Source organism: Asaia prunellae JCM 25354 (genome assembly GCF_000613885.1).
GTDB lineage: Bacteria > Pseudomonadota > Alphaproteobacteria > Acetobacterales > Acetobacteraceae > Asaia > Asaia prunellae.
In genome coordinates this window covers 1-56,484 of record NZ_BAJV01000003.1, presented here as the reverse complement: position 1 = coordinate 56,484, position 56,484 = coordinate 1, and the positions used below count along the sequence as shown (strand labels likewise).

Sequence of the window (56,484 nt, the reverse complement as noted above, 5' to 3'; positions counted from 1 at the left end):
CAGGAAGATTGCACTTTTTGACTTTATGTCGGACATATGCTGCCTCGGTCGGGCAGAAGACGACTTGTTTTCGATACAAGTCACACCAGTTTTCCGACTACGGATCCAAACAGATATCTGTCCCGATGTACCGGAACAGATTTGAGGACGCAGCATGACACAGTTTCCTAGCAGAAAGCCCGAGACCACCAGAAACGCGCGTATGAAACGTGTTGTTCTGGGACTCATGGCCCTGTCTTCGGCCCCTGTCGCCCTTTCCTCTGCCTCCTTTACGCCCCCGGCTTATGCCCAGTCTTCTGTTGTCACACCGATCAAGGATCTCTACGCAGCCCTGGACCGTATCCAGTCATCCGCAAGCGGCACATCCGAAGAGCGGGCCCAAATCATTGCTCCCGTCATTGATCGCAGCTTCGATCTTTCGACAGTTCTGCACAATTCCATCGGCATGCGGTACACGACGCTTTCGGCCGATGAACAGACAAAGCTTCTTGCAGCGTTCCGCCGGTTTACCATTGCCCGCTACGTGTCGAGCTTCAAGAAAGGGGGTGATGCGAAATTTACCGTCAGCCCCACCACACGCCCGGCCCCGACCGGCGGCAGCACCATCGTCAGCACAACGATTGGCGATGGATCTGATACCTCGACCGCTATCAACTATGTAATGATTCCCTCAGGTGGCGGATACCGCATCGTCGATATTCTCCTCAACGGTCAGATCAGCCAGGTTGCCGCGCAACGTGCCGATTTCAGTTCCACCCTGGCGCGTGGCGGCACTGATGCGCTGGTAACCCTGCTCAACAACAAGACCGCAAAGTTTATGAACAATTAAGATGCCTGGCCGCGTCTCCCAGATAACATGCCCTGACAAGGGAAAAGGGGTCGCGTGGCTCTCATTCTGAACTGGCTGGGCTATGCGTCAGCCTGCTTTTCTGTCGCCGGCTGTGTACAGTCGACGGTTGGAGCCGGGCTGATTGCGCTGTTTCGTAGAAACGAAAAGCGGAGCGCTCCGGTATTCGGACGCACCGCCCCGGAACTACCAGCAGCAACCGTGCTCAAACCCCTGCACGGGGAAGAACCTCTTCTTGAAGAAGCCTTGCGTAGCTTCTGCGAACAGGATTATCCGGAATTCCAGATCGTTTTCGGCGTCCAGCGGCAAGACGACTCCGCCATTGCAATCGTCAGGCAGCTTGCCGCTGAATATCCGGAGCGCGATATCGGTCTTGTGGTCGATGATACCCCTCACGGTACGAACCGCAAAATCGCCAATCTGATCAATATGTACAGCTCGGCAAAACATGATGTCCTCGTCATTTCGGACTCCGACATTCATGTGCAACGGGATTATCTGCGCGATGTGGTCGGCTCACTTTCACAGCCTGGTATCGGTCTCGTCACCACGCTTTATGCCGGCCTGCCTGCCTCGACCTCTCTAGTGAGAGAATTCGCTGCATCGCAGATCAATCATAATTTCATGCCTGGTGTGATGATGTCACGCCTGCTTGGTCGTCAGGATTGTCTTGGGGCCACAATGGCCCTGACAAGAACAACGCTCGAACAGGTCGGCGGACTGGAAGCCCTTGCCGATCATGTTGCCGATGACGCCATTCTGGGTCAACTCGTGCGCGCCCATGGCAAGACCATTGCTCTTGCCCCCTGCATGACTTGGACGACAGTTGCCGAATCCACCGTGAAACACATGATCGGACATGAGCTCCGCTGGGGCCGCACGGTCAAGAATGTCGAGCCCGTCGGGTACGGCCTTTCCGCGCTTCAGCTCCCCCTTTTCTGGTCCAGCGTCGTGCTTGTCTGTTGCTGGCCTGCAAGATGGGCCTTGTGGTTTTTTATCGCTGTCTGGGCCATCCGGAGTCTTATGGCCCTGACGATCGATCGCAGCCTCGGACGCCTCAGCCCAGCAGTCTATGCCCTTTTCCCACTCAGGGAATGGTTGTCTGCAGGTATCATGGTCGGCAGCGCGCGGGGACAGCGTGTAGAGTGGCGCGGACAGACCTTGCACATACGCCGAACCACGCCAATTACGCCACCTGTACAAACAATTGAACCTGGCGATTAGACTTTTGCTCGTTTCAGCCCCATATGGTGGGCATTCGTCAGAGATTTCTGCTCTCTTCACCTTTGCGGATCTTGCGATCCGCCGGATTTTCCGAGGATTTCCACCATCATGATGCGCACGCTGTTCCTTCAGCCCCCTTCCTTCGACGGTTTCGATGGCGGTGCCGGTTCGCGTTACCAGGCCAAGCGCGAGATCCGTTCCTTCTGGTTCCCGACCTGGCTGGCCCAGCCTGCCGCGATGGTCGAGGGATCGCGCCTGATTGATGCGCCGCCGGCCGGCATGGGCATGGAACCGATCCTGAAGGATGTGATGAACCGCGACCTCGTGGTCATGCACACCTCCACGCCGTCTTTTGCTTCTGACGTGCGCGTGGCGCAGATGCTGAAAGACGCCAACCCGAATCTGATGATTGGCATGGTTGGTGCCAAGGTTGCGGTGCAGCCTGACGAATCAATGGCCAAGGGTGGCCCGATCGATTTCGTGGCACGTAACGAATTCGATTTCACGATCAAGGAAATTGCCGAAGGCCGCGACCTGAAAGACGTGGACGGCATCACCTGGCGCAACAAGGATGGCGAGATCATCGCCAATCGTGACCGCGCCATGATCGAGGACATGGACTCCCTGCCCTTCGTGACTGAAGTCTACAAGCGTGACCTGAAGATCGAGGATTACTTCATCGGGTATCTGATGCACCCGTATATCTCGATCTATACGGGTCGTGGCTGCAAGTCGCGCTGCACCTTCTGCCTGTGGCCGCAGACCGTGGGGGGCCATCGCTACCGCACGCGCAGCCCCGAGCACGTGGCAGCTGAAATTCGTCTTGCCAAACAGTATTTCCCGCAGGTCCGGGAATTCATGTTTGACGATGACACCTTTACAGACGATCTGCCCCGCGCCGAGGCCATTGCCCGTGAAATGGGCAAGCTGGGTGTGACCTGGTCATGCAACGCAAAGGCGAACGTACCTTACGAAACGCTCAAGATCATGAAGGAAAACGGGCTGCGCCTGCTTCTGGTCGGGTATGAGAGCGGCAACCAGCAGATCCTGCACAACATCAAGAAGGGCATGCGTGTCGAAGTGGCGCGCGAGTTCACCAAGAACTGCCACAAGCTGGGCATCAAGATCCATGGTACCTTCATCGTCGGCCTGCCCGGCGAGACGAAGGAGACCATTCAGGAAACCATCAAGTTTGCCCGCGAGATCAACCCGCACACGCTGCAGGTTTCGCTGGCAGCTCCCTATCCCGGCACGGCGCTGCACAAGCAGGCCACCGAGAATGGCTGGTTCAACGAAGCTGAGGCCGAGCTGATCGACGAGAACGGCGTGCAGATTGCCCCGCTGCATTACCCGCATCTGTCACACACGGAGATCTTCAACTCTGTTGAGGAATTCTATCGCAAGTTCTACTTCCGTGCGCCCAAGATCGCCTCGATCGTCAATGAAATGGTCCGCAGCCCGCAGATGATGAAGCGCCGCCTGCGCGAGGGTGTGGAGTTCTTCCAGTTCCTCAAAGACCGCAACGCCGCCTGATCTTTCATGCGTCGTCTTATAGTCTCGGCCGATGATTTCGGCCTGAGCGAAGAGGTAAACGAGGCTATCGAGATCGCCCATCGAGACGGGCTGCTCTCGACGGCCAGCCTCATGGTTGCTGGCCCTGCAAGCATGGATGCCGTGCGGCGGGCACGCCGGTTACCCAATCTGCGCGTCGGGCTTCATCTGGTAGTCATCGAAGGCGATACCGCCCTGCCCGGTGCCACCATCAACGCCATTGCGACTCCTGATGACCGGTTCGGTACCAGTCAGCTTGGTCTGGGAATATCCTATTTTTTCCGTCCAGCCGCGAGACGTGCTCTGTCACGCGAGATCGAAGCCCAGTTTCGGGCCTTTATCGCCTCGGGCCTGCATCTCGACCATGCCAATGCACACAAACATATGCATCTTCACCCCACAATCGGGCGGATGATGATTGAAACCGGACAGCATTACGGGTTGCGCCATGTGCGTACCCCCTGCGAACCACCAGAACCACTCTCTGCTGCCGAAACCCATTTCGACTCACTGGGTGCCGCGGCATTGCGACGCTGGTGCGGAATTCTGCGCCATCAGATCGCCCGCGCAGGTATGATGACCAATGATTATTGCTTCGGACTGGCATGGAGCGGCCAGATGAGACCAGGACGCGTTGCCGGGCTTATCCCGCATCTTCCGGACGGTCTGTCAGAGCTCTATTTTCACCCGGCTCTGTCACAGAATCCCCTGTTACAGCAGCTTATGCCGGATTATGACCAGCGCAGCGAGTTCGATGCTCTGGTCAGTCCCGAGCTGCGTCAGGCCGTGCGCTCGGCGGATATCACACTGAGCGACTGGGCAGGCAATATCCTGCCCCGTGCCTGAAAAGTCTTCTTCCGGCCTCAGAGGGCCGAGTCGACCCATGCCTTGAGCGCGCTCTTGGGCAGCGCGCCGGTTTTCTGAGCCACAACTTCACCGTTCTTGAAGACCATAAGTGTCGGAATGCTGCGCACACCGAAACGCGTCGGCGCTTCGGGATTCTCGTCGATGTTGATCTTGGCAACTGTAAGGCGACCCTTGTATTCACCGCCGATCTCGTCGAGCGCTGGTGCGATCATCTTGCAGGGGCCGCACCATTCCGCCCAGAAATCGACCAGCACGGGGCCTTCGGCCTGCAGCACGTCTTTTTCGAAACCGCTGTCGCTGACAGCTACGGTGTTGTCGCTCATCCTGTTCTCCATTCGCAATGCAGACCGTCCGGGTCCGTCTCAGCCTGACATATCAGCAGTTGAGGCGACGCGTTCAAGTGCTAGTGAAGCAGGAATCTCCCCGGACCAAGAAACAGAGTTTTCGCTTAAACGTTTTATACTGAAAGGTCAGGTTGTTATCGGAGGGTCTCTCTTGTCGATGCGTATTGTCTCAATCCCCACCAGACTTGCTGCATTCTGCAGTGTGAGCCTTATGACTATTGCGTCACCGGCTTTTGCCCAACCCACCCTGACACCGATGCCGCCTGCATCCGAACAATATGCCCTGCAACAGATCCCGCCTTCCGAGGTCCTTCCACCAGCCAGACCGGACGCTTTTGTTCCTCTCACAGCCCCTGCAACGCATCATCTTATGCCGGGTAAGATCGTGTTCTCGATGCTTGTCACCCCTGATCTCGCCAGGGCCCAGCAGTTCTACGGCACCCTGTTTGGCTGGGGATTCCGCCCGGTCCACGACGGCAGAACCCCCCGCGTCGAAATTACACTTGCCAGTCAGCCGATCGGCATGATGGTGGCGCACAGACTTGATCATCCCCGACAGGACGTACCGTTCTGGATGCCTTTCCTCTCGACATCAGACACCGCCACAGTTGCTCGCGTCACACGCCAGCAAGGAGGGATGGTCATGTTTGGCCCGAAAGAGATTGCGGGGCTCGGTCAGACCGTGATCGTCTCCGACCCGCAACACGGTGTCTACGCCGCTCTGAGTTCCTGGTCAGGAGATCCGGCTGACAAGGATACCGACCCGAGACTGAATGGATGGTCGTGGGCTACGCTGCTCTCTCCATCTCCCAAGCAGCGGCGGGCTATTATCAGCTGTTGTTCAACTACAAGATCGTCGCAGCCCCCGAGGCCGATAGCGCACAGCATTACCTTCTCATGTCCCAGGACAAGGAACGTGCAAGTGTCAACACCTTGCCGACCGGCGTTGAACAGCGTGACCACGCGCGCTGGGTCCAGTTCGTCGAGGTCAGTAACAGCGCGATCATTGCTGAAAAGGCTCAGGCTCTTGGGGGGCAGATCATTGTACCGACCCATGTCGATCGCGATGGCGCACAAATCGCCATTCTCGCCGATCCGAATGGTGCCGTATTCGGCGTGATCGAAAGCCAGAAGGACATGCTTGAAGGAACCCTTTCCCAGTGAAGAAAGCGTCTGTTCTGATTGCCCTTGCGGCAATTTCGTCCCTCAGCCTGTCGGGCTGTAGCGGCTATGGTGGCTATGACGGAGGCTATTACGGCTATCCTGGAGGCTGGGGCCATCAGGGATGGCATAGCGGCTATGCCGTCGGCCCGCATTATACCGGACGTGGCTGGGGCGGGCCGGGCTATCGTCAGCGCTATTATGATCGACGTGGCTATGGTGGTTATCGCGATAACCACCATGACAGAAATCGTGATCGCAACAGGCGGCGCTAGTGAGCGGTGCAATCCGGGGTTTCAGAGTGTCTCACGAACACCCTGACAGAGAACATTTCTCCTCGTTCCATTCCTGAATTGCTGACAAAATCATCCATGGATATCCACAAAGCTGATGGAGGGCCCCTCGGTCCAGACCAGTGCCAGCGTGATTGCGTGATCCGGATAAAGCTGTCTGAGCACAACGCCATAGGCCGTCAGCTGACGTCTATAGGCGGCCGGCACGGCCTGACCTGGCCGGGGCGGACGCTGGTTCGTCTTGAAATCGCACAGCATGACCCTGTCTTTCGTCACACACAGACGATCAACCTGGCCCAGAACGACCTGACCAGAAGCAAGGCCGGTAATCGGCTGTTCGGCAAGACTGCCCGGCGCGAAAAGTGGGGCAAGTGTCTCATGGGTCAGAATAGCCAGTATCTGCCCTGCCAGCCGAACAATTTCCTCCGGAGTCAGACCATAATCTGACCGGGACAGGAAATCCTCGGCCAGAAAGCGCCATTCCGCCTCGGGACGATCTGGCAGCCATTGCAACAACCGATGAACCAGCGTGCCGCGATCAAGAGCGCGTCTGCGTCCACTTTCTCGCCCTGCCATGATCTGAAGCGGAGACAAGGCAGGGGGCGCAGCACCATAAGACACATTATCCGGCCGACTGGGGGCCAGAGGTCGGGTGAGAGGTGCCTCATGCGGTGCAGGGCGTGCATGCCAGTCCGGCGCCTGACCGAACAACAGAGGCATGGCCACACGAGAAGAAGCTGAGGCTGCTTCCAGGACATGAGTCTCATTTTCAGGTTGAGCCTCAATGACGAGATGATCGCCTTCCCATCCGCCTTCGAACGGATGACATGCAGCGCCCAGCTGGGCGAACCCGGCCTCGCAGAGGGCATACCACGACGTTTCACTCTGCCTGCGTCTGGGCTCCCAACCACAGACAACCAGCCAGTCACTGGCACGGGTAAGAGCGACATAAAGTAGCCGGTTACGCTCGGCCTGGGCAGCCGCTTTCTCTTGTTCCTTGAGCCTCTCTCCCAGTGCGGAAGGCAATTCCTTGCCTGGCATCCAGACTGGCAGATCAAGCCCGTTCTGCCGTGTCCAGAGCAGCTTTGTCTCGCCCTGTGCCTCACCGGTCATATCCGGCAAAACGACCAGACGGGCCTGTAATCCCTTCGAGCCATGCACGGTCATGATCCGCACGGCATCGATACCGGATTCTGCCTCACGTTTCACAGTCAGGCTGCTCGACGAAAGCCAGTGCAGAAAACCCTCCATCGATGGGGCATTGAGTGCCTCGAAGCGCAGCGCGGCAGAAAGCAGATCGTCAAGCGGCTCTGCCGCCTCCGGGCCGAGACGCGCCAGGGCACGTGCACGCCCTTCATGACGGCCCAGTGCATCAGCAAGAATCTGATAAGGCGTTGCAAAGTCGATACGGGTCTGAAGGGCAGAAAGACGCTCCCAGACACTCCGCCATTCCGGTCGCTCAGCATGACGTTCGCGTAAAACAGTCCAGAGCGGACGCTCGCCACGTTCCATGGCCAGATCCATAAGCGAGGCATCACTGACTCCACCGAAAGGTGAGGTCAGTACGGAGGCGAGTGTCAGATTGTCCTGGGGCAGGAGTAACGCATGGCATAGCGCCATCAGATCCTGCACTGCCAGTGAGTCGGTCAGCCCGACGCCCACAAGAGTTGCCACTTCCACACCGTGCCCTTTCAATGCACGGACAAGCGCCCGCAGAAAGGCTGAGCGACGCGGTACCAGAACCAGAACCTCACCGGCACGAAGAGGCGCCTGACCGGGTTGCGGCGGGTTACCGATCTGCCGGGCTATCCACTGCGCCAGCGTATCAGCGAGTTTCTGGGGCGCATGGCTCTGACCGGCGTTACCGGTCGGTGCAGCCCAGGGGTCATCGATCGTATCTTTCTCGTCTTTCGGAACGAGCGGCCAGAGCTCGACACGCCCGCCCTGACCGGGACGGGCCGAACGATGCGGCGACAGGGAATCACGTCCTGGCTCGCGCAACCCGTCAGCCGCGAGCGGACTGGAAAAGACCGCATCAACCAGATCAAGCACAGGTGTGACAGAACGGAAAGACACGCCGATTTCAGGCGTGCGCCAGTCCTGTTCCGCACCCTCAACCATCTCGCGGAATTTCTCACGCGCACTGAACAGCCCCTGGGGGTCCGCACCCTGAAACGCGTAGATGGACTGCTTGAAATCGCCTACGGCAAAGACCGTACGCGGGCGCCCTTCCATTTCCCGGGCGCTCTCGCCTACGAAAAACTCCTCGATCAGCGCCGTTGCGATCTCCCATTGTGCGGCAGACGTATCCTGTACCTCGTCGAGCAGAAGATGATCGAGACCGCCATCAAGCTTGTACAATACCCAGGCAGCTCCCGGATCACGCAGCAGATCACGCGTACTGGCAACCAGATCATCATAATCGACCAGACCACGCAGCGTCTTGTCCTGCGCATACCGTCTGAGCGTTGGCGCTGCGAGCGCAAACAGTGCCAGATTCAGCGTAATCAGACGCTGAACCGCAATGGCACGATCGAGTGCGATCAAACGCTCGGCTTCAGCGGTAAAGGCTTCCATCAGATGGGGGCGATCGCGGGCAATAGCGGCAGGTACAAAAGCACGTGCGGCACGAGGCGTACCGGTGCCTGTGACAAAAAGATCCGTCCACCTGGCCGGATCGCGCTCGGATACAGGCCGGGAAAGCGTATCAAGCATCCTACCAAGTGCAGCCTGCATGGTAGCGGTACCAAGCGGCAGCGCTTCCTGCGCGCAGTGTCGCAAAACCTCTTCCTGCGGCGACGCCCGGCGCTGAGCCTCGAGATCAGCCAGATCGCATTCCTCAGCTCCGAAAGCCTTGCGGTAAGCACGCTCTATAGCCTCGGGCTCGACCTGCCAGCGCACAAAACTCTGAGCCAAACGCGACACACGCCCTTGCAGAGCCCTGATGCGGTCAAGATAGTCTTCAAGACCGACCTGACCGGCCAGCAGCGACAAGCGTGCCTCCATCGCAGGGTCGCCCATGGCACGGGACAGGGTCTGCTCAATGGCATTGGCCAGAGCAAGGCTCGAATCCGTCTCTTCCATCAGGGTGAAATGCGGATTGATGGCAGCTTCCAGCGGAAACCGCCTGAGCAGTGACTGACAGAAGGCGTGGATCGTGCCGATCTTCATGCCACCCGGCAGGTCAAGCACACGCACAAAAAGCGCGCGCGCTGCCAGACGTGTTTCCGGTGAAACCGGCACACTGAGCCCGTACAGTTCGCGATCAAGCGCTGCATCGGACAGAGAGACCCATCGCCCCAGACGTGATTGCAGACGATTGGCCATTTCCGCCGCGGCTGCACGGGTAAAGGTCAGACACTGTATGCGTGCAGGATCACTGCCAGGCAGAAGCACGGGCTGTCCGGTTTCCGGATCAGACACAAGAACCGGCAACATCAGGCGCAACAGCCGGTCGATCAGGAGTTTTGTCTTGCCGCTTCCTGCAGAGGCCGAGACGAATACCGATGCCAGCGGGTCGGAAGCCTGTCTCTGGATATCATTGGCCGAAGCAATGACCTGCGAATTCAGCTTTGCCAGATCGCTCATTCTCCGCCTTCCTCGCGTGCAGTACTCCATTCCGAAACACGGGCCAGAAGCGCGTAGTCGCTATAGCGTGGCACATAATCGGGATGGGGATGGGAGCGATAGGCAGTATGCGGATCATCAAAGATCTCGACCCGTCGGCGTAGCCTGTCGAGCGCGGAGTCAATGAGCGCTTCCAGATCTTCCGGCTTGCGTGGCACGCTGAGCTCCTCTCCGCGATGACGATCGCCTGTCAGGCGCCAATAGAGCAACGAGGCTGTCTCCGCCGCTGGCAGATCGGCAAAGCCGCCAAGACGCAGCATGGCAGCCTCAAGCACGAGCTGCGAGCTCCATCCGGCTTCGACATCGCTCACCCTGGGCAGGGAGCCTGTCTTGTAATCGATGATCGTGGCGCGCCCATCCTGCCCGATCTCGATACGATCGGCTCGCGCGGTCAGACGGAAGGGTGCATAGGGCGGAGTAAGGGTAAGAGTGCCTTTCTGCTCTGTTTTCAACAGAGCAGGTTTCTCACGCAGGGCCTCACGTTCGCAGACCCAATCGGCAATACGCAATACACGCGGACGCCACCAGGCAGACAGGGCGGGACGCAGTTCGCGGGCCTCAAGCATGGTCAGCAGACAGTCATGCAGGGCTCTGCCACCTTTCTGTCCCTGCTTCAGCCAGAGATCGAGCCCGTCATGCACCACAACACCGATATCGGATCGATCGGCAGCCTCTTCCAGTGCAGGCAGTGCCTTCAGTTTCAGCACATGACGGGCATAAATGGCATAGGGGTCACGCAGCCAGGCATCGATTTCCGTGACGGAAAGACGACGCGGGCGCAGGGCAACGGGAGGACGAGGCTCGGGTGGCGGGACGGGATGCGCTGCCCCGTCCGGTTGATCAAGAGCCGCCTGCCAGGTCAGCGCAGGATGAAGCGGCACGGTCTGGCCGCGCCCTTCAAGCAGGGCATCAAGCCGCACCAGCCAGCGCGCAGGTACCGCAGGCGCTCCATCGCGTCTGGACGCACTCGAGAGAACAATCTCCTTTCCCGAGAGAAACGCCGTCGTGAAATCATGGGCTGCCGTACCAATCAGCCGCTCAGGCGAGGGCAGACCGGCGCGCGTTCGCATGGGGCGGCTCAACCAGGGGCCGGGATCGGTTGCAGGGGGCCAGATCCTTCATTCAGCCCGCCGAGAATAACGAGATCGGCAAATTGCAGACGCGCTTCCAGTACACCGAGAATCGACACACGTGGATGAAGCGCCTCGCCATCACGTCCCTGCAACACACGCTGGCCGAACACCATTTTCCCGGCCATCGACGCCAGCAGAAAAGCGGGCAGTCCATCCAGGGTCTGAGGGGGCAGCACTGCGCCATGGGTCATCAACCCGACCAGATGACGCGACAGGGCATGGCCCTCCGCGCCCATCCAGAGCCGTTCTTCTCCGGGTTGCTCTTCCGTACAGGCCAGTGCTTCCGCTGCCTGGACAAGGCGTGTCAGCAGATCCGTCAAAGACAGGGCACCGCAATTGAGCAAGGGTGAAACCGCGGCGTCCAGACGGTCGAGAAACAGGCCAAGCGGCTCGACCTGATCGGGACGATCTGCGCTTTCTGCTTCGCTCTGATCCTGACGATCAAGGGCCTGACGCAATCCTCTCATGCCGGGCGGTGGTGCAGGCCCACGCAGAACCAGCCGTTCAAGACGACGTGCCGTAGCGCGGCAATTACCGGGCGTACTGCCCAGCGCTACAAGCGGATGTTTCAGCAAGGCCAGAAGTGCCACCGGAGCAAGATTCTTCGCGGCAGCTTCGGCCAGAAGACGGAGCAGAATGGCAGCAGGGCTGAGCGCAAGGCTCTCACCCGCACTGTCATCCGCCACAATACCGTAGCGCAGCAACTCGGTCGCGACACGTCGGGCCAGAGTACGGTCCGGTGTGACAAGTGATGCGGTTCTGCCGGGGCGCTCGACAGCCTCGCGCAGGATCATGGCAATACTGGCCGCCTCCTGCTGCTGATCGGCAGCATCCAGACGCGTGATTCCGGCCAGAGGCAGAGGTGCTGTGCTCTCTCCCCAGGCTGAGAGTCCTTCCATGGGACGCATCATGAGGCCTGCCAGAGCAATGCGACCCTGCAACGCCTCACGAACCGCCCCATCCTGCGGACAGGCGCCGTCATCCCAGAGGGTGATGGTTTCACGGGAAACACCCAGATCCCTGACAAGGCGCCGGAAACCCGATTGCGGATGGCTCTCCGGCAGCGACTCCCACAGCACCTCGGCAGATCGAGATCGACACCAGGCAAAATCACGCAGCCCTGAGGGGCATCCAGAACCGCGCGCAAAATGGCACAGACGGCGAACATGCCATCGGTAAACCCGACAGCCCAGAGCCTGCCCTGCGGCGGAACCTGCGTCCAGCGTTCGGCCTGCGCCCGCAGCACCGCTACCTGGCGCGCTACAGGATTCATCAGCCTGTCTCGTCAAGCCAAGCTGGCCAGGCCTCTGTCACGATATGCAGAAACTGCAGCGTCTTGTGCCAGTGATCGGCAAAGCGTGGCTCCGCGGCGTCGGGAAGACGCTCACGCAGATCCACATCCACGCGTTCGGCATCATCCATCAGCTCTGCCAGAGCCGAGGCGAGCGGCCAGGCCTGTTCGAGCGTGAGCTCTGCAGTAAACACCCCCTTCGCCCGCAGGACGAGCGCCGCCAGAACTGACAGACGGCGCAGCGGATCGACCGCAGGGGGAAAAGAGAATGCCTCGGCACCTGACAGGGCCAGATCATCTTCACTGACATCGCCCACAGGCAGAATCCGCGGCAGCAGGGCTGCCTTGCCGTCAAGACACCGCAGAAACGCCTCGGTCAGATTGCGCGCGGCACGACGGCTGGGTACGAGGATCAGCGCATTGGCATCGTCCTGTGTGTTGTCCCCTTCGAGCCAGCGCCGGGCCACATCATCGAGAAAAGAGCGATCGGCGGGGATGGTCGCGAGCATCACAGCCGGTCGCTCCACCCTTCGACGGTCATGTTCCGAGATTCTTCTGTTTCGCCAGACGTCAGGGTGAGATGCAGCGCGTGGTCAGGGAGTTCTTCTCCGGCGCGTTCCGGCCATTCGACCAGCATGATACCATCCTGAAGTTCGTCCCAGCCAAGTTCGAACAGGGCATCCGGTCCATCGAGACGCCAGAGGTCGAAATGCGCCACGACAGCCCTGTCCGTTTCATAGGTCTGAACCAGCGAGAATGTCGGGCTTGGCACCTCCAGCATCGGATCCTGCGCCAGCGCCCGCAGAAAGGCCCGGGCAAATACACTTTTTCCCATGCCCATTTCGCCATGAAGCGCAATCACATCACCCGGCTGAGAAAGTCCCGCCAGACGGGTGGCAAAAGCTTCGGTAGCGGTCTGATCGGACAGGTCGAGTTGCTTCATCAGCTCAGTTTAAAGCCCGACCGGTATGATGGGTAGAGAAAAGCACCAGCGGCTTTACCTCACCCTTTATGGAATACCATCACATGAAATGACTAATGCCTATCCAGGCATTCGCCAGCGTGCTGATGGCACAATCATCGCCGATAAGCGGGCAGATCGATCTTGTGACGAATGGCATAGCCCCGCAGACCAAATCCCGTAACTACCGCGATACCACCCGCAAGAATCGGTGATACGCCAATTGCATCGAGACCGACATAAAGGCCGGCTGCGAGTGCGGCAGCTGTTACATAAAGCTCAGGACGGACCACAATAGAAGGCAGACCGGCAAGCACATCCCGAATGATCCCGCCCATACAGGCCGTAACAACGCCCATGATCGCAGCAGGGAGCCAGGGAATCCCGTAGGCGGTAGCTTGGCGGCGCCATATACGGCATAGGAGGCCAGACCCAGCCCGTCGAACCAGTCTATGGCGCGCTCATGCCAGACGCGATGAGGGGTAAACCATACCAGGAGCGCAATACCCAGACAGACAGCGATCGGTGCCGTGGCATGCATCCAGAAAACGGGCGCCCCGATCAGCAGATCACGCAGTGTGCCACCACCCACACCCGTCATGGCGGCAAAAAAAGCGAAGGTCACCATGTTCTGCCTTGCCTTGGCTGCCACCAGCGCGCCCGAAATGGCGAACACCGCCGTACCGGCCATGTCGAGATCGGACAGCGTTGAAGCGATAAGGCATGGATATTGGCAAGTGTGGCAGGGCTCACGCAGCAAGAGCCTCGATATCGGCAGCGAGCTGCGCCACCCGTTCGTGATCTGCATCCCAGGCAAACATGAAGCGCGCGCCACCACCAATAAAGGTATAGAAACGCCACCCCCGTTTCCGAAGTCCGTCAAGCACATGCTCGGGTGCCTTGAGAAATACGGCATTGGCCTGGGTTGGGAACATCAGCGCCAGACCAGGCAGCGCCTTGACCCGCTCGGCGAGCCTGCTCGCGCACGTATTGCCATGCCGTCCGTTGCGCAGCCACGCGCCCGTTTCCAGCAATCCGATCCATGGTGCGGAAATGAAACGCATTTTGGAAGCAAGCTGACCTGCCTGCTTGCAGCGATAGTCGAAGCCTTCAGCCAGAGCCGGATCAAAGAACAGAATGGCCTCACCAACAGCCATACCGTTCTTGGTGCCCCCAAAGCACAGCACATCAACCCCGGCCTGCCAGGTCATTTCCGCTGGTGAGCATCCCAATGCCGCGCAGGCATTGGCAAAACGGGCGCCATCCATATGGAACCGCAACCCCAGCTCGCGGCATGTATCGGCAATCGCTCGAATTTCCTCCAGCGAATAGACCTCACCCGTCTCTGTAGGCTGGGTGATCGTTACAACCTTGGGTTTCGGATAGTGGATATCACTGCGACAGGTCGCCAGAGCCCTTATGTCCTCAGGATACAGCTTGGCGCGATCGGTACGCGCCACAAGCAGCTTGGATCCATTGGAAAAGAACTCGGGCGCGCCGCATTCATCGGTCTCGACATGGGCAAAAGACGAACAGATAACGCTGTTATAGGACTGGCAGAGTGCAGCGAGTGCCAGTGAATTGGCCGCTGTTCCATTAAAGGCAAAAAATACCTCGCATCGGGTCCCGAACAGGGTGCGGAAGCTGTCAGAAGCGCGATTGGTCCATTCATCGTCACCATACGCCGGAACCGACCCCTCATTGGCCTGCTGCATCACGTCCCAGACTTCGGGACAGATACCGGCATAATTATCACTGGCAAATTGCTGGGCCACGACAGTGAGTCCTTTCTGGACGAACAGGCGCTCCGGGCGAAAAAAGGGGTGTGGCATGTCCCGAGATTGCCGGAGCGGCCACATCTCTCCGGTAAAACCGGAGATACCACCTTGCCCGGGAGCAGGTTGGCGCCGACATGACATGCCGACTCTTGATGCTGGCAGCTTTCGTATCAAAGCCAAAGAGGACACGCAACGGAGTTGTGTCTGAAGTCACTCTCCCTCAGAGGGCTTCAGGCTCTGGGCGCCAGAGACGGTTTCTGTTAGCTGCTAGACGACACAGGTTTGAACGGACAGGATTGAACGTGCTTATGGGCCAGACTCCTCTCGACATCGACGTTGCCATTATCGGTGCAGGGCCGACCGCTCTTTTTGCGGCGTTCGAATGCGGGATGCTCAAACTTTCCTGTGTGCTGATCGACGCACTGGGAGAGATTGGCGGTCAGTGTGCGGCGCTTTATCCCGAAAAACCGATCTATGATATCCCGGGTCATCCCTCTATCGAAGGTGGCGCACTGATCGCTGCACTCGATGCGCAGATTGCCCCCTTTGATGTGCCACGTCTGCTTGGCCAGCGTGTCGAGAAACTCTCTGGTACACGCGGTGATTTCACCCTCGAGACCGACAAGGGAAATGTGGTGACCGCGCGCGCTGTCATTATCGCTGCCGGTGCCGGCGCCTTCGGCCCGAACCGCCCGCCGCTCGACGGGCTCGATTCCTATGAAGCAAGCGGTGCCGTTCAGTATTATGTGCGCAAGCGTGCCGATTTTGCCGGCAAGCGCATCGTAGTGGCCGGCGGTGGCGACTCCGCCCTCGACTGGGCACTTTCACTCTCTGACATCGCTGAAAAGATCTACCTGCTCCATCGTCGCGATCGCTTCCGTGGTGCGCCGGAAACCCTTTCGCAGATTGAAACCCGTGTCGCAGATGGTCGTATCGAGAAGGTCGTGCCCTATCAGCTTCATGCGCTGCAAGGTGAGAATGGTGCCCTCTCGGCCGTCGATGTGATCGATCTTGAAGGGCAGGTACGCCGTATCGAGGCTGATACACTTCTCCCCTTTTACGGCCTTTCGACCGATCTTGGTCCAATTGCCACCTGGAATATCGACACCATTCGCAGCACCCTGCCCGTGACCCCGTCAACCATGGAGACCAGCCTGCCCGGCGTATTCGCCATTGGCGATGTCGTTACCTATCCAGGCAAGCTCAAGCTGATTTTACAGGGCTTCAGTGAGGCGGCGATGGCAGCTCATGCGATACATCCAATCGTCCACCCCGATCAGGCGCTGCATTTTGAATATTCGACCAGCAAGGGCGTACCCGTCAGCTCTTGAGCGATGGCAAGGTGCAGTTTAGAATGGTATCGTAACGATCGAAAGACCCAGACCCGAATGACCGTGCTGCAAAACGAGGGGGAAGCAGGCGCAAGGCAATCCGCCGGAGGATGGCTGCGTATCGACCTCGATGCTCTCAAACAGAATTATACCCTGCTGAGACACCAGGTCGGTCACGATGTCGCCGTAGGCGCCGCCGTCAAGGCCGATGCCTACGGGCTTGGCGTGAGACATGTTGCTCCCGCCCTTTACCGGGCCGGGTGTCGCCGTTTTTTCGTCGCCACAATCGATGAGGGGCTCGGTTTGCGTCCTCTCCTGCCGGATGATGCGGCAATTTGCATTCTCAATGGCCCTCCAGCCGGAACCGAGACGCTTCTGGCTGCCTCCGGCCTGACTCCTGTTCTGAACAGTCTTGATCAGACCCGTCGCTGGGCTGTGCTGTGCCGGAAAACCGGCAGCAGACCTGCCTGTATCCTGCAACTCGATAGTGGCATGTCCCGCTTTGGCCTTTCCAGCGAGGATCTTGATTCGTTTTGCGCCGATGGCCTTCATGACGTGCTCGATATCACTTTCGTCATGAGCCATCTTGCCTGCGCCGACGATGCTGCATCCCCACGCAATGACGGCCAGCGCCAGCGTTTCAACGCCCTCAGACAAAAACTCCCGACTTTGCCTGCCAGCCTTGCAGCATCGAGCGGCATTTTTCTGGGTACGTCGTTCCATCACGACCTGGTTCGCCCCGGCTATGCACTTTACGGCGGTAATCCCACCCCTCACCGCGCCAACCCGATGCACCAGGTCGTCACCCTGCTGGGGGGACTGGTTCAGGATCGCTGGATTGAACCGGATACGGCTGTCGGTTACAGCGCGCGCTTCATAGCAACGCAAAAGACCCGTATTGCCACACTTTCAGTCGGCTATGCGGACGGCTTTCACAGACGTGCCGGTGGTCTCACCAGCGCGGTTCTGCCGGCAAGACCGGAAATCTCCCTGCCCGTCGTGGGGCGTATTTCCATGGATTGCATGGCGCTGGATATTACCGCGCTGGGCGACATGGATCTGCCCTCCGGCACGGGTTTCGAGCTGATTGGCCCCCATCGTCCGCTGGACGACCTAGCCTCAGCACTGGATACGATCGGATATGAGTTGCTGACCAGTCTCGGCAAGCGCTTCCATCGTGAATACATTGAGAGTTCACCATGAAGATCATCGTCATGGGCGCCGGTGTGATTGGCGTCACTACTGCCTGGTATCTCGCTGAACAGGGCCATGAGGTTGAGGTTATCGATCGCCAGCCCGGTGTCGGACTCGAAACCTCCTTTGCCAATGCCGGACAGGTTTCACCGGGCTATTCCACGCCCTGGGCCATGCCTGGCCTGCCCCTCAAGGCTGCACGGTGGATGTTCCAGAAACACGCTCCGCTGGTCGTTCGTGCCGCTGCCGTCAATGCCCCGATGCTGCGCTTCATGACGCAGCTTCTGACCAACTGCACGCATCATGCCTATGATATCAACAAGAGCCGTATGCTGCGTATTGCGGAGTACAGTCGCGACTGTCAGGCTGAACTGAGACGTTCCACCGGCATCACCTATGATGATGGTCAGAAAGGCCTGATCCAGCTTTTCCGTACCGACAAGCAGGTTGAGCACGCATATGAAGACATGCGTCTTCTGGAAGAAAGTGGCGTAAAACACGACCTTCTGGGAACAGATGATGTTCTGAAATACGAACCGGGCCTGACCGGTGCGCGTCATCTTCTCAAGGGGGGCCTTCGGCTGCCCGGCGATGAATCGGGTGATGCCTATCTGTTCACGCAGCGTCTGGCTGCCATGGCGGCAGAAAAAGGTGTCAGCTTCCGCTTCCGTACCGAGATCGAGGCTATCGAAGCCGCGAGCGACGCCATTTACGGCATTCGCACCAGCGCTGGCCGTCTGACAGCCGACGCCTATGTTCTGGCACTGGGCAGCTACTCGCCCCGTCTGCTCAAGCCGATCGAACTCGATCTGCCGGTCTATCCGGTCAAGGGCTACTCTCTCACCGCCCCGATCACCGATGAGAGACGCGTGCCGACCTCGACGGTCAATGACGAGACCTACAAGGTCGCCATGACGCGCTTGGCGATCGCATCCGCATTGGTGGGACGGCAGAACTGACAGGCTGGCGCCTCAAGCTGAGCCAGGATCGTCGCGAAACGCTGGAACTCTCGTTCAACGAGATGTATGGCGGTGCCGATCTCAGCCGCGCCCGCTACTGGACCGGCCTGCGTCCCTGCACCCCCGACGGCACCCCCGTCATCGGGCCGTCGGGCCGTTACAGCAATCTCTGGCTCAATACAGGTCATGGCACACTGGGCTGGACCATGGCCTGCGGCTCAGGCCGTATTCTGGCCGACCGCATCAGCGGCAAGCGCACGGATATTCCGTCGCTCGATCTTTCTCTGGATCGCTACACATCCTGAGGATTGCGGGGCCCAGCCTCGCATAAAGGCGCAAAGGGGTGTCACGCAGACACCCCTGACACGCGCATAATGCCGCTACCCTCTTGCATCTTGCTGAGCGCGACGGATCCTGATGCATTGCAATAACGCACGATACACTGAGGCAATTGCGAGGCATATTGATCAGGATGATTGCACAAAACGAAATATGCCATTAACTCAGAACGTTCCCGCAGAGAAATAGTTTCCGAGAAATCATGCCGCACCTTGCCTCGCCCAAGACAAATGCGGTCCGTGACCGTATGTCAGATATCCGTTCCGTCAAAACCTATCAGTCTCCGCATCATCCCACGAGTCTCTTTCAGGCAGTAACCACCATAGGCGGGTTGCTTGCCTGCTATGCCGTTCTTTTCACGGGCATGTCTCACCATATCCATGCAGTGCTGCTGCTGCTTCCCCTGGCCAGTGGCCTGGCAATACGCACCTTCACGCTGCAACATGATTGCGGGCATGGATCACTTTTCCGCTCAGCCGCAGTCAATCGTCTTGTAGGGCGTCTCTGTTCCCTGCTCACATTGACACCATATGATCACTGGCGTCGTCACCATGCAATACACCACGGCGACTGGAACAATATAGAAAGTCGGGGAAGACTCTCCGATATTTACTCAGACTGCACAACAGTCTCCGAATATTACAACATGTCAAGATCGGAACGTCTTGTTTACAGGATATCGAAAAATCCTTTTATCTCGATCCTGATCATGCCCCCCTCATCTTCTTTATTGTCTACCGCATTCCATTTGACACCCCTCGCAGCTGGCAGGCGGAACGCTGGGGCGTTCACACGACGAATCTCTGCCTGTTGCTGCTCTATGGTGGGCTTGCCTATATCTTCGGATTCGGGACAACTGCTTTGCTGGCATTCGGCGTGGTTTATCCTGCTGCGGTCATAGGGGTCGCCCTGTTTCTGGTGCAACACAAGTTTGAAGGGGTGCACTGGGAGCGCTCGGAGCACTGGAATGCATTCGAGGCTGCGCTCACCGGATGTTCCTTCCTGCGCCTGCCGCGCTTGCTCAACTGGTTTTCAGGCAATATCGGCCTGCATCACATCCATCACGCCGCACCGGGCATTCCGAACTACCGCCTGGCCGCCTGCCATGAGGCACACAGCATTTTCAGCGAGGTCAAAACCTTTGGATTGGGCGAGGCGATACGTGAACTGTTCCGTCACACGCTCTGGGATGAGGCAGAGAGCCGAATGGTACCTTTTGCAACGGCCCATCGCGCCCGACCGCGTCGGGCAGCCATTATACCAGAACCAGGCTGAGGCTATCCACTGGCGCATCTGCGCTGACACACATCAACCGATCACGGGCCCGGTCTGCATTGGCCAACGCCATCCCCCTTCAGGAAAGTGGCCGTATCTGTACGGGATATTGACGGGTTTTGCTTTCGATACATGAACAACAAAAAACGGGGCCGTAAACGGCCCCGTTTTCCATGGTCGATCAGAAGATCGATCAGTTGCCGGAAGCGTCCTTCTCGGCGGCAGCTTCTGCACCCTTCTTGTGGTGCTTGTGCTTGTGCTTGCCCTTATGCTTGTGCTTGGCAGCCTTGTCGTCGGTCGATGCTGCCGGAGCAGCTTCAGACGTCGGAGCCGGAGCTGTGGCTTCCGGAGCGGCCGGCGCTGCAGCGGCGGGAGCCTGGGCAGCCGGAGCTGCGTCCTGAGCGAAAGCAGGAACGCTCAGCGTCATGGCAAGAGCGGCAACACCGGTGAGAAGGCGACGATTGAAAACGAGCATGAAACGAGCTCCAGAAAGCAAATTCACATAATCACAGGTGTCAGTAAGACCGAAGAACCCGGCTCATCTGAACTCATGACAACGTGGACGCTATCAGTATTTTTTCAAATCGTCTCGGGATAAATTTAATAAAATGACTGTAATCGCACGGTAAAGGCGTATATTCGCCTTAATCGCGACATGTTCGTCAGAAAAGGGCCATCGTATCCGATGACCCTTTCCGAAAGATCAGATGTCAGACTTGACCTTCGACATGCGCTTGCGCTCGTTCGGATCAAGGTAACGCTTGCGGATACGCACGGCAGAAGGCGTCACTTCGACCAGCTCGTCGTCTTCAATATAGGCAATGGCCTGCTCGAGGCTCATCTTGCGTGGCGGGGTCAGAAGCAGCGCATCGTCCTTACCGGCGGCACGGATGTTGGTCAGTTTCTTTTCACGCACGGCGTTAATGTCGAGATCATTCTCACGAGAATGCTCACCCAGGATCATACCTGTGTAGATTTTCTCGCCCGCGTCGACGAACATCGTCCCGCGATCCTGCAGCGCGAACAGCGCATATTGCGTGGTCGCACCGTCTTCCGAAGAAATCAGCGAGCCGTTGCGACGGCCGTCGATCGTACCGGCATAGGGCCTGTAACCCGCGAACAGACGGTTCATGATACCTGTGCCGCGCGTGTCGGTCAGGAACTCGCCGTGATAGCCAATCAGGCCGCGCGACGGGATGATAAAGGTCAGACGAACCTTGTCGCCACCCGAAGGACGCATGTCCTGCATCACGCCCTTGCGGATCGACATCTTCTCGACGACCACGCCCGAATAGGGCTCGTCAACATCGACCAGAACCTCTTCATAAGGCTCTTCACGCTCGCCGGTCTCTTCGTTGGTGCGGAAGAGTACGCGCGGACGACCGATTGTCAGCTCGAAGCCTTCGCGTCGCATCATTTCGATGAGCACGCCAAGTTGAAGTTCGCCACGACCGGCAACCTCAAAAGCTTCGCTCTCGGCGCTCTCGGTCACCTTGATGGCCACATTGCCTTCGGTTTCCTTGAACAGACGATCACGGATCTGGCGCGACGTCACTTTCTTGCCTTCACGACCACCCAGAGGGCCGTCATTGATGCGGAAGGTCATCGACAGGGTCGGCGGATCGACCGGGGTCGAGGGCAGCGGGCCGTCTAGAGCCGGATCGGCAATGGTGTCAGGGATGGTCGCGTCGGATAGACCAGCCACAGCGACGATGTCACCAGCTTCGGCTTCTTCCACCGGCACGCGGTCGAGACCGCGGAACGACAGCAGCTTCGTCAGACGGCCGGTTTCGACAACCGAACCATCGGGACGCAGCACGCGCACCGGCATGTTGAGGCGGGCACGGCCCTGCTCGATGCGACCGGTCAGGATGCGGCCCAGGAAGTTGTCGCTCTCGAGAATGGTCGCAACCATGCCGAACGGCGCTTCCTTGTCCAGACCCGGCGTGGGCACATGACGCAGCACCAGATCGAACAGCGGGGACAGATCCTTGCGGGGGCCGTTCATTTCCAGATCGGCCCAGCCCTGACGGCCCGAAGCGTAGAGCATCGGGAAGTCGAGCTGATGCTCGTCAGCGCCCAGCGCCGCAAACAGATCGAAGATTTCTTCATGAACTTCGTCGGGACGGGCGTCGCCACGGTCGATCTTGTTCACGACCACGATCGGACGCAGGCCACGGGCCAGCGCCTTGCCGAGCACGAACTTGGTCTGCGGCAGAGCGCCTTCAGCCGAGTCGACCAGGATGATCGCGCCGTCCACCATGCTCAGGATACGCTCGACCTCACCACCGAAATCGGCGTGGCCTGGCGTGTCGATGATGTTGATGCGCGTCTCGTTCCAGACGACCGAGGTGCACTTGGCAAGAATGGTAATGCCGCGCTCACGCTCTAGGTCGTTGCTGTCCATGGCGCGTTCTGCAACGTGCTGGTTCTCACGGAATGAACCGGACTGCTTGAGAAGCTGATCGACGAGGGTAGTCTTGCCATGATCGACGTGCGCGATAATGGCGATGTTACGGATTTCCATGAAGCGGTCCTGATCGGGCTTGCAGGGTCATGCCCTGCCGGATCGCTCCCTGGGAACGACACAAAGCCGGGACTGACGGATTTGGCCGTGTTCTGCACAATTTCCCGTCAGAGTGCAATGAAAGGTTCCGAAAAGACGGGTTTTTTCAGGTTTCACAAGGTGAAATTGTGCCTGCTCGGCGGGGCTGGACTACTGGCGGGCAAGTCATGCGGGCGCTACCCCGCCTCCCGGAAAGGGGCAAGCCCCTTTCATCCCGCCTTATCCGAACTGGTTTCCAGAGGGCGGCTGCCCTTTGGCGGAGGATGGGACAAGGCCCCGTGACGACCTTACGCCCTGAGCCCAAAATCCTCTGCGGGGCGAGCCCCATATGGGTGATAATGGCTGCAGCGGCCTGGTTGCCCAGCGTGGCACAGGCCTCGAGGCTGCGCCCCTTGGCGAGACCAGCCAAAAAGCCTGCCGCAAAGGCGTCGCCTGCACCTGTCGTATCCACAACCCGGACCGGCTCGGTTGGCACGACAATCTTCTGCCTTCGGAGAGAATGACGGCCCCCTTCTCACTGCGTGTCAGCACGACAAGAGCGGCATCTGCTCCTGCCTGTGCTGCAGCAGAATCGAAATTCTCGGTACCATAAAGGGCGCAGATCTCGGCTTCATTGGCGAAGAGAATGTCGATATGCCCGGCCACAAGCGCACGAAAAGCGTCATGATGACGGGCAACGCAGAACGTATCGGAAAGTGTAAGGGCAACGCGGCGCCCGGCTTTGTGAGCTGTTTCCGCGGCCAGGATGAATGCGGCCTGGGCACGATCCTTGTCGAAAAGATAACCTTCCATATAAGTCACCGCGGCATCCGAAACAGCAGCCTGATCGACATCTTCCGGCCCGAACTCCGTACAGATACCGAGATAGGTATGCATGGTACGCTGGCCATCAGGTGTGACGAGAATGATGCAACGTGCGGTAGGACGATCGGCGGTCTCAACCGGAACAGAGGGGTAGAGCAGATTCTGTGCTGTCAGGTCTCTGGCATAGCCAAGGCCGGCTTCATCTGCCGCAACTTTGCCGAGATAACCAACGCGAGCGCCAAGACGGGAGGCAACGACCGCCGTATTGGCGGCAGAACCACCACCCATAATCTGTTCGGGGCTGATTTCCGCTTCGATTTCTGCGGCCTGGGCAGCATCGATCAGTGTCATGCTGCCTAGCGGCGAGCCAAGTGCCTCGAGCGTCTCATGAGAAACCGGGGCCAGAATATCGACAATAGCATTACCAATGCAGAGCAGATCGAGAGCAGGCGCAGTCATGAAGTCTCCGGAACGATGAATTAAATTGACAGAACCTTTACCCACGCCATGAAATCAACACGATCACTCGCGATCGTAACGCTGCGTGAACGACAGGTTCGGCATTCTTCGCCAAAGGCCATGACACAAGACTGGGTTAGGGTCAAAAACCGCGAAAACCTGCCCTTTATCCGCTTGTCGCTTGCGCATCTTACCGTGTAAGCCGGGTGAGGACACGGGTCGCCATCTCGATGGCACCTTATCTGTCCCAAAGCCGACAGCGGCACCCGAACCGCCACCTCTCAGAACGCGCAGCGGGGTTCTCTTGTTCAAACGACGCAAACCAGAAGATACAGCTCCTCCATCTTCAGGTGCTTCGGCCAGTACTGGTCAAAAGGCGACTGCCCCCGGCTCGGGCAGCGCCTCGCTCTTCCCTGAGCGTCCGACCTCAGCGTCTGACGCTTCATCAGCCTCTCAACTCAAGGATTCTGTAGCGATGGGTCGTTCGCCGTTCCCCACCCCTCCCTCTTCCGCTACGCCGGCGGCACCTGCCGCAGCAGCACGTCCGGCAGCCGCAGCAGCGGCTGCACCCGGTGGACGCCGCGATTCTTCCGATCGCCGTACTCTGGTAGTCGGCCGCGGCATTTCGGTTCAGGGCTCGATACAGGACGCAGAGCGCCTTGTTGTCGAAGGCACGGTTGAAGCCTCACTGCTTCAGGCAGCCGAGCTGGCTGTTGCCCAGGGCGGTGTGTTTCGGGGCGAGATCGAAGTCGAGGATGCCGACCTGGCTGGCACGATCGACGGTACACTGACCGTTCGTGGCAATCTGACCGTTCGCGCCACAGGCAAGCTCATTGGCAAGACCCGTTGCCGTCGCCTTCAGGTAGAAGACGGTGGCCAGATCACCGGTCATCTTGAAATGATTACCGGCGATATGCCGCCGCGCCCTGCCGCACCTGATGCCGCTCCCCCGGCTGTCGAAAAGACGGAAGAGACGACACCTTCTGTCTGAGTGCTTCCAGACCTCAACAAAAAGGCCCGGTCATAACGACCGGGCTTTTTTTATACATACGATTCAGCGCCGGTTACGCTCACCCAACACTCTCACGACGATCACGCAGCTTTACATACGCAATGGCACAATGTTCGGCACAATAAGGTTTGCCTGGGACCGGCTTGGCACCACAGAAATGAAAGCCCGGCGTACCCGGATCACCGTTCGGCCAGCAGCAGGACGGGCCACGACGCGTGGAGCTTTCTGTCGTCAGCGGACGCAGAAGCGGACGAAGCATCAGATCTGGCGACATGGTTTTGGGCTCGGCAGGTTTACGGGTCGGGCTTGGCTTGACGGCTGCGGAAGCCTCTTCCGCGGATACCGGGCTGATATTTTCAACAGGTTTTTCGACACGTTCTGCTTTGGGTGCTGAAGAGACAGTCGTCTCGGCAATAACAGGTCTGGTCGGGGTTGGAGCAGCAACCTCACTGGCTGCGGGTGACTTGACCTCGGATACCGGAGGAATCGCCATGGGCGCTTCTGCCGTTGTTTCCATCACCGGCTGGGACACGGAAGTCTCTGCCGCACTCTCCTTGCGGGGCTTGGCCGTCGCACGGATAGGCGATGGACGGGGGGGCAGGCCCAGCCGATGCGCCTTGCCCACGACGGCATTCTTCGTGATCGACAGTTGCCGGCCAATCTCGGCTGTCGATAGTCCTTCCTGCCAAAGCGTCTGAAGACGGGAGATTATTTCGTCAGTCCATTCCATCGCCCGTACTCCTCATTCAGTCCTGTGACGTAAAACTAGTGTGTCAATACGACTTGCTCAATCCGTAAGTCGGATTTTTCTATGATGAGACTGGCGCATAAACACAGAGCTCTTGCACAAGTCAATCTGAAGCCGTCAGAATTACCAAAGAATGAAAGATAATTCGTGCTTTAGGCCTCGGTCAGAATTGCATCCTGTCTTTCCTGGCAGTCTCTTCCGATCCGATCAGCGTGACGGATCCATACGGATCAACCTTACGGAGCGTCCGTTAACAGCCAGCTGGATTTCTCCCCTGAGCAAAGCCAGGGCATCGTCACCAAAAACAGCCCGACGCCAACCCTGCAGAACAGGGCTATCCGTCTCGCCAAGAGCAAGACTGTCCAGATCTTCACTTGTAGCGACCAGCTTGGGCGCTACGCGATTGGCCTCGCAGCTCGCCGCCAGAACAACCTTGAGCAACGCCACAAGCGCCGATGAAGGTTTGGCGCCTTCCGGTTTGCGCGGCGGACGGGGCAGATCCTTTTCAGGAAGATCGTTACCAGTCTGGATCGCCGCAAGCAGGCCCGGCGCCGCCTTGCCCTCAGCAAAACCACGAGAAACCCCACGCACGCGTGACAGGGCCTCAGCATCCTGCGGGCGAACAGCCGCAATCTCAAGCAGACTTTCGTCACGGATCAGACGCTGGCGCGGAATATCGAGCGCCTGTGCCTCAATCTCACGCCAGGCAGCCACTTCACGCAGCACACCCAGCATGCGGCGATTATTGGTACGCGCCTTGAGACGCTCCCACTGGCGGCGCGGATCAGGCCGGAACGTTGCCGGGTCGTTCAGAACGGCCAGCTCGGCATCGGCCCAGTGCAGGCGGTTCTGCTTCACCAGCTCGTCATGCAAGGTCAGATAGACATTACGCAAATGGGTAACATCTGCCGCAGCATAAGCAATCTGTGCTTTTGAAAGCGGACGCGCCGCCCAGTCGCTGAAACGGTGCGTCTTGTCGATCCCTGCACCGGTAATGGCGCTGACAAGCGTATCATAGCCCACCTGATCACCATATCCGCCTACCATCGCAGCAACCTGCGTATCAAAGATCGAACGTGGCAGGACATCGAAAAGATGCAGGAAGATTTCAAGATCCTGCCGCGCCGCATGAAACACCTTCACACAGCTTTCTGTCGCCAGAAGATCAGCCAGTGGCGCAAGGTCAAGCCTGATGCAAGCGTATCAATGACCGCCACATCTGCCATACCGCCAAGCTGCACAACGCAGAGTTGCGGCCAGTATGTATGCTCTCGCACAAACTCCGTATCGATCGTGACGAACGGCTCCTGCTTGAGTCGCGCGCAAAGTTGCGCCAAATCGTCTGTAGAAGACACGATGACTGGGGCTGGGAAACCGGCTTGAGACACTTGCATTTCCCTTCCATACATCAGGGCAGACCATCATGACCACATCAGAGAACGATCTGGCCGCATTGAGCCAGCTTGGCCGCCAGACTGTCCAGCCGGACAGCCCCGAGACCGCAACGCTCGAACGCGTGCCGAGCCCTCATAAAGGTCGCGACTACGTCGTGCGCTTTACCGCACCCGAATTTACCTCTCTTTGCCCTGTCACGGGCCAGCCGGATTTCGCCCATATCGTGATCGACTACATTCCCGATGAATGGATCGTCGAGAGCAAGTCACTGAAGCTGTATCTGACCAGCTTTCGCAACCATGGGGCCTTTCATGAAGATTGCTCTGTCAGCATTGCCACAAAGCTGGTCGAGGTGCTGAATCCGAAATGGCTACGTATCGGAGCCTACTGGTATCCGCGTGGTGGCATACCGATCGATGTGTTCTGGCAGACAGGCGAGCCGCCAAAGGGTGTCTGGATTCCGTCTCAGGATGTTCCCGGCTATCGCGGTCGCGGCTGAACCAGCGCACATCAAAAAAAGCCGGAGATCCTGATGGACCTCCGGCTTTTCCTTAACCTGTGCAGAGCTGAGAGCCTCAGTGCAGAGGATGCGCTGCCTCTGCCGCTTCGATCGCTGCGCGGGCGGCCTGAATCTTGCGAGACAGACGGTCCTGATCGGCAATATCGTCAGCGGCGATATTGGTCAGCTGGACCTCAAGCATCTCGAGACGGGATGCTGCCTCGCTGACGACAATTTCTTCAACCGCCAGAGCCTCATCCGCAAGGATGGTGCAGCGTGTTGCGGTGATATCGGCGAAACCACCGGAGACGAAAAAACGCTCGGTCACGACACCGTTCTCATAGAGAGAAACGATGCCGCCCCGCAGCAGGAGCATGATCGGCGCATGATCCGGCATGGCCGCGATATCGCCTTCTTCGCCCGGAATGACAGCCATTTCTACTTCCTTCTGGAAGAGCAGCTTCTCCGGGCTGATGATTTCGACCTGAACCGGCATGGGCTTACGCCGACTCCTTCATCTTCTCGGCCTTGGCGATCGCTTCTTCGATCGGACCGACCATGTAGAAAGCGCCTTCCGGCAGATGATCATATTCGCCGGCCACAATCGCCTTGAAGCTGCGGACCGTATCGTCGAGCGCAACGAGCTTGCCCGGCGACCCCGTGAAGACTTCAGCCACATGGAAAGGCTGCGACAGGAAACGCTGGATGCGACGGGCGCGCGCAACGACCTGCTTGTCCTCTTCCGAAAGTTCATCCATGCCCAAGATCGCAATGATGTCCTGCAGGCCCTTGTAGGTCTGAAGGATGCGCTGCACGTCACGGGCCACCTGATAGTGCTCTTCACCGACAATCTTCGGGTCGAGCGAGCGCGAGGTGGAGTCGAGCGGATCGACAGCCGGGTAGATACCCATTTCAGCAATAGAACGGTTCAGAACCGTTGTGGCATCAAGATGGGCGAAGGTTGCAGCAGGCGCCGGATCGGTCAGATCGTCGGCAGGCACGTAAACAGCCTGAACCGAGGTGATCGAGCCCTTCTTGGTCGATGTGATGCGCTCCTGAAGAGCACCCATCTCGGTCGCCAGCGTCGGCTGATAGCCCACAGCCGAAGGAATACGACCCAGCAGAGCCGAGACTTCCGAACCAGCCTGGGTAAAGCGGAAGATGTTGTCCACGAAGAACAGCACGTCCTGGCCTTCCTCGTCGCGGAAATATTCTGCGAGAGACAGGGCAGAAAGAGCAACGCGGGCGCGGGCACCCGGCGGCTCGTTCATCTGGCCATAGACAAGCGCCACCTTGGACCCGGCTGTAGAGCCGTCTTCACCGATCTTGATGACGCCAGCATCCTGCATTTCGAAATACAGGTCGTTGCCTTCACGCGTACGCTCACCGACGCCGGCGAAAACAGACACACCGCCATGAGCCTTGGCGATATTATTGATCAGTTCCTGAATGATGACGGTCTTGCCGACGCCTGCACCACCGAAGAGACCGATCTTGCCACCCTTGAGATAGGGGCAAAGCAGATCGACAACCTTGATGCCGGTCACAAGGATTTCAGATGCAGCCGCCTGGTCTTCAAAGGAAGGAGCCTTGCGGTGAATTGTGTAATGCTTGTCGGACACGACCGGGCCACGCTCGTCAACGGGCTCACCGATGACGTTGAGGATACGGCCAAGCGTCGCCGGGCCAACAGGTACGGTGATCTGGGCACCGGTATCCTTGACCGCGCTTCCACGAACGAGACCGTCCGTGCTGTCCATGGCGATGCAGCGCACTTCGCGCTCACCGATTTCCTGTGCCACTTCGAGCACAAGGGTCTGGTCGCCGTTCTGGACGTGCAGCGCATTGAGGATATGCGGCAGCGTGCCTTCGAACTGGACATCGACCACGGGACCGCGGACCTGCGTCACGCGACCCACGACGTTGCTGCTGGCAGACGACAGAGTTTCGGACATCGTATTTCGGCTCCTGCGTAAAAGTCTCAGACGGCTTCAGCGCCGGAGATGATCTCGATAAGTTCTTTGGTGATGTTGCTCTGGCGGGTGCGGTTGTAGCGCTGCGACAATTCGTCGATCGCCTTGCCTGCGTTCCGTGTCGCGTTATCCATCGCGGTCATGCGTGCGCCCTGCTCGCCAGCTGCACTTTCGAGAAGCGCTGCGAAGAACTGAACCTGGATGTTACGCGGCAGAAGCTGAGCGAGCAGCTCGGCTTCACTGGGCTCAAATTCATATTGAGCGCTATATTCGGTCTTGTTGTCGTTCTCGGCCAGCTTCAGGGGCACAAGGGCCTCTTCCGTCGGGATCTGGGTCATGGCGTTCACAAAACGGTTATACACAACCGTCACGCGATCGACCTTACCGGACATCAGCAGATCCGTCACGCGTTCGCCGAGATCGGCAGCAGCCTGAAACTGGACCTCACGGCCACCGGTGCCGGTGATGCGGTCAACCAGTTTTGCCGGATAGATGCGGGCCATGGCCTCGCCGCCCTTGCGTCCGACTGGCAGAACACGCACGGTTTCGCCCTGCGCTTCCAGACGCGACACCAACTGACGTGTGGCGCGCACCAGATTGGCGTTGAAACCACCGGCAAGTCCGAAATCGCTGGTCAGAAGAACAACGAGATGGGTCGACCCCTTGCCGCCTTCAAGCAGAACGGGCAGATCGCCCTGACCTGCCGTTGCGGTAGCCAGTTCGGCAAGCATACGGCGCATGGCCGCAGCATAGGGACGCGAAGCCTCGGCGTGTTTCTGAAAACGGCGCAGCTTGGACGCTGCAACCATTTTCATGGCACTCGTGATCTTGCGCTGCGATTTCACGCCCGCGATCCGGGCGCGCAGTTCCTTCAGCGAGGGCATGATACGTCCTTAGGCTGCAAAGCGCTTGTTGAACGCCGTAAGCAGCTCGGTCAGCTTGGCTTCGGTTTCCGGCTTGATCTGGCGATCATTGCGGATGGCGTCGAGAATATCCTTGCCCGGGCCGCGCATTTCGGCAAGCAGCGCCGTTTCATAGCGCACGACCTGATCAACCTTAACGACGTCGACAAAGCCACGTGTACCGGCAAACAGCACAACAACCTGCTCTTCAACCGGCAGCGGCGAGGTCTGAGGCTGCTTGAGCAGCTCGGTCAGACGAGCCCCGCGCTCGAGCTGCTTGCGGGTTGCAGGGTCGAGATCGGAAGCGAACTGGGCGAACGCAGCCATTTCACGATACTGGGCGAGGTCCAGCTTGATCTTGCCGGCAACCTGCTTCATCGCCTTGATCTGGGCTGCGGAGCCAACGCGCGACACCGAACCACCGACGTTCACGGCGGGGCGGATGCCCTTGTAGAACAGATCGGTCTCAAGGAAGATCTGGCCATCGGTGATCGAGATCACGTTGGTTGGGATATAGGCAGCAACGTCACCAGCCTGCGTCTCGATGACCGGCAGAGCCGTCAGCGAACCACCGCCGAACTCGTCGGACATCTTGGCCGCACGCTCAAGCAGACGCGAATGCAGATAGAACACGTCACCCGGGAAAGCCTCACGGCCCGGCGGACGACGGAGCAGCAGCGACATCTGGCGATAGGCCACAGCCTGCTTGGACAGATCGTCATAGCAGATCAGGCATGCATGCCGTTATCGCGAAAAAACTCACCCATCGAGCAGGCCGAGTACGGCGCGAGGTACTGCATCGGAGCCGGGTCGGAAGCCGTTGCGGCAACAACGATGGAGTATTCCATCGAGCCTTCTTCCGTCAGCGTGCGAACAAGGTTGGCAACGGTCGAACGCTTCTGGCCGATGGCGACATAGATGCAGTAAAGCTTCTGCTTCTCGTCACCTGTGGCGTTGACGGGCTTCTGGGCAACGATGGTGTCGATCAGGATAGCGGTCTTGCCGGTCTGACGGTCACCGATCACGAGCTCACGCTGGCCACGACCGATCGGCACCAGGGCGTCAATGGCCTTGATACCGGTCTGCATTGGCTCGCAGACGGACTGGCGCGGCATGATGCCGGGCGCTTGACCTCGGCGCGCTTCATGACGACGTCGGTCAGCGGGCCCTTGCCGTCGATCGGGTTGCCGAGCGCGTCAACAACGCGACCCAGAAGACCTTTGCCGACCGGCACTTCGACCACAGCGCCCGTACGGGTGACAGTGTCACCTTCGCGGATGCCGTCACCGTCGCCGAACACAACAATGCCAACACTGTCTTCTTCGAGGTTGAGCACCATGCCGCGGTCGCCCGTGGTCTGGAAATCAACCATTTCGCCGGACATGGCATTGGACAGGCCATAGACGCGCGCAATGCCGTCACCGATTGACAGGACTGTGCCTGTCTCGGAGACCTGCGCTTCGTCATTGAAGGACGCGATCTGCTGCTTGAGGATGTCCGAAATCTCTGCGGGACGGATATCCATCACGCGGCTCCCTTCATGGCATTCTGGATGCGGGTCAGACGCCCGCGAATGGAGGTATCAAATAGCTTGGCGCCGATCTGCACGACAAGGCCACCGATCAGTTCGGGCTCGACGCGTTCGATCATGGAAACGCGGGCGTAACCCGCTTCTGCCAGGCGGGTCTGCAAGGCGCTGCGCTGTGCTGCACTGAGCGGCTGCGCGCTGCGCACTTCGGCAACCGTCTCACCGCGACGCTTGGCGTCAAGAGCAAGAACAGCACCAAGAATATCGTCGAGGCGTGCCACACGTCTGTTGCGCGCGATCACACCGGCAAAACGCAGGATCGTGTCGCTGAAGCCCTGTGCCTTCAGTACGGCTTCCAGACCCTGGCCTGCCTGGCGGGAATCGAGGCTCTGGTCAGCAAGAAAATCGCGCAGAGTCGTGCTTTCCGCAACAAGCTTGCGCAGCGCACGTACCTGATCAAGCACCTCAGGCAGTACCGATTTCTCTTCGGCATACTCGTACAGCGCCAGAGCATAGCGATGTGCCACGCCTCCTGACGAATCCAAGCTGACCTGCGGTGCTTCGGCTGTTTCGACCACTGTCACGTCCGGCGTTCCCACCCCAATATAACAAACATCCTGATGACCAGTTTGCCGCAGTACCGGGATCACCCCGGAGATCCTGCCAGTGCAAGCCTTTGGTCATAACTCAGGTTAACGAGACTGTTCGTCCCGATTCCGCAATAACGGGTCGGGCCTCGCGGGGCGTCTAGCACGCGTGGAGCGCCCTGTGCAACTGACACTCTGGTGCATAAGGAACCTGCATGGTGAAGCACTCGGTTTCACCAGAGCCGGAGATGACCCGGTTCGGGTGCTCCCATCTTGGAACCACTCCTGACGCAACCTTGTCCGCCCTGGCAACTCACCCGCCGGAATAACGTCCGGCCTGCCTCCATGAAATGAACCGGCAGAAAGAAGATGCGCAGACGGGCTCTCAGGATTTCTGCAGATAACTCCTGACCAGAAACCTGACGTCAGGATTTTACAGCTGTTTTTTTCAGGAAGAAGCAGCTGGAGCGGGCGAAGGGAATCGAACCCTCCTCAGAAGCTTGGAAGGCTACTGCATTACCACTATGCTACGCCCGCGCTTCAGCTGATGCCCCTCCCTAACCTTCTTCCCGACGGGAAGCAAGTGACAGTTTCAGCGGAAAAACTTTAAATGATCTCTTGACTTAAACGCGTCCGCACCGCATTACGCCGCAAGTGGTCTCGTCATGACCCGCCGGAACGGGTGTCTTACCCTGAAAGGCTGATCAGGCGGACGACGATAGGGGTGTAGCTCAATTGGCTAGAGCGCCGGTCTCCAAAACCGGAGGTTGAGAGTTCGAGACCCTCCGCCCCTGCCACCACGCCGCAGCCGCTGGCTGATCAAGTCAGCGAGCGGAGTCGGGCGCGGTATTCCGCCACGCGCGGCTTTCAGATAAATTATGAGGATGACGGTGTCGGTCACTACCCCCAGAAACGGGTCGCAGCAGTCTTCGCCCTCTAAGGGCGGGCCTTCAAAAGACGCCCCGAAACCCTCTTCCAAGCCAGCTGTCCGTTTTAATCTGGTGCAATACCTTAAAGACGTACGCGCGGAGGCGACCCGGGTAACCTGGCCGACTCGCCGTAACACGCTGGTCACAACCGGCGCCGTGCTGGCCATGGCTGCCCTCACCTCTGTTTTCTTTTTCGTCGTGGACCAGGTCATCGGACTTGGTGTGCGCGAGCTCTTTGGCGTTGGAGGCTAAGACGAACAACAATGGCTAAGCGTTGGTACGTCGTGCATGTCTATTCCGGGTTCGAGAAGAAGATTGCCACCCATATCAAGGAACAGGCAGCTCAGAAGGGTCTGAGCGACCAGTTCGAGGAAGTACTCGTTCCGTCCGAAGACGTGACCGAAGTGCGCCGTGGTCGCAAGATCAATGCCGAGCGCAAATTCTTCCCAGGCTATGTTCTGGTAAAAATGGAACTGACCGACGATGCCTGGCATCTGGTCAAGGACACACCAAAGGTTACCGGCTTTCTTGGCACACGGAACCGTCCCTCCCCCATCACGGAAGCCGAAGCCGAGCGTATGCTCAAACAGGCTGAAGAAGGGGTAGAAAGCCCGCGTTCTGCTCTGACCTTCGAAATTGGCGAGCAGATCCGTGTTGCCGATGGTCCGTTCACATCCTTCAACGGTGTCATTGAGGAAGTGGACGAAGAGCGCTCCCGCCTCAAGGTGAGTGTCTCGATTTTTGGTCGCTCTACCCCGGTGGAGCTCGACTATACACAGGTCGAAAAACTCTGATTATCCGGCGACAAGCCTGAAAAAACCGCCTCCGGAAGAAGGCGGGTTTTTTTATACCTTGTGACCAACATCAGGAAAGCCGGTCCCTCCGGAACCCTCATGGCGCGATCGGCAAAACCGGCAGGGTACGGATCTTCTGCGCTGCGAGATCGGCCAACTGCCCGGTAAGAGTGCTCAGCCCGGCAACCAGTGTGTTGGGCTGCTTGTTATCCAGACGCGTCTGGAACTGAACCGGCACAGTCATATTGGGGCCGATACCCTGCTTGTCACCATGTACAGAGAGTGTACCGACCAGTGACGCATTTCCCTGCTGATCGGCGTTGAATGCCGTAACCGTTAGCTCGACGAACGCAAGCGGCCGGGTCGAAACAGCGTCATTCTGTGCAAAAACAGTTGTGCCTGGCAGGCGTTGCGCCAGATCCTGGGTCAGAACACGACCAATCATGCCTCCGATCGCCTCGCTCCAGGCATTACCCTTGGCGATACCCAGTTTGTAATCCTTGTCCTGTCGTACAATCTCATCACGATCCAGACTGGCTGCGACGACCGGTGTGCGCACCTCTACCACGGCCGGCCCACCGGACTGGGAGACACCGGGAACGGGCGCAATGGAGTAGAGTGTCGGATCACTCCCACAAGCCGAGAGACCCGTTGCCATCAGAAGAGACATGGCGGCAATGGCTACAGGACGGCGCAGGGCGGGGTATGAGCAGAGAGCAATATGTATCTTCACGTCAGTGGCGTCCCGTGATCAGTGCCGAAGGATGATGATTGAGGTAATCCGTCAGGAAGCGGATCGAACGAGCCGCCTGACCAAGCTGCGTGATCATGGCCTGCAAATCGCGATGGAAATCCGTGTCGCCCCCGTAGCTGGCCAGCACCACCTGAGCATTTTTAAGCGTCCCCTGCAGTGCATCGCTCATGGCAGGCAGCTTTTTGAGCAACGGTTTCATGCCCTGATCGGCATTCTGGGTCAGCTCCGAGACATGACGAAGCGAATCGCGCAGAGCAATGATCGACTGTTTTACTTCCGGGCTCGCCAGACGCTGATCGGCATGAGCCAGCAGATCATTCAGATGTTCGCCAATCTGGGTCAACGGCATTGCCGCAACCTTGTCCATCGTCGTCGCCGCTGAAGCCATGATCCCGTCAAAGCCACCGGGCTGACTTGGGAGAATGGCCACGTCGCCTTCATAGGTAAGGCTGGCAGGTTTGGCATTCTTGACGAACTGCAGACCAATCATCGATTCACCCGTCAGGAAGCTGGCGCTCTCCACAGAGGCGCGCATGCCTCTTGCAATGAACGCCTCCAGCAACTTGCGCTGGGATTCACGCGTGGTTTCCTCCGCGCTCAGCACACGCTCGGTTCAAGCTCCATTTCCACCCGGACGCGAGCGGTCGCATCTTTCTCATTCACCTTGAGCGATACATCGGTCACACTGCCCACCTGAATGCCGAACATGCTGACACTGGCGCCGGAGGTAAGTCCTTTGACCGAACTGTCAATATATGTGGCTGCCTTGACGCGCTGATGATAGCGGGCGTTATCCGCCTCAGCCTGACTAGCATAGAGTCTGAAAACCGAATTGGCCGGAGCTGGGGGGCATCAACCTTGAGACGTCGTGTTGGCAGACCAAAGGCAACGCCTCCTGACAGCAGTGCCTGAAGCGAGGTCAGCTGAACCTTGAGGCCACCAGCCCCGAGCCCGACCTGCACACCAGAGACATTCCAGAATCGCGTATCAGTACGCAGATAGTGATCATAAGGCGATTTGACGAAGACCTGGACCATGATTGGTCCTTCTCCCCCCGGCGGCATGGTATACCCCAGCACCTCACCTACCGACATGTCACGGAAGAAGACCGGTGCGCCTTCACCGATCGATCCCAGCGTCGGCGTTACCAGCATGAAGGTTGAGCCGGGCTGGTCTGATCTTACGCCAGGTGCCGCTTCAAGCCCGGTGAAATTGCTCTCGTAGCGCCCCCCTTTTTCGCCAGGATCGATGGCGATATAGGCACCGGAGAGCAGGGTTTCGAGCCCGGTGATACTGGCGCCGTTGATACGCGGCCTCACGACCCAGAACCGTGTATGTTCGGTCAGAATATCTTCTGTATCGCCGTTCATCCGTACATGGACAATGACGCGACGCATATCGGGCGTCAGGCTGATATCCTGCACCGTACCAAGCGTCACCGCCTTGTTCTTGACCTGGGTCTGCCCCGCAGTCAGGCCCGAAGCCGTGTCAAACGTGATTGTGATATCCGGTCCGCGATTGGCCAGGCTTCGCCATGCGAGCCAGCCGGATATCAGGATCGCCAGAATCGGAATCAGCCAGATAACCGAAAAACGCGTTTTTCTGATACCGGCCTTTTTAGGGGCGGGTGAGTTCTGCCGGGATTGATCGTTTTGGTCGCTCACGCGCGCTCAGGCTCCATATCGTGAGGAGGAAATGAAGTATCGTCCCTGGAGATCCCTCCAAGGTCGGAATTTTGTCTTGCCTCATCGGGGGCCGGAACAGGACCGTTCTCCCCGGCAGCGTCCCACATGCTACGTGGATCGAAGCTATGCACCGCGAATATCGTCACAATTACGACGATAGTAAAGAAAACCACACCGGGATCGGCAAGAACATTCGCAAGAAAATTGAAGTGCACGATCGCAACAAGAATAGAGATCATGAACACGTCGATCATCGACCAGCGCCCGATCAGATCGATCAGCCTGTAAAGCTTCGTCAGCAGACGCAGAGCCTTTTTCTGCTTGCGCCAGGTGCCAATCACCATGACAGCCAGAGAAACAATCTTGAGTACAGGCACTGTAATGGATGCGAACAGCACCAGAAGCGCCAACGGAATCAGATCCGCCTGCCATAATTCGATCACACCGTGGATGATCGTGCTCGTATCGGCCTGACCCATCTTTGTATAGGTCATGACCGGCAGGAGATTAGCCGGAATGTAACAGATAATTCCAGCCAGAAGCAAAGCTGCGGCATTCGTCAGACTGTTGGATTTGCGCCTATGCAATATCTGGTGACAGCGTGGGCAGTCGCCCATATCACCTTCACGCGAGACGGCATGACCGAAATCCATGACCAGCCCACAGGAATGACAGGACAGCATCTGATCCAGGGGAGGAATTGAGTCTTCACTGGCGTGCACATGCTCGACTGGCAGAAGGCGTCCCTCGGTATCCTCCATTTCCTCACGGATATCGCGATTATGCCAGATACGCTCGACATCGAGCGTCGAATCTGTTGCAGCCATGGTGATCATGAGTGCCGCAATCAGAAACACGCCCGCTTTCAGGTCAACAATCGCCAGATCGATCAGCTTGGTATACGCAACAAAGACACCGAGGATATAGACCTCGATCATCGACCATTCGCGCAGCTTATCGTACCATGAGAGCAATCGTGGCGCCCAGTCCGGCATGTGTCGCCGACTGGCACCGACAAGAATGGCGCCCATCAGGGCAATTGCTATGCCTGGCATGATCAGGGTGGTCAGCCCTACAATGAAACCGATTTCGCCAAAACCTTCCCGGCCGAGCTCCAGCGGTCCTGTCAGAATCGTGACAGTGTTGACCCGGCCATGCACGTTGATCGTCATCAGCTGAGTCATCAGCAAGGCGATATAAAGCGCGGCAGAGGCAAGGCAGAAAGCCGTTGGAGCGGCTATGGGCGCAGTGCGTCTGCGCCTGGCAAGCTGGGCATCACACCGCGTGCAGAAAGCAACCTTTCCGCGTTCCAGCCGCGGCATGGTCTGAAACAATCCACAATAGGGGCATTCGCGCACGCCTTCCACGACCCTCAGCGTTGGAGACGGGGCCACAGGAGACGTCATCGTGACGGCGTTACGCCACAGGCGCTTATGAAAGCGATCAGACATGGATCATAGTGTAGCGAACGATTCCACTGAGAGATAGGTGTTTGCCCTGTTGCAGTCCTACGCAGTCTCGGCTATAGCACCGCGCCAAGGACGCCGACATAGCTCAGGGGTAGAGCAACTGATTCGTAATCAGTAGGTCCTCGGTTCAATTCCGAGTGTCGGCACCATATCTCCTCTTTATTCTATCTCGCCTTCTGGAGAACAGTCGTGTTCTTGCGTCCGAGCATCCACCCGGCCAGGCAATAGAACGCCAGAAACCCGAGCGGGATCCATTCACCTCTGAGGCATTGCGCAACGAGGTCGCTCAATACCGTGGTCAGATTGACCAGACAGGTCACGATCGCCAGTACGGGCACGATACCGATCCAGTATGCTCCTATCCGGAAGCCGGGAAAAGGCACCCGAAACCGGGCAGGAAGGCGGGTTTCATCGCCCCGCAACTTCATGACGGCCAGCGCAATCACAACAAAACCGATCATGGTGCCTATACTGACAAGGTCGGCCAGCAGAGTGATCGGTAAAAGAGCTGCCGTCAGTGCCGTTAGTGCCGTCGTCATTCCAATGGCGAGAACCGGCGCCCCTGTCCTGGGATCAACCGCACTCAGCTGCTCGCTGATCAAACGATCATGGGCCAGAATATGGCACAGACGGGACTGTCCGTAGAGGCTGACAAACAAAACTGAGCCCAGACCAACCACTGAACCGAACTGCAATACAAAACCGAGAAAAGGCATGGCCAGAGCCTGTACGGCAAGAGCAACAGGACTCGCCACATCAAGCGCACGGAATGGTACCAGCCCCGTCATGACTAGAGAAACCATCACATAGAGTACAGCACTGATCGCTAGGGCACCGATCAGCCCGAACGGCACATCGCGCCCGGGATTACGCGCCTCGGATGCTGCGATCGAGATGGAGTCAAACCCCAGATAGGCAAAAGAGACTACGGCGACCGCGCGCAACAGGCCAGCAAACCCGAAATGAAAGCCCCCCTCCGACACAGGAAGGAAGGGATGCCAGAGCGCAGGCCTGACATGACTCCATCCCACCAGGACAAAAACGATCAGTACCGCAAGCTTAAGCAGGACAAAGGCGCCATTCGCCTGACTCGCCTGACGGATACCGCGAGACAGGACAAGCCCGAGTATCAGAACCAGACCCAGAGATACCAGATTGATTTGACCAGCAAGGTGAAATCCTCCGTCGCGCCAGAGCACGGTCGAGCTGGTGAGGGTCTTGGGAAGCATTATTCCGCAGGAAGCGAGAAGGTCTGCAAGATACCCTGTCAGCCCGACAGAAACGGCAGATCCGGCCAGCGCATATTCAAGCACCAGCATCCACGCCACCCACCAGGCAGGACCAATACCCAGTATGGCTCTGGCATAGCCATAGGCGCCCCCCATTGCCTCAGGCAGAGCTGAAGCAAGCTCGGCATAGCAGAGCCCGATAAAACCGCAGCTGATTGCCGCCAGAACAAACGAGAGAGACACAGCCGGTCCGGCATACTGGGCCGCAGCAATACCGGGGAGAACATAAATCCCTGCACCGACCACACTGCCGATACCCATCATCAGAAGACTGAATGGCCCGAGCTGACGATGCAGGATACGAGACTGGCCTTCAGCCGCCATAATGCCATTTTCCTCACAACCTGAATGAAAAGAAGCGTGGCGCGCTCCCTTTCACAAGGCAAGCCCGGAAGGCAGGCAAATGGGCAGACGACGGGCTAGAACATCATATTAACGGCTATCTGTGGCGAAACGGTCAGGTTCGTATTATGGCCAGCGAAAAAGGTCGAAGCACCAGCGACCACACCAAAGCGCGGCGACCAGCTATATTCAATGGCCGGTGCCACCATCCAGTCACCAGAAGACGACGTGACCCGATCGATCCGGCGACCACCACCATATGACCCCCAGACCCGCGACCCGTTCGACCAGTCACGGACCATATCAACCGCCAGCACCAGGCGCTGGTTGAAGCCGAATTCAAGCGAAAACCCGGTCTGCCCGTTCATGCCGGGACGGCCACGTCCGACAAAGCCCTTGGTTGTGCCATAACTCGTCAGGTCCTGAAGACGGGCGGAACTGACCGCGCGACGAAAAGTACCCCACATGCGCAGACGCAGCGTATAGTCATGTGGCAATTCATAGGTCGATTGTTCGACCAGAGCTGTACGAAAGACATAGGCACCATTACCTGCGCCATCCTGACTGCGCCCAAGCTCGGAATAATCTCCGGTTGGCATCAGCATGCCCACAAAAAGGCTCATGACAGGAATATAACGCTTGGGATCAGGATCGATAAAACGCCACAGAAAATCCACCGGCATATCACCGAATTTCAGGCTGCTCGCATTACCGTCATGCTTCTTCCAGCGGTAACTGATAGCCGGAAAAATCTGGATACTGATGTGATCGGTCAAACCATACTTGACCATAGTCGAATTGCTTATCGTTCTCTGGCTACCATCCATGGGCATGCTTGTCCCATTGGCTCCGAGATAATCGACTGCCTGATTATAGGAAAGATAAGGCTCGAGACCGAGGACACCAGCCTTGAATTGCGGTCCGGACGGGGAAATGAGCGACCCGGTATACCATTGCTCATGTCTGGATTGCGGTTCGGCATCCGAAGCATGTGCCGGAACAGTCGTGCATAAAGCACAAGCAATCACGAACAAGAGAGAAAGTCCCGATAACTCTGGAAAGATACTCTCGGAAATTTTGTAATAATATTTCAAAATCTAGCCATGCTGTTCTTGATGTTATCAAAGCACGGTTAAATTTCTTATTTCCTGAAAGCAACCTGATGATAACAAGTATTTCCTGTACTTCAGGACAGGATCGTTATCGGATAAAGGTTTTATGTGAGAAAGCTCACAGGAAAATGAGCAATCAGCTTTCGAAACTGGTTATTCATTTTTCTATTTTGATTTCCGGATGCGACGCTCCAGACAATAACTAATTTGTCTGGAGCGGGCGATGGGATTCGAACCCACGACCCCAACCTTGGCAAGGTTGTGCTCTACCCCTGAGCTACGCCCGCGTTCCGTTGGACGGGTTAATATTGCCTGGAGCGACAGGGCGCAAGAGGGTTTTTGAAAAAAAATGGTTTTTTTTCACTTTCGTTGAGTTGTTCCCCGTCGGGCTTGCTTCCTACAGGCTTCAGAACAATCTTGTAGCCAAATGTATTGGGTGGCGGGACACTTTTGCCAGCCTTAGAGCAGAGAGATTCCATGGATTACATCATCGGGCAGAATCCGCCTCAGGGCACAGCCGGAGCGCCTCAGGGAAATGGCGCCATGATTGTCGATGCCGATCAGCGCAGCTTTGTGCCGGAAGTACTGGATGCCAGCCGCGAGCTTCCGGTTCTGGTTGATTTCTGGGCCCCCTGGTGCGGCCCCTGCAAGCAGCTTACGCCAATTCTTGAACGTGCGGTAATGGCTGCGGGTGGTCGGGTAAAACTGGTCAAGGTCGATGTCGAAGCCAATGCCGCCCTCGCTGCACAGCTTGGTCAGATTGGACTCCCCATCCAGTCCATCCCTCTGGTCGCTGCTTTCTATAAGGGCCAGATCCTGAATATCATGCAGGGCGCCCAGCCCGAGAGCGAAGTTCGCCGTTTCATTGAGCAGATCCTGAAAGCGACTGGCGCCACCATGCCAAGTGCCGATCTGCTTGCTGCTGCCAATACGGCATTGCAGGATGGACAGCCTGCTGAAGCAGCTAGCCTTTTCGCTTCCCTACTCGAAATCGAGCCTGAAAACCCGGAAAGCTGGGGAGGCATGATTCGTGCGCTCGTCGCACTGGATGACACAGAAGGCGCCGATGAGGCTCTTGGTCAGGTACCTGCCAAACTCGTGGACCACCCGGCGATCTCCGGCGCCCGTTCTGCCCTTGCCCTGCACAAGGAAAGTCGTCAGGCAGCTTCGGCTCTCGACGGGCTGCGCGCCGAATGCGCCGCAGCCCCTGATGACCTCGCGCTCCGTTTCAGTCTGGCAGGCGCCCTCAACGGTGCAGGCAACAAAACCGAAGCGGCCGATACGCTTCTCTCGATCATTCGACAGGATCGCGACTGGAATGAAGGGGCAGCCCGTACAGAGCTGCTTCGTTTTCTCGAAGCTTGGGGCAACAGCGACCCGGCAACGCTTTCTGCACGCCGCAAGCTCTCCGCTCTTCTCTTCTCCTGAATTCCGTTCAGGCATATTCCCTGTACAGGGTGCTGCATCGCAGCACCCTGACTTTCTGAACCATCAAATCTCAGGATTTTCTTTCATGGCCCAGGATCTCGACCCTCGCCTGCTTTCTATGCTTGTCTGCCCGGTTACAAAGGAAGCACTGATCTATGACCGTGCTGCCCAGGAACTTATCAGCAAGGGAGCTGGTCTGGCCTATCCTGTGCGCGATGGCATTCCTGTCATGTTGCCGGAAGAGGCGCGCCGGATCGCCGACTGACAGAGACTATGCTCGAAACCGGCTCAACGCAGAATGAACAGGGCCGTGTCGAGTGTGAAACTCCCGTCTCCATCCATTTCGAAATGCGCCTGGACTGTTGTGCTGGTCATACTCTGTACCGAGCGAATGGCCTGCTGATGCAATTCAGACGTACCTGTACGAGCCACCCATGAAGCAAAATCCAGACGCAGGCGCATCGGCGTGATCGTCTGGATCTCGAAGCCGGCACACGTCAGTGCGCGTCGCCATTCCGATACCGTGTAGTTACGCATATGAGATGGATCACGCAGCGTCTCGATGGATTGCAGAATCGAGTCAGCCATTGCGTTCTCCGGCGCGACGGTATCGATTACAATGCCAATCCCGTCAGAACGTAGAACCCGACGCCATTCTGCCAGCCCCTTTCCCAGATCGGCCCAATGATGGGCACTGAAACGGCTTAATACGGCATCGAAGGCTCCAGCGGCAAAAGGCAGGGTCTCCGCATAACCGCAGACGGGAAGAACCGATTTCATGTCCCGTTTCTGCGCTTCGTCCTGAACCACCAGCGCCATGCTTCGTGTCGGATCGCAAGCGATAACCTGATCAACATGAGGGGCCAATGCATAGCTGACATGACCCCCGCCGCAGCCAAGATCGAGAACGCATCGCGATCCAGCCTTTTTTACCTCTGTCACCAGATAATCAAGATCAGCACCTGCCGCATGCACAGCGCTGCAGACATAATCTTGAGCGCGCAGATCATAATGGGCTGTAACAAAATTACTCATGGCGTGGAGCCTGGCTTACCATAAGAAACTTCTGCGTCAGGAACTGCATATTGTGGCTTCACTTCTGTAGTTACTGTCTCTGTGGCAAGCCCCGGCAGCATAGGTGGTCCGGATTGCCCATCCATACCGGGAATAGCGACAGGCAATGAGGCATAAGCGCGTGCCATGGGGTCACGATGAGGAGGCCGCCCAGGCGGATGGCCAGGGGGACCATTTACAGCCAGATCGGGTTTGGGCGGACCGAACGTTTCCGCCGCGCAGCCGGTGAGCACGGTCATCAGAAAAAGAAGCGAAGGGAAACGCATGAAACAAGTTCTATCAACCTCCTCACCCGGCGGCAATTGACGGATCAACGCGGGTGCGGCAGGCAGGGCGGATTATCTCAAGGAGAAATTTTCGTGTTTGATGGATCGCTTGCCTCACCGCATGGCCGCTGCAAGGCATGGATTGACAGCCTCTTCGTCGATCACGCGATCTTCCGTCTGCCATGGACCAATCTGGCAACTGTCGTGCCTGGCAAGGTCTATCGCTGCAACCACCCGACCCCCGCCCGTCTGGCACGTCTGGCAAAACGCCTCGGGCTGCATACTCTAGTCAATCTGCGCGGCCACCGACGCTGTGGTTCGGATGCACTCTCACGCAATGCCGCTGAACAGATCGGACTGGCTCATGTCGATATGGCATTCGAAAGCCGCGGCGCTCCGCATCGTGACCGTATCCTGCGCTTTGCCTCGCTTTACAGAAGTATTGAAATGCCGATGCTGATGCATTGCAAATCAGGTGCCGATCGCGCTGGCCTCGCTTCGGCTCTCGTCATCCTTTTCGAAGGTGGTACCGCAGCACAGGCGCTGAAACAGCTTCACTGGCGTTTTGGCCATTTCAATCGCTCACGCACCGGTATTCTGGATGCGTTCATTCTGCGTTATCAGAACCAGGCCGAAGGCCGCATTTCATTTCTGTACTGGGTTGAACATGAATATGATGAAGCGCAACTCAAGCAGGATTTTGTCGCCGGCAAGCTGGCATCCTTTCTGACCGATCAGGTTCTGCGTCGTGAATAATCGCGTGTGGCCAGATAAGAATTGGTTGACTTGGATTATAACCTTGCATCTCGTTCTGGCTCAGCCATCGTCTTGACAAGCTTCAGAAGCTGATGCCTCACCTGCTCGTCGCGAATGCGCTGAAATGCCTCCAAAAGCTCAATTGACGCTTCATCAAAATCAGGTTTTCCTTTGTTGGAACAAGGTGGACGCTCCGTTACCGTACCATTCCTGCTAACAAAAGCCGGGGGCATCTCGGAAAATCCAGTAGACAGCGAGGCAAGGCGTCCAACGTGATTGTCAGCCCCTGCAAGATCATCGAAAAAAAAACCTATCGGTACATTGAGAACGCGCGACATCTCATAAAGTCGGCTGGCACCCACCTTGTTGGCGCCCCTCTCGTATTTCTGTACCTGCTGAAATGTCAGCCCAAGCGCAGCACCAAGTTTTTCTTGAGACATGCCCAATAACGTACGGCGCAACCGAATACGCGCGCCCACAAGAACGTCTATCGGACCAGCAGCCGAAGCGCTTTTCTGGGTATTACTCATGCATCAGGACTCATATTTAGGGTTAATCTCAGGCGTCAATCGCCATGGATTAACCTTTTATTATCTATTTCCGGTAGCGCCCAAGGAAAACAGCCAGAATGATACCCGTTGCACATAGTATTATTGGCAGACTCCTTCCGTACTGTGAGAAGATGGTCGGAGGGTGAGGCGACGGTAAGGCAATCACAAGGCTTTCCGCATGACCCCATGGCAAACGGCCCAGTTCATGGCCAAAACTGTCGAATGCGGCCGTGATACCCATATTCGCAGCCTGAGCGACGGGAAGCCCCTCCTCAACAGCACGCATTCTTGCCGTAGCCAGATGCTGCCTGGGTCCTGCACTGTTACCAAACCACGCATCATTCGTGACATTACCAAGCCAGTTCGGACGGATGGCTCCGGTGACATGACCAGAAAAAATAACCTCATAGCAGACCATGGGGCCGACATCGCCTAATGCCGGTATCGACCATGTAGTAAGTCCCTGCCCTGGTGTAAGCTGGCCAGGTAACAGATTAAACGGAATAAAACGCGGTTGGTACTCGCCAAACGGCACGAGTGTCGCCTTGTCATAAATAGCTTTTATCTGGCCACTCTCATCGAGCGCCATGACACTGTTGTAATAACGGTTCTGCTCATCGCGACGGTCCGAACCAATCATGCCCCAGGCACCATCTCCTGCCTGTGCAATCAGCCGACGTGCAGCATCATCCTCATCCAGTAGCCCCGGAAAACCGGATTCTGGCCAAAGATAAATGATGCTGCGATCAGAGGCGAGAGCTCGCGCTTTCGATACCCCCTCATTCGTAAGACGCAGATACAGCCGGAAAGCATCCATTGCACCGGAACGTGAGAGAATATCACGCTCCTGCACATTGCCCTGAAGCAGCGCCACAACCGGATTGGTTACATTCATCAGTACGGGATAAGATAGGCGATACCACCCCGCACCAGTCCACAGGATAAAAAGTCCAACCAGAAACAGACGAGCCCTGGGACCATGCCACACCAGAAGACCAGTCAATGCGGCTAAAAAACTGAGACCATCGACCCCTATAAAAGCCGCTGGCTGGATCAGAATATCGCCAATACGACCGGGTAATTCGAACACGCTACCGGTCGGATTCCATGGAAATCCGGTGAAAATGAAAACACGCGCCATATCGGCGAGCGTCCACAAAGCGGACAGAAGAATCATTCTGGCCAGTCCCGCAGGAACCAGACGACAGAACACCACCGGGAGGACCGTCAGAGGCGCCAGAATGAGTGCGCAGCCAGGCGCTGCAATCGGTACAGCCCACCAGAACTCTGAAGCGCGCGTCAGAATGGCATTCGTCAGCCAGGACAGAGCGAGCGTATGATAACCCAACCCGAAGAAAAAGGCATGGAGCGCGAGCTGACGACTATTCGACGCATCCTGCGTACAGCGATAAAGATAGAGCAGCCCTACAGCCAGAGCCGGTAGAAAAAAGAGGGGCGGGAGCGCTAGAGCTGAAAAGGCTCCAACGAGAAGGTCTGCCAGAATCATTTTCCCGGTGGAAAATGGAAGCCGGCTCGATGAAGAGGAAAAATTCCAGAGCCGGAAAGTCACTCTATGCTCCTGGTTTATTCGAGAGCGTCCCTCAGGCGGCGCTCATAATGACGGTAGTATTTGTCTGCCAGAAGCTCGCTTTTTACGAGAACGGCAACATCCGTCGTATTGAACTGCTCGTCCACTACCGCGCCATCACCAATGAACCCCCCGAGCCGGAGATAGCCCTTTATCAGAGGAGGCAGTCTGGAGAGGCATTTGCGATGATCCAGCAAATGCGGGTCACGGCGCTGCATGTCGACATAACGCTCCGGCAACGCCCTGATGCGCAAGGCCGGGGGAGCAAGATGATTATGATAAAGATATGTCAGTTCGTCTGCCATGACCTCTGGATTGGTACCAGGCAGGCTGGCACAGCCAAAAAGCACGTCGATCCTGTGTAGGAAGATATAGGAAGCAATACCGCGCCAAAGCAGTTGCATGGCTGAACGGCCACGATAACGCTGATCGACGCAGGATCGACCGACTTCAAGCAGACGACCCGGAAATTCGGTCAGAGGAGAAATATCGTATTCGCTCGACGTATAGTAGCGTCCAAAATGAGCTGCTTTGTCACTGGTCAGAAGACGATAGGTTCCGACGACGCCTTCTGCACCGGAGGAAACAGCGTGATCAATGACAAGGAGATGGTCTGCCACCTCGTCAAATTCATCAATATCACGCTTCAGTCGCGCCGTGCGCTCGTCAGCGCGCGCACCCATTTCCTCGAAGAACACGCGATAACGCAGAGCCTGTGCGGCTTCACGTTCGGCATCAGTCGTCGCAATCCTGACGCCGAGCTGCCCACCACGCAGCTCGGGAAAAGCATCCCTTGCCAGCTCAAGCGTAGAGAGAGAATTGCCCGCAGGCGTACTGCTTTCACCATCCGTGACCAGCAGGCGGAACATCTCGGCATGTGAAGGTTTGGCGTTCATCCGTCCTGACCTGTCGGCTCGCCGGCTTTTCTGGGCAGACGGCGACCAAAAAGTTCGAGACGATGAGAGACCAGATCGAATCCGAGGCGACGCGCCAACGTTTCCATCAGAACCGCATGGTCCTCATCTTCAAATTCCACGACATGTCCGGTATCAACATCGATCAGATGATAGTGATGCTGATGCCCAGGCTCGCTTGCCTCATAACGGGCACGACCACCACCGAAATCACGCCTTTCGAGAATACCCTTCTCTTCGAGCAGTCTGACGGTCCGGTAGACCGTCGCGATCGAAATCCGGCTGTCGAGCTGCGCCGCACGACGATACAGCTCCTCGACATCAGGGTGATCTTCAGCCTCGGACAGAACGCGCGCGATCACGCGACGCTGTCCTGTCATCTTCAGGCCACGTTCGATACATAATTGCCCGATGCGCGACTCATCCTGAGCCCGCCCGCTTCGCTTTGCGTCAGCTTTCGCTTCAGATACCATGAGATAGGGCGTAGCCGAAAAACCGGCCCTTTGCCAACGTTAAGTAGCAGGCAAAGAGCTGCTTTCTCACCGTCGGTGACCGAGGCCGATCTTGCGCGCAAGATTTGAACGATGGCTGGCATAATTTGGCGCTACCATCGGGTACTCCGGCGGCAGATCCCAGCGTTCACGATATTGCTGTGGTGTCATGTCATAGACGGTTTGCAAATGACGGCGCAGCAGTTTCAGCTTCTTACCATCCTCCAGACAGATAATGTAATCAGGGAAAACTGATTTCTTCGGTGGTACTGCAGGAACAGGTTTGACAGTCTCAGGCTTGGTATTAGCCACATTTGACAGGGTCTGATGAACAGTACGAATGAGATTGGGTAGATCCTGACCCGAAATCTCATTATGGGTTACATAAGCAGAAATAATCTGTGTAGTAAGCTTTTGAAGGGTTAAGTTATCCGGCTCGTCAGACATATGGCTTCTCCCCGAGAAATATTTCCCAAGAAATATATACTGAACAATAAACCGAATTCAAGGCAACAGAACAACTATTCATAAGGTTTAGATATTATGAACATAAAAACAATTGATATAAGAGACAAGATCTGCCCGATGACAACGGTTTATGTCAGACTTGCGCTTGATAGAAGTGTGACGGGTGACGCTCTGGAAATCATTCTGCATGGCGAGGAAACACGCCGAAACGTAGAACTTCTTCTCGCTACACTTGGCCAGCAGGCTCATAGCCAACCAATCGATGATAACGGCCCAAGTGACTACATAATTACATTAACCAAATCATAACGCATAACACAGGCATCACTGCCATCAGGATAATAGGCCTGCCTATATCCACATTGCAGAAACCCCTGTTTTACATACAGGGCAGTTGCTGCCCTGTTGTTAGTTGAAACCTCAAGATACAAGCTATGCACCCCCTGATCCCTCAGTATATCGCAAGCATGAGCAATAAGTTTCGATGCCAGATTTCTTCTTTGATGTGCAGGAATTACCCCAAGAGTAAGAATTTCTGCCTCATCTGCTACATATCTTATCATCAGCACACCGGATGGCTCATTCTCTTCCAGAACGACCCAGGCCATTACACCCGGAGCTGATAACAGAGCTGTGAATGCCTCTTCGCTCCATTGTTCACCTTCGGAAAAACATAGTGCATGCAAAGAGGCACAAAGAACCGCGTGGGATGTACTGACAATCTGACAAACTGACTGATCTGTCATCTGATCGGTGCAGGACGCAGCCCTTGTGCAGGAGGCTTGGCTTCCGGAGCGTCTATATAGAAAGGCTGCAATGCCGTGACTGCGGGTGCCGTCAGACCTGCCGAGAAAACAAGCCGCAAATCAGGCCTGGGCTGATCAATAGGCTCGATATTTGTATTCATGATCATTGACACACCGTTACCAATGATCTGAGCCCCGTCAGGCAAAGTCAGATCATCCGGTGCCCCCGCCCAGAATTGTCCATCAGGAAATTCTGCAAAAAGCCTGTTACGTCGTGCATATGTCAGGCAGATCGTACTCGCCCAGTCAGGGTTAGCCCGAAAACATTGCCCAGTTGTCACACCATGCAGCCTCGCTCCGAAGCCGAATGACAAACCATCTGCTAGAGCCAGGCTCGCGCGCAGCCCGGTAAATGAACCAGGCCCTGTGACGGCAATAATGCGATCAGGTCCTTTGTCCCAACCAAGTCTACGAAACAGGGACTGGCAGGTCGATGCCAGAGAGGCAGTCGCACCAATACCTTCCAGAGGCTCGTGAATGATGCATTCTGCGCCGACAAACCCGGCCACGTCTCCAAGGGAACCGGCACCGAGCGTAGCGCCATTCAGGACCAGACTGCGCATCGGAGATTCTGCCAGCATCAGAGAACGAGACAGCTTTCATCAAAGCTCAGACGCATGGCACGTTCAGACAGAACGCGCGCGTCAGCATAGCCGAGTCCTGCAAGAAAATTAATCCGCCATCCTGTGTCACTAAGAAAAGTGTCTTCTACAGCATAGGAATCAAATCCCGAGAATGGCGCTACGGACAGGCCAAGTGCGCGCGCCGCAAGAATCAGATACCCTCCCTGCAAGGATCCATTACGAAACGCCGTCTCTTCCGATAGTCCGACATCGGCAGCGAACCAGTTCCGCAGCTCGGCCTCACGACTGAGGCGTGGAAGATGCTCGAAGAAAAGCGGATCATGACAGACCAGAGTCACTACAGGCGCCTTGAGACAGAGCTCAAGATTGCCCGCAGAAAGAGCTGGCCTGAGCCGCTCTTTCATATCGTCCGACGTCAGAAAAACGAATCTGGCGGGGCAGGTATTGCCAGAGGTCGGACCAAGCTTGAGTAGATCGTAGAGCGCAACCAGCGTTTCACGTTCAACAGGCATTTCTGCCCACCCATGTGGCGTCCGTGCCTGCCTGAAAAGCTGATCCAGTGACGTCTCATCCAGGGGTGCCGTAGCAAGAAACTCCGGATGGCTTTCAGTCACGTTCTCAATCCTCAACCTGTTCGACTGCCACCACTTCAGGGACATAGTGGCGCAACATATTCTCGACGCCATGCTTGAGCGTCGCCCGCGATGACGGACACCCTGCACAAGCGCCCTGCATCGTCAGACGCACCACGCCATCACGATATCCCCTGAATACGATATCACCACCATCCCCTGCAACGGCAGGTCGAACGCGCGTATCAAGAAGCTCGCGAATCTGTGCTACGACAGCCTCATCTTCAGGAGCAATGGCTTCCTCCTGGGCCTCAGCGGCAGCTTCGAGACTCTTGGCCCCTGAGTCAAAATGGCTCGTAATGGCAGCAAGAAGAAGCGGCTTGAGCGTGTTCCAGCTGAACTCATCAGTCTTGGTGACAGAAATGAAATCGGAACCGAGAAAGACACCGCTGACCCCATTGACGCCAAAAAGCGTCACGGCAAGAGGTGATCGACCTTCAGCCGCGCTTGGCTCGGCGAAATCGGCAGAACCTCTATGCCCGGTAACAGCACGACCGGGCAGGAACTTCAGAGTAGCGGGGTTGGGCGTATCCTCGGTCTCAATAAACATCACAACTCTCAGATCTCAGTTATAGCTGTGAGATGTGCCATCAATCGCGACTACGCAAGTCCCTTTTAACGGATTCAGACTTCTGGTACCCCAAGAGGCAGGGTAACCTGCACACAGAGGCCGCGACCAGGCACATTATGAAGATCAACTGTGCCACGCGCACGACCCACTTCACGGGTCACAATGGCAAGGCCCAGCCCCATGCCACCAGTCGCCCGCGAACGGGACCCCTCGACACGGTAAAAAGCCGACAGCACTTTCTCCAGTTCGGCTTCAGGAATACCGGGGCCATCATCAATCACGGAGATTAATGCGTTCTGACCGGTAGTTTCAAACGTTACATGAGCATTGCCGCCGTAATTACAGGCGTTGTCAATAAGGTTGGCAAATACCCGTTTGATCGCAAGCGGCCGTACCCAGGCCTGACAACGATCAGGACCAGTATAACTCGTGTCCCTGCCACGATCACTCTGTGAGTCAAGCAAGGTATTGAGAATGGCCACAAGATCGACCTGCTTGACCGGCTCAGGATCGAGGTCCCCTGCCAGATAGGCCAGAGCCCCCGTTACCATCGCCTCCATCTCGTCGATATCGGCTTCGATCGCGGCTTGCGTTTCCTCGTCATCCATGAAGCCGGCACGCAGACGCAGACGGGCCAGAGGTGTGCGCAGATCATGCGAGACAGCTGCCAGGATCTCGGTACGATCACTGATCAGGCGATGGATGCGATGTTGCATCTTGTTTATTGCATGCGCCAGCCCACGCACTTCCCGTGGGCCACGCTCGTCCAGCATCGTCCACTGCGTATCGTCTGATTTGGCAATACTGTCAGCCACTTCGGCCAGAGCCCGGAGCGGCGTACTGAGGGAGCGGACGATCATAGCGGCGGCAATCGCGACAGCTCCAGCAGTGATGGCCGCCGAAGCCAGTCCACCAGTCATATGACGGTGCTTGAGAATACCTGGCACATTAAATACAAGACGCTGCCGTCAGCCAGCTGTAATGTGCCGTGGATACTTGAAGAATCGGCACGATCAGCCCAGACGCGAATATCAGCTTTTGCGAGATCACGATCATTGGCAATCAGGCTGTCTTCGACCTTACGCAGCCTGTGAGGCTGTGTCAGTTCGAAAGACTGATTGGCAGAACGCCAGGCAACATTGATACCGTTATCAGAAAGCAATGCCCCCAAGAGGCCACGCTGACTGATAGGCGTGGTACGCAGCACCCTGAGATCAGTGCTCAGTTCCTCTGCCAGCTGGGTAATACGGCTGTCATCATCGATATAGGTTTCAGCCTCTTCGTAGAAAAAGGCACTGGCTACAAAAACGAGAATGACTGCAGCAAGCAGCACGACGCTGACTCGTCCGACAAGGCCGACAGGCCAGAGACGGATGATACGGGGCGTGCTGCCCCCTCCCAGAGTGAAGGGCATGCGTCCTCAGACGCGCTCTACTTCTGCCACAAAAATATAACCTAGGCCGCGTACAGTACGAATCAGGGAGTCTGCATCGGCACCGAGCTTACGACGCAAACGGCTGACCAGAACGTCAATACTGCGATCAGACACATCGCCAAGGCGTGTACGGGACAGTTCGAGCAGACGATCACGAGCAATGACACGCTGCGGATTATCAAGAAAGCTGATAAGCAAGTCATGCTCTGCGCCGGAAATATCGACAACAGTACCCGAAGGATCTGTCAGTTCACGACGACGCAGGTCAAGCTTCCAGCCTGCAAACAGGATTGTCTCCTTGCGGGATACTTCCGTCGGGGCAGCTCCCTGGCCACGACGCAATACGGCGCGTACCCGAGCCAGAAGTTCTCGCTGACCAAACGGCTTGGCAACATAATCATCTGCACCAATCTCGAGGCCAAGAACGCGATCGCGTTCTTCCCCTCGGGCAGAGACCATGATGATAGGGGTCTGGGCCAGTGAAGCCTCACCAGGGTGGTTCATTCCCTGTCCGTTACGAATAGCCCTGCAGAGCTCTATACCGCTGGTCTTGGGAAGCATCACGTCCATGACCAGCAAATCAACGGGACCAACTGCCAGGGCATCCCACATTTCATCCCCGGAAGCGACACTGCGAACCCGGAAGCCATCTCCCTGAAGGGCACGCTGGATAAGGGTTCGCATTCCCGGATCGTCTTCAACGATAAGGATACGAGCCGGCAGGTCAGTAGAGGGAGATACTGTCGTCATAAACCCGTCGATCATGCTGTGAAACGAAATTTGATACAATCTATGTCTGACACAGCTCAGAATAACAAGAAAGGATCGCGTTGATACGCGCTTTCCCTCACCTTGCCGGTTTTGTTACAAGAAGCGTCCAGAGCTGGGCCAGATCCTGTGATCCGTGATCACCATGAACCTCTGCGAAAGTCTTGAGCGCATCATCCTTGCGACCGCCATCCATCTGCGCCATGCCATATTGCAGTTTGGCACCTTCAGGGGCAGCAGGGTTCTTCTTCAGGCCCTCACGCATCAGCGCAAGTCCTTCGTCAACCTGACCATTCAAAACCAGATTATAGCCTGCCGTCAGCGAAAGCGTCGCAGCAGGGGACTGACGGGCTGCGGCCACATCCGCAGGGAGGCTGGCCTTGACCTCTCCAGCACGCTTTACAACCACAGCTTTCAGGCGCGCTTCACGCGCAGCGCCGGCATCCTTGCCCAACGCACCGGATGCATAGGCCTGATCCATAAGATTGAGGCCAAGCTGCGGCAGACCTGCCTGAACAGCACGCTCAATCATATCCATGTAATCAGCCGGATCCTTGAGCACACCGGTCGCCATGCGCAAGCGTTCAAGATTGAACTGCAAGGCATCCGGCATCTGGGGATCAGCGGCGAGATTATGGATCAGCATCGCCCAATAGTCAGGCTTTGAATAATATTTGGCCAGCAGCACATAGGCATGCGTCTCGTTGGCCGCATCCTTCATCTGATGATAGCAGGTCGCAAGGAACTGAAGCTGGTTCTCGCTGGGAACACGCTTTGCCTTAATTTCGGCGTTGATCTGATCCTGCTGGACCCGGGCTGCATTCTTGAAATCCTGCTGCAGATAATAAGCCTGCACCAGAAGAGCCTGCATCTGGGGATTTGGACCGGCAATTTTCAGATAGCGTTCGATAGCGGGAACGGCACGTGCATAGTCCTTGGCATTGTAGGCCATGGTCGCATTCGCCATAAGCATCTGCTGCTTGGCCGCAGCCGGTGTGCGCGATGAAGCAATGAGCACATCATAGGCCTTGGATGCGGCAGGAACATCGCCCGACGAGGCAGCAACGGCTGCACGCATCTGCGCGATGGTATACTTCTCGTATTCGGTTTTCCCCGGCACGGCATCGGCTGCATCCACGGCACTCATGGCCTTGGCATAGTTTTTTGCACCCAGTGCCGTCTGCGCCTCTTGCAGCGGTTTGCCGACCTTGGCGCTCAGCTGGTCTTCAGCCTGCGCGGCAGGTGCCACCCAGGCGCCGACAACGGGGACAGAAGAGGAAACTGCCAGAAGCGAGCTGGCTGCAAGGAGGGCGCGAGAACAACGGGGAAAACGCACTTACTGTCCTTCCATGAACTGGTCTTGTCCGACGATACCGAGCTTGTTGACACCAAGACGCTGAGCGTCGGCGAGTACGTGGGCTACGGTCTTGTAATCGGCAAGACGATTCGGGTGAATATGCATTTCAGGCTGGTCGGGCTGGTTGGCTGCATCCATGAAATGCGCCTGAAGATCGGCCTCGGAGGAGATGGGGGTGCCATTCCAGCTGATAGAATTATCGAAATCAATCGCCACCGTAACAACCTTGGGCTCTTCCGTACTCGGTGGCGGGTTGCCCTGCGGCAGATCCAGCGCGACTGAATGCGTCTGAAGCGGAATAGTGATGATCAGCATGATGAGCAGCACGAGCATGACGTCAATCAGGGGCGTCGTGTTGATATCGACGATGCCCTCGTCTTCATGCGTGCTGTCGGATCCGACGCTCATGGCCATGAGAGAACTCTCCAACAGGCGGAAACCGGCACAGGCCGGCACCCGGAAATAACGGAGCCGGAAGGCCCGATTTCAAAAACCGGTCCTTCCTGAAGCTGGTACCCTGACCTGATGTCAGGAATGAGGCTGCTCGGTGATGAAATCGATACGATAGATGCCAGCTTCTTGACAGGTCGCAACGATCTTGCCGACAGCTTCATATCTTGCCTTGCCGTCACCCCTGATCTGGATCTGGGGCTGCGGCTTGATGACCGCGATCTTCTCGAGACGATCGAGCAGATCCTGATGACCACGCAAAGGAACCTCGTTCCAGTACGCCTGACCATTCGCCGTGACCGCCAGGACAACATTGCCTGGCTTGGTCTGGGTCGGCTGGTTGGCGTCGCGCGGCAGCTGCACCTTCACGGTATGCGTCGCAACCGGATGGTGATCAGGAAGATGATGAGAAGAACAAGCATCACGTCGACGAGCGGCGTCGTGTTGATCGCCGAGACGACTTCGTCTTCTTCACCACCCCCACCGACGTTCATTGCCATGATCAGGCAACTCGCGAGCTGGTGGTCGTGGTCGTCGGGCTATGATCGCCACCGGTCGTCGGCGTAACACCGTGACGGAAGCCACCCAGCAGGACAGACTGAACGTCGGCAGCGAAGTTGCGCACGCGGTCCATGGCGCCCTTGTTACGACGAACGAGCAGGTTGTAACCCAGAACAGCCGGAACAGCAGTCGCAAGACCGATAGCCGTCATGATGAGTGATTCACCAACCGGACCGGCAACCTTGTCGATCGAAGCCTGGCCAGCGATGCCGATTGCGGTCAGGGCATGGTAGATACCCCAGACAGTGCCGAACAGACCGACGAACGGTGAGGTCGAACCCACAGTACCAAGGAAGGCAAGGCCGCCCTGCAGACGCGTGTTGATGGTATCGACCGAACGCTGAACGGACATGGCAGTCCAGCTATGCAGGTCAATGGCATCACGCATTGAACCTTCATGATGCTGGGCAGCAACGATACCCGTCTCGGCAATGTAGCGGAACGGCGAGGCCGGCTTCAGGGCAGCAGCACCTTCCTGAACGGTCGGCTTGGTCCAGAACTCGCGAGCGGCTTCCTTGGAGGCACCAAAAACCTTGGACTGCTCAAGGAATTTCGTGACCATGATGATCCAGGTACCAGCAGACATGATCACCATGATGATCAGAACGCTGCGGGAAATCACGTCGCCGCCGTTCCACAGGGCACCCAGACCGTACGGGTTTTCCTGGGATTTCGGGGCTGCCGTGTCAGCGGAAGCCTCGGGTGCCGGAGCGGCGGCATCAGGCGCCGGAACTGCAGGGGCAGCGGCATCGAGGTGCCGGA

At 57.3% G+C, this 56,484-nt stretch carries 52 protein-coding genes, 4 tRNA genes, 9 pseudogenes and 1 riboswitch; of the genes and pseudogenes, 22 read left to right on the top strand and 43 right to left on the bottom strand.

Features of this window, described 5'->3' with window-relative positions:
• The first annotated feature begins 154 nt into the window (after positions 1-154).
• The 4 genes from JCM25354_RS03155 to hpnK all read left to right on the top strand — a co-directional run bounded on the left by JCM25354_RS03155 (position 155) and on the right by hpnK (position 4,468).
• Entirely contained in the window at positions 155-829 is a 675-nt protein-coding gene (locus JCM25354_RS03155) for an ABC transporter substrate-binding protein (protein ID WP_243443864.1), read from the top strand.
• A 54-nt stretch (positions 830-883) separates the two neighbouring features.
• Positions 884-2,071 (top strand): bacteriohopanetetrol glucosamine biosynthesis glycosyltransferase HpnI, encoded by a 1,188-nt coding sequence (gene hpnI, locus JCM25354_RS03150; RefSeq protein ID WP_035446672.1) that lies wholly within the window; start codon positions 884-886, stop codon positions 2,069-2,071.
• A 108-nt stretch (positions 2,072-2,179) separates the two neighbouring features.
• A complete protein-coding gene (gene hpnJ, locus JCM25354_RS03145) occupies positions 2,180-3,604 on the top strand; it encodes a hopanoid biosynthesis associated radical SAM protein HpnJ (RefSeq protein ID WP_035446671.1) in 1,425 nt (474 codons plus the stop codon).
• Between the two features lie 6 nt (positions 3,605-3,610).
• A complete protein-coding gene (gene hpnK, locus JCM25354_RS03140) occupies positions 3,611-4,468 on the top strand; it encodes a hopanoid biosynthesis-associated protein HpnK (protein WP_025884926.1) in 858 nt (285 codons plus the stop codon).
• Between the two features lie 17 nt (positions 4,469-4,485).
• On the opposite strand, the gene trxA is transcribed toward hpnK, so the two are convergent.
• On the bottom strand, positions 4,486-4,812 hold the full coding sequence (trxA, locus tag JCM25354_RS03135; RefSeq protein ID WP_025840568.1) for a thioredoxin TrxA: 327 nt from the start codon (positions 4,810-4,812) through the stop codon (positions 4,486-4,488).
• Positions 4,813-4,990: 178 nt separating this feature from the next.
• On the opposite strand from trxA, the pseudogene JCM25354_RS23690 reads away from it, so the two are divergent.
• The 3 genes and pseudogenes from JCM25354_RS23690 to JCM25354_RS03120 form a co-directional block, all read left to right on the top strand.
• Positions 4,991-5,287 (top strand): annotated as a pseudogene (locus tag JCM25354_RS23690) (VOC family protein); the annotation flags it as partial.
• A gap of 323 nt (positions 5,288-5,610) precedes the next feature.
• The gene (locus tag JCM25354_RS19785) at positions 5,611-5,997 is read left to right on the top strand and encodes a VOC family protein (protein ID WP_025884924.1); all 387 of its coding nucleotides are present in this window, start codon (positions 5,611-5,613) and stop codon (positions 5,995-5,997) included.
• The gene (locus JCM25354_RS03120) at positions 5,994-6,269 is read left to right on the top strand and encodes a hypothetical protein (protein ID WP_025884923.1); all 276 of its coding nucleotides are present in this window, start codon (positions 5,994-5,996) and stop codon (positions 6,267-6,269) included. Before JCM25354_RS19785 ends, JCM25354_RS03120 begins: the two co-directional genes overlap by 4 nt.
• 90 nt (positions 6,270-6,359) lie before the next feature.
• Here the strand turns inward: JCM25354_RS03120 and addA are convergent, their stop codons facing one another.
• From addA to JCM25354_RS16245, 6 genes and pseudogenes are all read right to left on the bottom strand, one after another.
• Positions 6,360-9,875, bottom strand: coding sequence for a double-strand break repair helicase AddA (gene addA, locus JCM25354_RS03115; RefSeq protein WP_025884922.1), 3,516 nt, complete (start codon positions 9,873-9,875; stop codon positions 6,360-6,362).
• Positions 9,872-12,850 (bottom strand): annotated as a pseudogene (gene addB / locus JCM25354_RS23685) (double-strand break repair protein AddB). The gene addA and the pseudogene addB overlap by 4 nt, the downstream one beginning before the upstream one ends.
• Positions 12,847-13,281: a tRNA (adenosine(37)-N6)-threonylcarbamoyltransferase complex ATPase subunit type 1 TsaE gene (gene tsaE, locus JCM25354_RS03105; RefSeq protein ID WP_025884921.1), complete on the bottom strand. Its 435-nt coding sequence runs from the start codon at positions 13,279-13,281 to the stop codon at positions 12,847-12,849. The pseudogene addB and the gene tsaE overlap by 4 nt, the downstream one beginning before the upstream one ends.
• A 134-nt stretch (positions 13,282-13,415) precedes the next feature.
• Positions 13,416-13,658 carry a trimeric intracellular cation channel family protein gene (locus JCM25354_RS22055; protein WP_243443863.1) on the bottom strand — a complete coding sequence of 81 codons (243 nt, stop codon included), beginning with the start codon at positions 13,656-13,658 and terminating at the stop codon, positions 13,416-13,418.
• On the bottom strand, positions 13,568-13,990 hold the full coding sequence (locus tag JCM25354_RS22050) for a trimeric intracellular cation channel family protein (RefSeq protein ID WP_243443862.1): 423 nt from the start codon (positions 13,988-13,990) through the stop codon (positions 13,568-13,570). Before JCM25354_RS22050 ends, JCM25354_RS22055 begins: the two co-directional genes overlap by 91 nt.
• A 58-nt stretch (positions 13,991-14,048) precedes the next feature.
• Positions 14,049-15,131 (bottom strand): threonine aldolase family protein, encoded by a 1,083-nt coding sequence (locus JCM25354_RS16245; RefSeq protein WP_084294613.1) that lies wholly within the window; start codon positions 15,129-15,131, stop codon positions 14,049-14,051.
• A riboswitch (SAM-I-IV-variant riboswitch) is annotated at positions 15,127-15,238 on the bottom strand. (Overlaps the previous gene by 5 nt.)
• Positions 15,239-15,385: 147 nt before the next feature.
• Between JCM25354_RS16245 and JCM25354_RS03090 the strand changes: the two genes are divergently transcribed.
• The 3 genes and pseudogenes from JCM25354_RS03090 (at position 15,386) to JCM25354_RS16240 (ending at position 18,866) form a co-directional block, all read left to right on the top strand.
• Complete coding sequence (locus tag JCM25354_RS03090) at positions 15,386-16,408, top strand: NAD(P)/FAD-dependent oxidoreductase (protein WP_025884920.1); 1,023 nt, start codon at positions 15,386-15,388, stop codon at positions 16,406-16,408.
• A gap of 57 nt (positions 16,409-16,465) precedes the next feature.
• Positions 16,466-17,611, top strand: coding sequence for an alanine racemase (gene alr / locus JCM25354_RS03085; RefSeq protein WP_025884919.1), 1,146 nt, complete (start codon positions 16,466-16,468; stop codon positions 17,609-17,611).
• A pseudogene (locus JCM25354_RS16240) lies at positions 17,608-18,866 on the top strand (D-amino acid dehydrogenase). Before alr ends, JCM25354_RS16240 begins: the two are co-directional and overlap by 4 nt.
• Positions 18,867-19,150: 284 nt before the next feature.
• Here the strand turns inward: JCM25354_RS16240 and JCM25354_RS22045 are convergent.
• Positions 19,151-19,357 (bottom strand): hypothetical protein, encoded by a 207-nt coding sequence (locus JCM25354_RS22045; protein WP_051537181.1) that lies wholly within the window; start codon positions 19,355-19,357, stop codon positions 19,151-19,153.
• On the opposite strand from JCM25354_RS22045, the pseudogene JCM25354_RS23255 reads away from it, so the two are divergent.
• Both JCM25354_RS23255 and JCM25354_RS22905 read left to right on the top strand, forming a co-directional pair.
• Positions 19,304-19,420: pseudogene (locus JCM25354_RS23255) on the top strand (fatty acid desaturase); the annotation flags it as partial. The gene JCM25354_RS22045 and the pseudogene JCM25354_RS23255 sit on opposite strands and share 54 nt — an antisense overlap.
• A 17-nt stretch (positions 19,421-19,437) precedes the next feature.
• Complete coding sequence (locus tag JCM25354_RS22905) at positions 19,438-20,175, top strand: fatty acid desaturase (RefSeq protein ID WP_084294611.1); 738 nt, start codon at positions 19,438-19,440, stop codon at positions 20,173-20,175.
• A 193-nt stretch (positions 20,176-20,368) separates the two neighbouring features.
• Here the strand turns inward: JCM25354_RS22905 and JCM25354_RS03070 are convergent, their stop codons facing one another.
• From JCM25354_RS03070 to JCM25354_RS16230, 3 genes and pseudogenes are all read right to left on the bottom strand, one after another.
• Positions 20,369-20,650 (bottom strand): hypothetical protein, encoded by a 282-nt coding sequence (locus tag JCM25354_RS03070; RefSeq protein ID WP_025884918.1) that lies wholly within the window; start codon positions 20,648-20,650, stop codon positions 20,369-20,371.
• 228 nt (positions 20,651-20,878) lie between these two features.
• Positions 20,879-22,702: a translational GTPase TypA gene (typA, locus tag JCM25354_RS03065; protein WP_025884917.1), complete on the bottom strand. Its 1,824-nt coding sequence runs from the start codon at positions 22,700-22,702 to the stop codon at positions 20,879-20,881.
• A 352-nt stretch (positions 22,703-23,054) separates the two neighbouring features.
• Positions 23,055-24,004, bottom strand: a pseudogene (locus JCM25354_RS16230) (adenosine kinase); the annotation flags it as partial.
• 475 nt (positions 24,005-24,479) lie between these two features.
• Between JCM25354_RS16230 and JCM25354_RS03055 the strand changes: the two are divergent.
• The gene (locus tag JCM25354_RS03055; RefSeq protein WP_025884916.1) at positions 24,480-24,995 is read left to right on the top strand and encodes a bactofilin family protein; all 516 of its coding nucleotides are present in this window, start codon (positions 24,480-24,482) and stop codon (positions 24,993-24,995) included.
• A gap of 79 nt (positions 24,996-25,074) precedes the next feature.
• On the opposite strand, the gene JCM25354_RS03050 is transcribed toward JCM25354_RS03055, so the two are convergent.
• A complete protein-coding gene (locus JCM25354_RS03050; RefSeq protein ID WP_025884915.1) occupies positions 25,075-25,746 on the bottom strand; it encodes a GcrA family cell cycle regulator in 672 nt (223 codons plus the stop codon).
• Between the two features lie 225 nt (positions 25,747-25,971).
• A pseudogene (gene rnd / locus JCM25354_RS16225) lies at positions 25,972-27,158 on the bottom strand (ribonuclease D).
• A 29-nt stretch (positions 27,159-27,187) separates the two neighbouring features.
• Between rnd and queF the strand changes: the two are divergent.
• Positions 27,188-27,658, top strand: coding sequence for a preQ(1) synthase (gene queF, locus JCM25354_RS03040; RefSeq protein WP_025884914.1), 471 nt, complete (start codon positions 27,188-27,190; stop codon positions 27,656-27,658).
• A 76-nt stretch (positions 27,659-27,734) separates the two neighbouring features.
• Here the strand turns inward: queF and atpC are convergent, their stop codons facing one another.
• The 6 genes and pseudogenes from atpC to JCM25354_RS03010 all read right to left on the bottom strand — a co-directional run bounded on the left by atpC (position 27,735) and on the right by JCM25354_RS03010 (position 33,185).
• The gene (gene atpC / locus JCM25354_RS03035) at positions 27,735-28,154 is read right to left on the bottom strand and encodes an ATP synthase F1 subunit epsilon (protein WP_025884913.1); all 420 of its coding nucleotides are present in this window, start codon (positions 28,152-28,154) and stop codon (positions 27,735-27,737) included.
• Between the two features lie 4 nt (positions 28,155-28,158).
• Complete coding sequence (gene atpD, locus JCM25354_RS03030) at positions 28,159-29,613, bottom strand: F0F1 ATP synthase subunit beta (protein WP_025884912.1); 1,455 nt, start codon at positions 29,611-29,613, stop codon at positions 28,159-28,161.
• 26 nt (positions 29,614-29,639) lie between these two features.
• Positions 29,640-30,515: a F0F1 ATP synthase subunit gamma gene (locus JCM25354_RS03025; protein ID WP_025884911.1), complete on the bottom strand. Its 876-nt coding sequence runs from the start codon at positions 30,513-30,515 to the stop codon at positions 29,640-29,642.
• A gap of 9 nt (positions 30,516-30,524) precedes the next feature.
• Positions 30,525-32,058 (bottom strand): annotated as a pseudogene (gene atpA, locus JCM25354_RS16220) (F0F1 ATP synthase subunit alpha).
• Complete coding sequence (atpH, locus tag JCM25354_RS03015) at positions 32,058-32,645, bottom strand: ATP synthase F1 subunit delta (RefSeq protein ID WP_035446688.1); 588 nt, start codon at positions 32,643-32,645, stop codon at positions 32,058-32,060. The pseudogene atpA and the gene atpH overlap by 1 nt, the downstream one beginning before the upstream one ends.
• 466 nt (positions 32,646-33,111) lie before the next feature.
• Positions 33,112-33,185 (bottom strand) — tRNA-Gly (locus JCM25354_RS03010).
• A 183-nt stretch (positions 33,186-33,368) separates the two neighbouring features.
• On the opposite strand from JCM25354_RS03010, the gene JCM25354_RS03005 reads away from it, so the two are divergent.
• From JCM25354_RS03005 to nusG, 3 genes are all read left to right on the top strand, one after another.
• Positions 33,369-33,445, top strand: a tRNA-Trp gene (locus JCM25354_RS03005).
• Positions 33,446-33,532: 87 nt separating this feature from the next.
• Complete coding sequence (gene secE / locus JCM25354_RS21545) at positions 33,533-33,829, top strand: preprotein translocase subunit SecE (protein WP_084294610.1); 297 nt, start codon at positions 33,533-33,535, stop codon at positions 33,827-33,829.
• A gap of 11 nt (positions 33,830-33,840) precedes the next feature.
• On the top strand, positions 33,841-34,371 hold the full coding sequence (gene nusG, locus JCM25354_RS02995; RefSeq protein ID WP_025884908.1) for a transcription termination/antitermination protein NusG: 531 nt from the start codon (positions 33,841-33,843) through the stop codon (positions 34,369-34,371).
• Between the two features lie 97 nt (positions 34,372-34,468).
• On the opposite strand, the gene JCM25354_RS02990 is transcribed toward nusG, so the two are convergent.
• The 3 genes and pseudogenes from JCM25354_RS02990 to JCM25354_RS02980 all read right to left on the bottom strand — a co-directional run bounded on the left by JCM25354_RS02990 (position 34,469) and on the right by JCM25354_RS02980 (position 38,261).
• Positions 34,469-35,104, bottom strand: coding sequence for a PqiC family protein (locus tag JCM25354_RS02990; RefSeq protein ID WP_243443861.1), 636 nt, complete (start codon positions 35,102-35,104; stop codon positions 34,469-34,471).
• 1 nt (position 35,105) lies between these two features.
• Positions 35,106-36,789 (bottom strand): annotated as a pseudogene (locus tag JCM25354_RS23680) (PqiB family protein).
• Entirely contained in the window at positions 36,786-38,261 is a 1,476-nt protein-coding gene (locus JCM25354_RS02980) for a paraquat-inducible protein A (protein WP_025884906.1), read from the bottom strand. Before JCM25354_RS02980 ends, JCM25354_RS23680 begins: the two are co-directional and overlap by 4 nt.
• A gap of 92 nt (positions 38,262-38,353) precedes the next feature.
• On the opposite strand from JCM25354_RS02980, the gene JCM25354_RS02975 reads away from it, so the two are divergent.
• Positions 38,354-38,428 (top strand) — tRNA-Thr (locus JCM25354_RS02975).
• Positions 38,429-38,443: 15 nt separating this feature from the next.
• Here JCM25354_RS02975 and JCM25354_RS02970 read toward each other — a convergent pair.
• From JCM25354_RS02970 to JCM25354_RS02960, 3 genes are all read right to left on the bottom strand, one after another.
• Complete coding sequence (locus JCM25354_RS02970) at positions 38,444-39,892, bottom strand: APC family permease (protein ID WP_025884905.1); 1,449 nt, start codon at positions 39,890-39,892, stop codon at positions 38,444-38,446.
• Positions 39,893-39,987: 95 nt separating this feature from the next.
• Positions 39,988-40,938, bottom strand: coding sequence for a hypothetical protein (locus JCM25354_RS02965; protein ID WP_243443882.1), 951 nt, complete (start codon positions 40,936-40,938; stop codon positions 39,988-39,990).
• A 296-nt stretch (positions 40,939-41,234) separates the two neighbouring features.
• Positions 41,235-41,309: transfer RNA gene (locus tag JCM25354_RS02960), tRNA-Gly, on the bottom strand.
• A 190-nt stretch (positions 41,310-41,499) separates the two neighbouring features.
• On the opposite strand from JCM25354_RS02960, the gene JCM25354_RS02950 reads away from it, so the two are divergent.
• Both JCM25354_RS02950 and JCM25354_RS02945 read left to right on the top strand, forming a co-directional pair.
• Positions 41,500-42,450: a tetratricopeptide repeat protein gene (locus tag JCM25354_RS02950; RefSeq protein WP_025884903.1), complete on the top strand. Its 951-nt coding sequence runs from the start codon at positions 41,500-41,502 to the stop codon at positions 42,448-42,450.
• Between the two features lie 85 nt (positions 42,451-42,535).
• Entirely contained in the window at positions 42,536-42,715 is a 180-nt protein-coding gene (locus tag JCM25354_RS02945; RefSeq protein ID WP_025884902.1) for a Trm112 family protein, read from the top strand.
• Between the two features lie 23 nt (positions 42,716-42,738).
• Here the strand turns inward: JCM25354_RS02945 and JCM25354_RS02940 are convergent, their stop codons facing one another.
• Together JCM25354_RS02940 and JCM25354_RS02935 are read right to left on the bottom strand one after the other, a co-directional pair.
• Positions 42,739-43,485, bottom strand: a complete 747-nt coding sequence (locus JCM25354_RS02940; protein WP_025884901.1) for a class I SAM-dependent methyltransferase — start codon at positions 43,483-43,485, stop codon at positions 42,739-42,741.
• Positions 43,482-43,790, bottom strand: coding sequence for a hypothetical protein (locus JCM25354_RS02935; RefSeq protein WP_025884900.1), 309 nt, complete (start codon positions 43,788-43,790; stop codon positions 43,482-43,484). The genes JCM25354_RS02940 and JCM25354_RS02935 overlap by 4 nt, the downstream gene beginning before the upstream one ends.
• A 93-nt stretch (positions 43,791-43,883) precedes the next feature.
• Here JCM25354_RS02935 and JCM25354_RS02930 point away from each other — a divergent pair, with 93 nt between their 5' ends.
• Positions 43,884-44,546 (top strand): tyrosine-protein phosphatase, encoded by a 663-nt coding sequence (locus JCM25354_RS02930; protein ID WP_025884899.1) that lies wholly within the window; start codon positions 43,884-43,886, stop codon positions 44,544-44,546.
• 35 nt (positions 44,547-44,581) lie between these two features.
• Here JCM25354_RS02930 and JCM25354_RS02925 read toward each other — a convergent pair whose 3' ends face one another.
• The 5 genes from JCM25354_RS02925 to JCM25354_RS16205 form a co-directional block, all read right to left on the bottom strand.
• Positions 44,582-45,076, bottom strand: coding sequence for a helix-turn-helix domain-containing protein (locus JCM25354_RS02925; protein ID WP_025884898.1), 495 nt, complete (start codon positions 45,074-45,076; stop codon positions 44,582-44,584).
• Between the two features lie 64 nt (positions 45,077-45,140).
• Positions 45,141-46,604: an apolipoprotein N-acyltransferase gene (gene lnt, locus JCM25354_RS16210; RefSeq protein ID WP_051537179.1), complete on the bottom strand. Its 1,464-nt coding sequence runs from the start codon at positions 46,602-46,604 to the stop codon at positions 45,141-45,143.
• Positions 46,605-46,681: 77 nt separating this feature from the next.
• Entirely contained in the window at positions 46,682-47,554 is an 873-nt protein-coding gene (locus JCM25354_RS02915; protein WP_051537201.1) for a GNAT family N-acetyltransferase, read from the bottom strand.
• Positions 47,555-47,577: 23 nt separating this feature from the next.
• The gene (locus JCM25354_RS02910; protein ID WP_025884896.1) at positions 47,578-48,072 is read right to left on the bottom strand and encodes a Fur family transcriptional regulator; all 495 of its coding nucleotides are present in this window, start codon (positions 48,070-48,072) and stop codon (positions 47,578-47,580) included.
• 66 nt (positions 48,073-48,138) lie between these two features.
• Entirely contained in the window at positions 48,139-48,537 is a 399-nt protein-coding gene (locus JCM25354_RS16205) for a MucR family transcriptional regulator (protein ID WP_035446669.1), read from the bottom strand.
• Between the two features lie 96 nt (positions 48,538-48,633).
• Here JCM25354_RS16205 and JCM25354_RS23250 point away from each other — a divergent pair, with 96 nt between their 5' ends.
• Positions 48,634-48,867: a sulfurtransferase TusA family protein gene (locus JCM25354_RS23250; RefSeq protein WP_084294609.1), complete on the top strand. Its 234-nt coding sequence runs from the start codon at positions 48,634-48,636 to the stop codon at positions 48,865-48,867.
• On the opposite strand, the gene JCM25354_RS02900 is transcribed toward JCM25354_RS23250, so the two are convergent.
• From JCM25354_RS02900 to JCM25354_RS02855, 11 genes and pseudogenes are all read right to left on the bottom strand, one after another.
• The gene (locus JCM25354_RS02900; RefSeq protein ID WP_025884895.1) at positions 48,840-49,304 is read right to left on the bottom strand and encodes a GNAT family N-acetyltransferase; all 465 of its coding nucleotides are present in this window, start codon (positions 49,302-49,304) and stop codon (positions 48,840-48,842) included. The two genes, JCM25354_RS23250 and JCM25354_RS02900, sit on opposite strands and share 28 nt — an antisense overlap.
• On the bottom strand, positions 49,301-49,927 hold the full coding sequence (locus JCM25354_RS02895; protein ID WP_025884894.1) for a tRNA threonylcarbamoyladenosine biosynthesis protein TsaB: 627 nt from the start codon (positions 49,925-49,927) through the stop codon (positions 49,301-49,303). The genes JCM25354_RS02900 and JCM25354_RS02895 overlap by 4 nt, the downstream gene beginning before the upstream one ends.
• 17 nt (positions 49,928-49,944) lie before the next feature.
• Complete coding sequence (locus JCM25354_RS02890; protein WP_243443857.1) at positions 49,945-50,562, bottom strand: malonic semialdehyde reductase; 618 nt, start codon at positions 50,560-50,562, stop codon at positions 49,945-49,947.
• 4 nt (positions 50,563-50,566) lie between these two features.
• Positions 50,567-51,130 (bottom strand): NifU family protein, encoded by a 564-nt coding sequence (locus JCM25354_RS02885; protein WP_025884892.1) that lies wholly within the window; start codon positions 51,128-51,130, stop codon positions 50,567-50,569.
• 74 nt (positions 51,131-51,204) lie between these two features.
• The gene (locus tag JCM25354_RS22020; protein ID WP_243443856.1) at positions 51,205-52,071 is read right to left on the bottom strand and encodes an ATP-binding protein; all 867 of its coding nucleotides are present in this window, start codon (positions 52,069-52,071) and stop codon (positions 51,205-51,207) included.
• A complete protein-coding gene (locus tag JCM25354_RS22015; RefSeq protein ID WP_243443855.1) occupies positions 52,068-52,565 on the bottom strand; it encodes a hypothetical protein in 498 nt (165 codons plus the stop codon). The genes JCM25354_RS22020 and JCM25354_RS22015 overlap by 4 nt, the downstream gene beginning before the upstream one ends.
• Before the next feature lie 6 nt (positions 52,566-52,571).
• A complete protein-coding gene (locus JCM25354_RS02875; RefSeq protein ID WP_025884891.1) occupies positions 52,572-53,336 on the bottom strand; it encodes a response regulator in 765 nt (254 codons plus the stop codon).
• 97 nt (positions 53,337-53,433) lie between these two features.
• Positions 53,434-54,690: a tetratricopeptide repeat protein gene (locus JCM25354_RS02870; RefSeq protein WP_025884890.1), complete on the bottom strand. Its 1,257-nt coding sequence runs from the start codon at positions 54,688-54,690 to the stop codon at positions 53,434-53,436.
• Positions 54,691-55,125: an ExbD/TolR family protein gene (locus tag JCM25354_RS02865; RefSeq protein ID WP_025842174.1), complete on the bottom strand. Its 435-nt coding sequence runs from the start codon at positions 55,123-55,125 to the stop codon at positions 54,691-54,693.
• Between the two features lie 114 nt (positions 55,126-55,239).
• Positions 55,240-55,661: pseudogene (locus JCM25354_RS16195) on the bottom strand (ExbD/TolR family protein).
• Positions 55,662-55,663: 2 nt separating this feature from the next.
• On the bottom strand, positions 55,664-56,484 hold an 821-nt coding region (locus JCM25354_RS02855), incomplete at its 5' end, for a MotA/TolQ/ExbB proton channel family protein (protein ID WP_025884889.1).

Coding starts and splice junctions, on each gene's coding strand:
- JCM25354_RS03155 (WP_243443864.1), top strand. CDS start 155: ATGACACAGTTTCCTAGCAGAAAGCCCGAGACCACCAGAAACGCGCGT.
- hpnJ (WP_035446671.1), top strand. CDS start 2,180: ATGATGCGCACGCTGTTCCTTCAGCCCCCTTCCTTCGACGGTTTCGAT.
- hpnK (WP_025884926.1), top strand. CDS start 3,611: ATGCGTCGTCTTATAGTCTCGGCCGATGATTTCGGCCTGAGCGAAGAG.
- trxA (WP_025840568.1), bottom strand. CDS start 4,812: ATGAGCGACAACACCGTAGCTGTCAGCGACAGCGGTTTCGAAAAAGAC.
- JCM25354_RS19785 (WP_025884924.1), top strand. CDS start 5,611: ATGGTCGTGGGCTACGCTGCTCTCTCCATCTCCCAAGCAGCGGCGGGC.
- addA (WP_025884922.1), bottom strand. CDS start 9,875: ATGAGCGATCTGGCAAAGCTGAATTCGCAGGTCATTGCTTCGGCCAAT.
- tsaE (WP_025884921.1), bottom strand. CDS start 13,281: ATGAAGCAACTCGACCTGTCCGATCAGACCGCTACCGAAGCTTTTGCC.
- JCM25354_RS22055 (WP_243443863.1), bottom strand. CDS start 13,658: ATGGGCGTTGTTACGGCCTGTATGGGCGGGATCATTCGGGATGTGCTT.
- JCM25354_RS22050 (WP_243443862.1), bottom strand. CDS start 13,990: ATGGCCGGTACGGCGGTGTTCGCCATTTCGGGCGCGCTGGTGGCAGCC.
- JCM25354_RS16245 (WP_084294613.1), bottom strand. CDS start 15,131: ATGCCACACCCCTTTTTTCGCCCGGAGCGCCTGTTCGTCCAGAAAGGA.
- JCM25354_RS03090 (WP_025884920.1), top strand. CDS start 15,386: ATGGGCCAGACTCCTCTCGACATCGACGTTGCCATTATCGGTGCAGGG.
- alr (WP_025884919.1), top strand. CDS start 16,466: ATGACCGTGCTGCAAAACGAGGGGGAAGCAGGCGCAAGGCAATCCGCC.
- JCM25354_RS22045 (WP_051537181.1), bottom strand. CDS start 19,357: ATGCCCGCAATCATGTTGCAGCGTGAAGGTGCGTATTGCCAGGCCACT.
- JCM25354_RS03070 (WP_025884918.1), bottom strand. CDS start 20,650: ATGCTCGTTTTCAATCGTCGCCTTCTCACCGGTGTTGCCGCTCTTGCC.
- typA (WP_025884917.1), bottom strand. CDS start 22,702: ATGGAAATCCGTAACATCGCCATTATCGCGCACGTCGATCATGGCAAG.
- JCM25354_RS03055 (WP_025884916.1), top strand. CDS start 24,480: ATGGGTCGTTCGCCGTTCCCCACCCCTCCCTCTTCCGCTACGCCGGCG.
- JCM25354_RS03050 (WP_025884915.1), bottom strand. CDS start 25,746: ATGGAATGGACTGACGAAATAATCTCCCGTCTTCAGACGCTTTGGCAG.
- queF (WP_025884914.1), top strand. CDS start 27,188: ATGACCACATCAGAGAACGATCTGGCCGCATTGAGCCAGCTTGGCCGC.
- atpC (WP_025884913.1), bottom strand. CDS start 28,154: ATGCCGGTTCAGGTCGAAATCATCAGCCCGGAGAAGCTGCTCTTCCAG.
- atpD (WP_025884912.1), bottom strand. CDS start 29,613: ATGTCCGAAACTCTGTCGTCTGCCAGCAGCAACGTCGTGGGTCGCGTG.
- JCM25354_RS03025 (WP_025884911.1), bottom strand. CDS start 30,515: ATGCCCTCGCTGAAGGAACTGCGCGCCCGGATCGCGGGCGTGAAATCG.
- secE (WP_084294610.1), top strand. CDS start 33,533: ATGACGGTGTCGGTCACTACCCCCAGAAACGGGTCGCAGCAGTCTTCG.
- nusG (WP_025884908.1), top strand. CDS start 33,841: ATGGCTAAGCGTTGGTACGTCGTGCATGTCTATTCCGGGTTCGAGAAG.
- JCM25354_RS02980 (WP_025884906.1), bottom strand. CDS start 38,261: ATGTCTGATCGCTTTCATAAGCGCCTGTGGCGTAACGCCGTCACGATG.
- JCM25354_RS02970 (WP_025884905.1), bottom strand. CDS start 39,892: ATGGCGGCTGAAGGCCAGTCTCGTATCCTGCATCGTCAGCTCGGGCCA.
- JCM25354_RS02950 (WP_025884903.1), top strand. CDS start 41,500: ATGGATTACATCATCGGGCAGAATCCGCCTCAGGGCACAGCCGGAGCG.
- JCM25354_RS02945 (WP_025884902.1), top strand. CDS start 42,536: ATGGCCCAGGATCTCGACCCTCGCCTGCTTTCTATGCTTGTCTGCCCG.
- JCM25354_RS02940 (WP_025884901.1), bottom strand. CDS start 43,485: ATGAGTAATTTTGTTACAGCCCATTATGATCTGCGCGCTCAAGATTAT.
- JCM25354_RS02935 (WP_025884900.1), bottom strand. CDS start 43,790: ATGCGTTTCCCTTCGCTTCTTTTTCTGATGACCGTGCTCACCGGCTGC.
- JCM25354_RS02925 (WP_025884898.1), bottom strand. CDS start 45,076: ATGAGTAATACCCAGAAAAGCGCTTCGGCTGCTGGTCCGATAGACGTT.
- lnt (WP_051537179.1), bottom strand. CDS start 46,604: ATGATTCTGGCAGACCTTCTCGTTGGAGCCTTTTCAGCTCTAGCGCTC.
- JCM25354_RS02915 (WP_051537201.1), bottom strand. CDS start 47,554: ATGTTCCGCCTGCTGGTCACGGATGGTGAAAGCAGTACGCCTGCGGGC.
- JCM25354_RS02910 (WP_025884896.1), bottom strand. CDS start 48,072: ATGGTATCTGAAGCGAAAGCTGACGCAAAGCGAAGCGGGCGGGCTCAG.
- JCM25354_RS16205 (WP_035446669.1), bottom strand. CDS start 48,537: ATGTCTGACGAGCCGGATAACTTAACCCTTCAAAAGCTTACTACACAG.
- JCM25354_RS23250 (WP_084294609.1), top strand. CDS start 48,634: ATGAACATAAAAACAATTGATATAAGAGACAAGATCTGCCCGATGACA.
- JCM25354_RS02900 (WP_025884895.1), bottom strand. CDS start 49,304: ATGACAGATCAGTCAGTTTGTCAGATTGTCAGTACATCCCACGCGGTT.
- JCM25354_RS02895 (WP_025884894.1), bottom strand. CDS start 49,927: ATGCGCAGTCTGGTCCTGAATGGCGCTACGCTCGGTGCCGGTTCCCTT.
- JCM25354_RS02885 (WP_025884892.1), bottom strand. CDS start 51,130: ATGTTTATTGAGACCGAGGATACGCCCAACCCCGCTACTCTGAAGTTC.
- JCM25354_RS22020 (WP_243443856.1), bottom strand. CDS start 52,071: ATGACTGGTGGACTGGCTTCGGCGGCCATCACTGCTGGAGCTGTCGCG.
- JCM25354_RS22015 (WP_243443855.1), bottom strand. CDS start 52,565: ATGCCCTTCACTCTGGGAGGGGGCAGCACGCCCCGTATCATCCGTCTC.
- JCM25354_RS02875 (WP_025884891.1), bottom strand. CDS start 53,336: ATGACGACAGTATCTCCCTCTACTGACCTGCCGGCTCGTATCCTTATC.
- JCM25354_RS02865 (WP_025842174.1), bottom strand. CDS start 55,125: ATGGCCATGAGCGTCGGATCCGACAGCACGCATGAAGACGAGGGCATC.